Source organism: Xanthomonas sp. GPE 39, from assembly GCF_000963005.1.
Lineage (GTDB): Bacteria > Pseudomonadota > Gammaproteobacteria > Xanthomonadales > Xanthomonadaceae > Xanthomonas_A.
In genome coordinates this window covers 1,613,727-1,669,788 of record NZ_JZHZ01000007.1, presented here as the reverse complement: position 1 = coordinate 1,669,788, position 56,062 = coordinate 1,613,727, and the positions used below count along the sequence as shown (strand labels likewise).

Sequence of the window (56,062 nt, the reverse complement as noted above, 5' to 3'; positions counted from 1 at the left end):
GCACGTGCCGCATTTCAAGCCCGGCAAGGAGTTGCGCGAGCGTGTCAGTGCCGTTGTCCCGATTGAGTCCGACGCGCTCTAGACCTGCATCCTGCGGTTGCTGCAATCCACGCCCGTTGGGCTAATCTGCTGTCTCCCGGCGCTGGAGTTCCTCATGAAAATCGTCCGACTGCTGATATTGCTGGTGTTTCTAGTTGCCGGTCTGGTCGTCGGTTCGCTCAATTCGCAGCCGATCGTCATCAATTTCGGTGTTAGTGCGCTTGCCACCACTTCCGGCATCGCCATCATTGTGTCGCTGTTCGCTGGCGTGGTCATCGGTGCGGCATCGGTACTGGTCATGGTCGCGATCCCGCTGTACGCCAAGCTGCGCCGCGCCAACAAGGCCGCCAACGCGGTTGCTGCGCCGGTTTCCTCCCATCTTTAGACTGTAGACGGACGCTGATCTTCGATGGACTTTCTAACCGAATGGTTCTGGTTCTTCCTGTTTCTGCCGCTGGCGGCGCTGAGCGGCTGGGTGATTGGCCGTCGTGGCGGTCAGCGCCACGGCGATTCCCAGGTCAGCCGTCTGTCCAGCACGTATTTCCGTGGCTTGAACTACTTACTCAACGAGCAGCCCGACAAGGCAATCGAACTGTTTTTGCATATCGCCGAACTGGACAAGGAAACGTTCGAGACACAGGTCGCGCTCGGACACCTGTTCCGTCGCCGCGGTGAAGTGGACCGTGCGATCCGTCTGCATCAGGGATTGGTACAGCGGACTGACCTCAGTGACGCGCAACGTGTACAGGCGTTGCTGGCTCTGGGCGAGGACTATATGAAGTCCGGCCTGTTGGACCGGGCCGAAACCGTGTTCAGCGAACTGGCGCAGATCGACCAGCGTGCCCCACAGGCGCTCAAGCACCTGATCAGCATCTACCAGGCCGAGCGCGACTGGGAAAAAGCCATCGATAACGCCACACGGTACGAAGAGGTGACCGGCGAGCCGATGGGCAAGCTGATTGCGCAGTTCGAATGCGAGCTGGCCGACCGTTGTCTTGCTTCCGGCAAGCAGGATCTGGCGCGCGCGGCGATCGCGCGGGCCTACCAGGCGGACGCCAAGTCGGTGCGTGCCGGCATTCTGGAGGGCCGCATCGATGTCGATGCCGGCAATAACGACGCTGCGATCCGCGCCTTCGAACGCGCGGCTCGCCACGATCCGGACTACTTGCCCGAGATCATGCCGGCATTGATGGAGTGCTACCGCCGTGGCAACGATCTTAGCGGCGCGCGTGCGTTCTTGTCGGAGATGACCGAACACTATCGCGGCATCGCTCCGGTGTTGGCGCTGACCCGCTTGATGGAATCGCAGGAGGGCGTTTCCGCTGCACGGACCTATCTGGGCCGTCAGCTCAAGGATCGGCCATCGGTGCGTGGCGAGTCGGCCCTGATCGACCTGACCCTGGCCGAGGGTGCCGACTCCACCGCCACTCTGCAGGACCTCAAGCACATCACCGACCAGTTGCTGGTGCGCAATCCCAGCTACCGTTGCACCCGCTGCGGGTTCGGTGCGCGGACTCACCACTGGCAATGCCCTAGTTGCAAGGAATGGGGGACGGTCAAGCCCCTGCTTAACTACGCGGTGGTGTAAGTGCAGGTCGCGGTAGGGACAATGCTCCTCGCGCTGGCGGCGCTGAGTGCTGCCGGCACTTGGTTGTCGCGCCACTACGCGATCAAACGCAAGTTGATGGATGCACCCGGCGAGCGTCGCAGCCATACCGTGGCGACGCCGCGCGGCGGCGGGATAGCGATTGTGGTGGCGGTGTTGGTCGCCTGCGGCTGGGCAGCGGCGCACTGGCCGGCTCATGCCGTCGACGCGACTGTTTTTGCGGCAGGCCTGCTCCTGGTCGCGGGAATCGGTTGGTGGGACGATCACCGACCACTGTCGGCCGCGTGGCGTTTGCTGGTGCATGTATTGGCGGCGAGTCTGCTTGCTGCACTTGTCTACAGGTCGAGCCAGTCGATGTTGCTGACAGGATTGACCTGGCTGGCAACGGTTTCTTTGATAAATATTTGGAATTTCATGGATGGCATCAATGGCTTGGCGGCCAGTCAGGCGATACTGGCGGCGTTGGGGTTTGCCTGCCTGCTCCCCGTCTGGTCTCGTTGGCCCTGTTGGGTGCTGTTGGTGAGCTGCGCCGGCTTTTTGCCGTTCAACTATCCGCGAGCACGGATTTTCCTCGGCGACGTCGGCAGCGGCGCACTCGGCTACCTGATCGCCGGGCTATTCGCCTGGGGGGGGCTGGTCTCCGGGCATATACCCTGGTTATTCGCGATACCGCTCTCGGCATTCGCGATTGATGCCGGATGCACACTTTTTTCGCGCATGTTGGCTGGCGAACGTTGGTGGCAACCGCACGTGCAACATTTTTACCAGCGCTGGGTACATACTGGGAGAAGTCACACGACAGTTACCTTTGCATACGCTCTGTTCAGCATCCTGGCAATTACAATCGCTAGTCTAGGTTTAAGCCTGGGAATGGCGTGGCAAGCGAGTCTGGCGATCGCCTGGTTTTTTTCGGTAGCTGTGCTTTGGCTAGCTTTGCGTAAGGGAATACGCTGAACTCTCATGGATTACTGATGCTTTCCACTCGCGACCGAATCACCGAGCTGTTGCCCAAGATTTCCGTGGTTGTCCACGATCTTGTCATTGTGTGGATTTGCTGGCAGTTGTTGCATGCTTTGCGCTACACGATGCTGCCAGGCGAACATCCACTACCGCTGTGGAATCTGAATACGGCAATTGTGCTGCTGGCGCAGGGCTTGGTGCTGTGGAAAGTGGGTTTGTACCGCGGTCTGTGGCGCTTCGCGAGCGTTCCCGATCTGCTGAATATCTTCAAAGCCAGCTTTTATGGGCTGATCGCCATCGTCCTGGGGCTGGCATACAGCCGTTTTGACGCAATTCCACTGTCGGTGCTGATGGTCTATCCGTTCGCGCTGTCGGCGTTGTTGGGTGCGCCGCGCCTGCTTTACCGCGCGTGGAAGGATTATCAGATTGCGCACTCGGACGAGACGGCGCGACGTGTGCTGATCGTCGGCGCCGGGCGCGCTGCCGAGGCGTTGGTACGCGATTTGCGCCGTTCCGGTGCTTACCATCCGGTCGGCTTTGTGGATGACGCCGGACATCTGCATGGAGCCAAGCTGCAGGGCTTGCCGATCCTTGGCCGTATCGACGAAGCTGGGCAGATCGCCAAGGAAACCGCAGCCAAGCTGTTGGTGATCGCAATCCCGTCGTTGGACGCCGTGGGCATGCAGCGTGTGGTTGCACTGTGTGAAAGCACCGGTCTGCCGTTCCGCACGGTGCCGCGCCTGGTCGATGTGCTTGAGGGCCACTATCTGCCTGGCGAGCTGAAGGAAGTCGCGATCGAGGACCTGCTCGGGCGCAAGCCGGTGAAGCCTGACTGGAAATTGATCAAAGGCTGGCTCTCCGGGCGCACCGTCCTGGTGACAGGTGCCGGTGGTTCGATCGGCTCGGAACTGTGTCGGCAGTGCGCGCGTCATGGTGCGCGCAAGGTGCTGTTGCTGGAGATCGACGAATTGGCGTTGATCACCATCCATGCCGATCTGCGTCGCACCTTCCCTGATCTGGAAATCGACTGCGTTCTCGGCGACTGCGGCGATCCGGCGGTGATCCTTCACGCGATGCGCGTGGCCGAACCGGATGCGGTGTTCCATGCCGCCGCCTACAAGCAGGTGCCGTTGCTGGAGGGGCAGTTCCGCGAAGCGGTCCGCAACAATGTGCTGGCGACCGAGAATGTGGCGCGCGCTTGCGTTGCCGCCAATGTCTCGACCTTCGTGTTCATTTCCACCGACAAGGCCGTCAACCCGGTCAATGTCCTGGGTGCCTCCAAGCGCTATGCGGAAATGGTGTGCCAGTCGTTGGACGATCAATCGGTAGGGACGCGTTTCGTGACGGTGCGCTTCGGCAATGTGCTCGACTCGGCTGGCAGTGTGGTACCGCTATTCCGCGAGCAGATCCGCCAGGGCGGCCCGGTCACGGTGACCGATCCGCAGGTGACGCGTTATTTCATGACCATTCCTGAGGCCTGTCAGTTGATCGTGCAGGCGGCTGCGTCGGCCTCGCGGGGCGCGATCTACACCCTGGACATGGGCGAGCCAGTGCCGATTCGCTTGCTTGCCGAGCAGATGATCCGTTTGGCGGGCAAACAGCCCGGGCGCGATATCGCAATCCTCTACACCGGCCTACGTCCGGGCGAGAAATTGCACGAGACGCTCTTCTATTCCGACGAGGACTATCGTCCCACCTCGCATCCGAAGATTCTTGAGGCCGGTGTGCGCAGTTTTTCACGCGAAGACGTGTTGCGTGGCCTGCAGCAGTTGCGTGCCGCGGTCGCCGACTACGATAGCGAAACCATCGAACAGGTACTGCGCACGACCATGCCCGAATTCACGCCCTTGCGTCAGCAAGGCGCTCACGAGGGCTCAGCTACGATTGTTCCATTTCCCGCACGCGAGGCCAGAAGGCTCTGATGAGCAAGAGAATCCGCAAGGCAGTATTTCCGGTCGCAGGTCTGGGTACCCGCTTCCTTCCTGCCACCAAGACCGTCCCCAAAGAAATGCTGCCGATCATTGATCGGCCGTTGATTCAGTACGCTGTGGATGAGGCGATCGAGGCCGGATGCGATACGTTGATCTTCGTGACCAATCGCTATAAGCATGCGGTCGCGGATTATTTCGACAAGGCCTACGAACTGGAGCAGAAGCTCGAGCGGGCTGGCAAGCACGAACAGTTGGAGATGATCCGCCATGTGCTGCCCGATGGCGTGCGCGCGATCTTCGTCACCCAGGCAGAAGCCTTGGGCCTGGGGCATGCGGTCCTGTGCGCCAAGTCGGTCGTCGGTGACGAGCCATTTGCGGTGCTGTTGCCGGATGATCTGATCTGGAACCGAGGTGACGGCGCGCTCAAGCAGATGGCCGATCTCAACGCTGCCAGTGGTGCAAGCGTGATCGCCGTGGAGGACGTACCGCACGAGAACACCGCCAGCTATGGCATCGTGGCAACGGATGTGTTCGATGGCCGCAAGGGCCGTATCAAACAGATCGTAGAAAAGCCCAAGCCGGCAGACGCGCCGAGCGATCTGGCCGTGGTGGGGCGTTACGTACTCAGCCCGAAGATCTTTGAACTGTTGGAAGGCACTGGGACTGGTGCCGGTGGCGAGATCCAGCTCACCGACGCGATCGCGACGTTGTTGAAGAGCGAACAAGTGGACGCCTATCGTTTCGAAGGGACCCGTTTCGATTGTGGTACTCATCTGGGTCTGGTCGAAGCGACCATCCGTTTCGCTTTGGAAAACAAGAAGCTTGCCAAGCCAGCGCGCGAGAAACTCACTCAGATGCTGGCGGAAGACTAAGCCGGGTTCGGCGCTCCCTCCAGCTAACGCATCATGCGTGGAGTCGAGACGCCGTCATGTTTTTCATGGAAATAAAAAGCAGCCGCGAGGCTGCTTTTTATCCTCTGGAGCTGCTGGCCGCAGCCATTGAGCGAACGTTCCAGGCGCAGGCAAGCAAGCTGCAAGCGCGCAGGCAATGATTTGACCATGCGTCGTGCAGTATGGATACCTCTTCAGGCCCATGATGCGCTGGTCCCCATCACGGATGGATCACAGTGCCTCGATGATGCCTGCAGCGCCCATGCCGGTGCCGATGCACATGGTGACCATGCCGTATTTTTGCTGATGTCGGCGCAGTCCATGCACGAGGGTGGCGGTGCGAATGGCCCCGGTGGCACCGAGCGGATGACCCAACGCAATCGCGCCGCCCAGTGGATTGACCTTGGATGGGTCCAGCTCACTGTCGCGTATCACTGCCAGCGCTTGCGCGGCGAAGGCCTCGTTGAGTTCGATCCAGTCCAGTTGTTCCTTGCGCAGGCCAGCCTGCTTGAGGGCTTTCGGAATCGCCTCGATCGGTCCAATCCCCATCACCTCCGGGCGTACGCCCGCGACCGCGAAACTCACGAAACGCGCCAGCGGCGTCAGCCCGTAGTCCTTGATCGCCTGCTCCGAAGCCAGTAGCAGCGCACCGGCGCCATCGCTCATCTGCGAGGAGTTGCCGGCCGTGACGCTGCCGCCGAATTGGCCGTTGCGGAACACCGGGCGCAGTTTGGCCAGTCCCTCCAGCGAGCTATCCGGGCGCGGACCTTCATCGGTGTCCACGCGCGTGTTGCGCAGCGCGATGACGTTGCCAGCCAGATCGGGTTGGTGCGAGACGATGTCGTAAGGCGTGATCTCCTCGCGAAACGCGCCTGCGGCGATCGCCGCGATGGCTTTCTGGTGCGAGGCGAGGGCGAAGGCGTCCTGATCCTCGCGCGACACTTTCCATTGCTCTGCCACCTTCTCGGCGGTGATGCCCATACCGTAGGCGATGGCGACGTGGTCCTCGACAAATACCTGCGGCGACAGGGCGACCTTGTTGCCCATCATCGGCACCATCGACATCGATTCGGTGCCGCCAGCTAGTATCAGATCGGCGTTGCCCAAGCGAATCTGGTCGGCGGCCAGCGCCACTGCCTGGAGGCCAGAGGAACAGAAACGGTTGATGGTCTGCCCGGCGACCGAGTTCGGCAGGCCGGCCAGTAATACGCCGATGCGCGCCACGTTCATGCCTTGCTCGCCTTCGGGCATGGCGCAGCCGATGATCGCGTCGTCGATGCGTGCAGGGTCGATGCCCGGCGCCTGCGCGACCACCGCGCGCAGCACATGCGCCAGCATGTCGTCCGGACGCGTGTTGCGGAACATGCCCTTGGGCGCCTTGCCGACTGGGGTGCGGGTGGCGGCGACGATGTAAGCGTCTTGGATCTGTCTGGTCATTGGCGGAGTTCTCGAATGACGGGGAGTGTGGGTGTCGGGTCTGTTACCTGAGATTCGGTGCCCGGCTTCAATCAATTCCGCAACGGCTTGCCCGTCTTGAGCATGTGGTCGATACGTGCCTGGGTTTTCTCCTGTTGCGCCAGTTCGACGAAGTGCTTGCGTTCGAGCTTGAGCAGCCATTGCTCGTCCACCAGCGCACCGCGATCGACCTCGCCGCCGCACAATACGGTGGCGATGCGGGTTGCGATCTCGTTGTCGTATTCGCTGATGAAGCGGCCTTCCAGCATGTTGACCAGCAACATCTTGAAGGTGGCGATGCCGACGTCGCCGGCGACCTGGATGCGTCGCGCCGGCAACGGGGGGCGGTAGCCGCCTTCGGCCAGGGCGCGGGCCTGCGCCTTGGCGATGTACAGCAACTCGTCGCTGTTGAATACGACCTGGTCGGTCCCGCGCAGCAGGCCAAGTTCCTTGGCGTTGACGGCCGAGGTCGAGACCTTGGCCATGGCGACGGTTTCGAAGATTTTCTTCAGTTCGGTAAATACGTCGCCTCCGGTGGCTGCCGCCGCTTGCGAGGCGCGCAGCGCGATCTCCTTCAGGCCGCCGCCGGCCGGCAGCAGGCCCACGCCAGCCTCGACCAGGCCGATGTAGCTTTCCAGTGTGGCCACGGTCTTGGCGCTGTGCATCTGGAACTCGCAGCCGCCGCCCAAGGCTAGCCCGCGTACTGCCGCAACCACGGGCACTAGCGCGTACTTCAGGCACTGACTGGTGGCCTGAAAATTGGCGACCATGGCTTCGAACGCGTCGAGCTTGCCGGCCTGCAGCAGGCCCAGGGCGCCCGCCAGGTCGGCACCGGCGGAGAAGGGCTCCTTGTGCTGCCACAACACCATGGCCTTGAAGTCTTTCTCTGCGCGACGAACGGCCTCCTGCAGGCCGTCCAGTACTTGGTCGGAAACGGTGTTCATCTTGGTCTTGAAACTGACCACGGCGATGTCGTCGCCGTCGTGCCACAGGCGCAGGCCGTCGTTCTCGAACACGGTTTCGCCTTGCGGGAACGTCTCGCCCAGCAGCGCATCGGGGAAACGCTGGCGCTTGTATACCGGCAGTGCCGAGCGCGGTAGTTTGGTATCGCGTGCGGGGCTGTAGGATCCCTCGGCGGCATGCACGCCGTCGCGGCCATCGAACACCCAGTTCGGCAGCGGCGCGCTGCTCATGCTCTTGCCGGTGGCGATGTCTTCGGCGATCCACTGCGCGATCTGCTTCCAGCCAGCCGCTTGCCAGGTCTCGAACGGCCCCAGCGTCCAGCCGTAGCCCCAGCGCATTGCCAGATCCACGTCGCGCGCGGTCTGCGCGATGTCGTCCAGGTGATAGGCGCTGTAGTGGAACAGGTCGCGAAAGGTTGCCCACAGAAACTGCGCCTGCGCATGCGGGCTTTCACGCAGCTTGGCGAACTTTTCCGCCGGATGCTTGATCTTCAAGATCTCTACCACGTCCGCCGTGGCGCCGCGCTGGGCCGGGCGATAGTCCTGTTTTTGCAGGTCCAACACCACGATGTCCTTGCCGAGCTTACGGAACAGGCCTGCGCCGGTCTTCTGACCAAGCGCGCCTTTGCCGATCAGGGCCTCCAGCCACTTCGGCGTTTTGAAGAACGCGTGCCAAGGATCCTGCGGCAAGGTGTCTGCCATGGTCTTGACCACATGTGCAATGGTGTCCAGGCCGACCACGTCGCAGGTGCGGTATGTGGCCGACTTGGGACGACCGATCAGCGGGCCGGTCAAGCCGTCCACCTCGTCCAAGCCCAGGTCGAATTGCTCGGTGTGGTGGATCGTGGACAGGATCGAGAACACGCCGATGCGGTTGCCGATGAAATTCGGAGTGTCCTTGGCGTAGACCACTCCCTTGCCCAGGGTGGTGGTCAGGAAGGTCTCCAGGCCTTGCAGCAACGCCGCGTCGGTGTGCTTGGCTGGAATCAGCTCGGCCAGGTGCATGTAACGTGGCGGATTGAAGAAGTGCACGCCGCAGAAGCGGGGGCGCAATTGCGTCGGCAACACCTCCGATAGCGCGTTGATGCCAAGGCCGGATGTGTTGGAGGCAAGTACCGCATGCTCGGCCACGAACGGCGCGATCTTCTTATAGAGATCCTGCTTCCAGTCCATGCGCTCGGCGATGGCCTCGATGATCAGGTCGCAGCCGCGCAGTTGTTCCAGGCCCGTATCGTAGTTGGCCGATGCGATGGACTCGGCCAGGATAGGGCTGGCCAGCGGCGCAGGACTCAACTTGGTCAGGTTGGCGATGGCCTTGAGGACGATGCCATCGGGATGGCCGTCCTTGGCGGCAAGGTCGAACAGCACGGTGTCGACGCCAGCGTTGGTCAGGTGCGCAGCGATCTGTGCGCCCATCACGCCCGCGCCCAGGACGGCGGCGCGGCGGACTAGCAGGGGGTTGGACATAGCGATCAGCCTCTGTGGGTCAGGGGGTGCGGGAGCGAATGTGCGCAGTGGGCAAGGAAACCCGCTTCGGCGAAACGGATGAGTTCGCTTGCGGCGTGGGCGCGGTGTGCGCTTTCGCTGACACCGGCGGGACGCTTGATCAGGCCGAAATCGGCCATGGCGTAGGTCAGAGCACCGGCCAGGAAATCCAGGCGCCAGTAGAGCTCCTGTTTGCTCAACCCGGGCACGCAGGCCGCGATCGCCTTGGCGAATTCGCGCAGCACGTGGCCGTAGTGGTCGGACAGGAACTGGCGCAGGCTGTCGTTGTTCTCGGCATAGGCGCGGGCGATCACCCGGACGAAGGCACCGCCGCTCTGGTGTTCCTGCGCCATTGCCAGTGCTGGTTCCACGAAGGCGGCAAGCACCGGGCCGAGTTCACCGGGATGCTCACGCTTGGCGGTTTCCAGTTGGGTCATGCGCGCGGAGGTCATTTCGTCCATCCGCCTGCGGAACACCTCGTTGACCAGGTTTTCCTTGGAGCCGAAGTGGTAATTCACCGCCGCGATATTGACGTCGGCTTGGCTGGTGACTTGTCGTAGCGAGGTGCCGGAGAAGCCATGCTGGGCGAACAGTTCCTCGGCCGCGCTGAGGATGCGAGCCTTGGTCGAGAAATGCACCTGCTTTGTCATGTGATCGCCAAAATCAATCAAACGATTGTTTGATTCTAGGCTGGGTCGCTGGGTCCGTCATGCTGCCTTGCAGCACAATTCAGCCGCAGCCGTGCAAAGCACGTCGCAATTGGATAGAATCGTCCATCTGAATCCTAGCTAAGCCCGCGTTTTGGCACGGGTTTTTTAATCTTAACTTCGGGTCGAGAGTGACCCGCCCAACGGAGAACGTCCCATGGCGCTGGAGCGCACCCTGTCTATCATCAAGCCCGACGCCGTCGCCAAGAATGTCATCGGCGAGATTTATTCCCGCTTCGAGAAAGCTGGCTTGAAGATCGTTGCCGCCAAGTACAAGCAACTCTCGCGCCTGGAGGCCGAGGGCTTCTACGCTGTGCACCGCGAGCGTCCGTTCTTCAATGCGCTGGTCGAGTTCATGATTTCCGGTCCGGTGATGATCCAGGTACTGGAGGGGGAAAACGCCGTGATTGCACATCGCGAACTGCTTGGCGCCACCAATCCGAAGGACGCGGCTCCGGGCACAATTCGCGCAGACTTCGCCGATTCGATCGACGCCAATGCCGCGCATGGTTCAGATTCGGTCGAAAATGCCGTTAATGAAGTGGCTTATTTCTTTGCTGCCACCGAAGTGGTGTCGCGCTGACTCGAGGTTCGTCGTGAACGAGGTCGTCCATCCTCCGTTGGTGCTTGCCGATCCGCTTCCCAGCGGCGCGGCAGCCAAACAGAATCTGCTCGACCTTGATCGCGAGGGCCTGGAGCGTTTCTTCGCCGAAACCCTCGGCGAAGCACGCTATCGTGCCCATCAGGTGATGAAGTGGATCCACCACCGCTACGTCACCGATTTTGAGCAAATGACCGATCTCGGCAAGGCGCTGCGAGCCAAGTTGCAGCAACATGCCGAGGTCGTCGTCCCCAACGTCGTGTTCGATAAACCTTCTGCAGACGGCACCCACAAATGGCTGTTGGCCATGGGCGTGGATGGTAAGAATGCGATCGAGACCGTCTATATCCCCGACAAGGGCCGCGGCACCTTGTGCGTGTCCTCGCAGGTCGGTTGCGGGTTGAATTGCAGTTTCTGTTCCACCGCGACCCAGGGCTTCAATCGCAACCTGTCCACTGCCGAGATCGTCGGCCAGGTGTGGGTGGCGGCGCGGCATCTGGGCAACGTGCCGCACCAGCAGCGCCGTCTCACCAACGTGGTGATGATGGGCATGGGTGAGCCGCTGATGAATTTCGATAATGTCGTGCGTGCGATGAGCGTCATGCGCGACGATTTGGGTTACGGCCTTGCCAATAAGCGCGTGACCCTGTCGACCTCGGGATTGGTGCCGCAAATTGATCGTTTATCCGGCGAGAGCGACGTTTCTTTGGCCGTCTCGCTGCATGCGCCGAACGACGCCTTGCGCGAAACACTGGTGCCGCTCAACAAGAAGTATCCGATCGCCGAATTGATGGCGGCTTGCGCGCGCTATCTGCGAGCTAATAAGCGTCGTGAATCGGTGACTTTCGAGTACACCCTGATGAAGGGAATCAATGACCAGCCCGAGCACGCGCGGCAATTGGCGCGGCTGATGCGCCAGTTCGATAACGCGGTGCAAGCCGCCAACGCTGGTAAGGTCAATCTGATTCCGTTCAATCCGTTTCCGGGCACACGCTACACGCGCTCCGGCGAAACCGAGATTCGCGCCTTCCAGAAGATATTGCTGGATGCGCAGGTATTGACGATGGTGCGGCGCACACGCGGCGACGATATCGATGCGGCGTGCGGGCAACTCAAGGGGCAGGTCATGGACCGGACCCGTCGCCAGGCCCAGTTCCAGCGCGAACTGCAGACGCGGGCGGAGCAGGATGCGACAACCTAGCCGCCATTTGACCATCGCCGTGATCCTGACGGCGCTGCTGGCGTTGCCGGGTTGTAACTGGCTTGCCGCCAAGTCCGGCAAATTACGTACCGTCGAGCAGGTGCAGCCGGATTACCACTTCCACGACAGCCGGGCAGTCAAGTCGCGCTTCATACTGGAGGAGCAACTTGGGTTGGCGGTGAACCGGCTCGGTTCCGGCGATTTGGATGACGCCGAGAAGTACGCCAACAAAGCGCTGACGTTGGATGCCAACTCTGTGCAAGCGCACACATTGTTAGCGGTGATCGCGGATCGTCGCGACGCACATGCTGTTGCTGGCGAGCATTATCGTCGGGCTGCCGAACTGGCTCCGGATAGCGGCGAAACCTTGAATAATTACGGCGCTTGGCTATGCGCGAACGGCGCTGCGGCTGAATCGCTGGCCTGGTTCGACCGGGCACTGGCGGTGCCGGATTACCCCACGCCGGCGTCGGCACTGGCAAATGCCGGTGGCTGCGCGTTGCAGGTCGGGCAGCGCGAGCGCGGCCTGCGCGATCTGCGCAAGGCGCTGGCAATGGAACCGAATAATCCCTATGCCTTGGAGGCAATGGCGCGAGATGAGCTTGCGCAGGGGCACTTTTTCGAGGCGCGCGCGTTCGCAGAACGACGCATTGCCGCTGCGCCTGCTAATTCTTCCGTGCTACAACTCGCCGTGAAAATTGAGCAAGGGCTGGGGGACAAGGCCGCCTCCAGTCGTTATCAACAGAGGTTGCGTAAGGAGTTTCCCAATGCTGCGACCACGATATCTGGGAATAATCCATAGTGAGCAATGATTCAAATCCTAACGTTTTCGGTTGTGCCAAAGGCTGCGGGCAACAACTGCGCGATGCACGCGAGGCGGCGGGTCTGAGCATCGACGACGCTGGCAGCACTCTGCGTATGCCAATGCATGTCATACAGGCGCTCGAATCGGAAGAGTGGGAGCGCCTCGGTGCCCCGGTCTTCGTGCGAGGTCAGTTGCGCAGTTATGCGCGTTTGCTTGGCGTGGATCTCGATCCGTTGTTGCAGGCCGCACAGATTGCGCCCGTACAACCGGTCGATTTGATCAGTCATACGCATACCCGACCGCTGCGGCGTATCTTCGAGAGCGCTACCCGGCGGATGGTGTACGTGGTGATCACCGCTGGCCTGGCGATACCTGTCTGGTATGCCACACGCAGCCATTTTGCCGAGGATGGCCCAAACACCGCTTCGCTCGATGTGGTGCCCAGCGGGCCAATTGCCGTGCAGACGCCTGGCGTGTCATCTGTGGCCAAGGAGCGTGCGGCTCCGGCGGCAGCCGAGGCGGTCAATCACTCTGCACCGAGCGCGACCCCTTACATCGCTTCACTGACCCCTCTGCCGCATGAGGAGCAAACCGCAAAGGGGGGGCTGACCTTGTCTTTTCAGGGGGACAGTTGGATGCAGGTCAGTGCGCCTGACGGCAGGTTGGTCGAAAAGGCCATGCTCAAGTCTGGTGAGAACCGTACCTACGCGCCAGGTCAAGTCGGGCGTGTCGTTTTGGGTAATGCCTCGGTGGTTCAGGTTCAGCAATCCGGTAGTACGGTGGATTTGACTCCCTACAGACGCGCGAATGTGGCGCGCTTTGCGGTATCCTCTGATGGTTCCGTGGTGCCTGCCTCCGAGTGACGGCAGCGCGGTTTCCTCCTTCCACATTCCATGCCCTGCCGTAGCGGTGGGGCGAGAGTACGCATGGCGATCGACGACCTGCTCGACGAGCACGAACAAAGCGAACGCGTTCGCACTTGGCTCAGAAAAAATGGCGCTGGCCTGATTGGTGGCATCCTACTGGGCCTTGGCGCAATTCTGGGCTGGCAATTCTGGGCCAAGCACCGGTCCGATGATTTGGCACAGGCCAATTCGCGTTACGAGGCGCTGCTCAAGAGCATCGAGGCCAAGCAACTTGACAAGGCCGCTAAGGACCTTGCGCAGTTGCAGCAGGGCTCGTCCGATATGTATGTCGTATTGGCGGGGCTGCGTCTGGCCAAGGCGCAGGCCGATGCGGACAAGAACGACGCGGCGCTGGCAACGCTACGTGCACTCAAAGCCGATGCCGAGATGAAGCCACTGGTGGATCAGCGTATGGCTTCTCTATTGCTTCAGGCCAATAAGCCCGCAGATGCGCTCAAGCTGCTCGCTTTGGCCGACGATACACGTAGCCTAGAAATTCGCGGCGATGCGTTGGTTGCACAAGGCAAGCTAGATGCGGCGCGCGATGCTTACGTCAAGTCGCTGGCTGGGCTGGATGTGGCGGCGCCGCAGCGGAGTTTGCTGGAAATAAAATTGATGGATGCGGGCGGCAGCGTGCCGAATGCCGCGGAGCCGATCTGATGAAGGTAGTTATGTTCAAGCGCGTCGCGCTCGTTGCGCTGCTGGGGTTGACGCTGTCTGGTTGCAGCACGGTCAAAGGGTGGTTCGCTGGTAAGGACTCCGCCGCCAAGAAAGCCGCCGAGCCAGCCGAATTGGTCGATTTCAACCCGACTGTCAAAGTCGTCAAACTTTGGTCCACCGATGTCGGTAAAGGCGAGCGTCGGATCGGCGTGCGCCAGCATCCAGTTGTGGCCGATGGCAAGGTGTATGTCGCTGCCGCCTCCGGCACGGTGTACGCGTTGGACTTGCAAACCGGCAAGTCGCTATGGGAATACGACGCCAAGAAGGCGCGCAAGGAACAACAGTCGCAGGTCGTAGAGCAGCAGCCGAAGAGCCAGGTAGAGAGCGAATCCGGCAAAAACCTGTCCAAGGAGGAGCGCGCGGCCTACAAACAGCGTCTGCGCAATGAGAAGCAACAGGCCAAGGAACGCAAGCGTTTGGAGAAGCATCGTCCGCTGCCGCGCTTTGCTGGTGGCCCGGGCGTGGGCGACGGTCTGGTGGTCGTCGGTGGCCTGAACGGCGAAGTGCTCGCACTCGATGCCACCAACGGTACCGAGAAGTGGCACGCCAAGGTACACAACGAAGTGATCGCCGCACCCGTGATTGCACAAAATACGGTATTCGTGCGTAGCAACGACGGCCGCACCACCGCCTTCGATGCCGCGACCGGCCAGCAGCGTTGGTTCAACGCGCAGGAACTGCCGAGTCTGACTGTACGTGGCAATGCACCGGTGGTAGCCGGCCCAGGTGTGCTGTTCATCGGTAACGACGACGGCACCCTGAGTGCCTTGGCGATGCAGGATGGCCGCGTGCTGTGGCAACAGACCATCGCTGTGCCGGAAGGTCGGACCGAACTTGAGCGCATGTCCGATGTGGATGGTGCGCCGGTAATCGATGGCACAACGCTCTATGCGACCAGCTTCAAGAACCATACTGTGGCGCTCGAAGGCCCAAGTGGTCGCCCACTGTGGGATCGCGATCATGGCGGTGCCGGCGGTGTAGGTGTGAGCTCCGGTAGCGTGGTGGTGGCCGACAATGCCGGCACCGTGTGGGCGCTGGACAAAGCATCCGGGTCGGCGATGTGGTCGCAACCGGCGCTGGCGCGCCGCTCGCTGACCGGGGTGGCAATTCATGGAGATTATGCGGTTGTCGGCGACTACAAGGGCTATCTGCATTGGCTCAAGCTCGACAACGGCGAGTTCGCCGCGCGCGAGCGGGTGGGGCGCAAGCCGCTGGTGGCGCAACCGGTGGTTGCCGATGGCATCTTGCTCATACAAAACACGAAAGGCGACCTGACCGCGTTCCGGTTGGGTCAATAAGAAGGGAAGGACGTCGCCATGCTGCCGCTGGTCGCCCTGGTTGGACGGCCGAATGTCGGCAAGTCCACGTTGTTCAACGCGCTGACGCGCAGTCGCGACGCGCTGGTCCACGACCAGCCGGGCGTGACCCGCGACCGTCATTACGGCGTGTGCCGGCTGCAGCCGGAGACGCCGTTTGTGATCGTCGATACCGGCGGTATTTCCGGTGAAGAGGAGGGGCTGGCTGGTGCTACGGCCAGTCAGGCCCGTGCCGCCGCTGGCGAGGCCGATCTTGTGCTGTTCGTGGTCGATGGCCGCGAAGGCTCGTCCTCGCTGGACGATGAGATCCTGTCCTGGTTGCGCAAGCTGGCGCGGCCGACGCTGTTGCTCATCAACAAGATCGACGGCACCGATGAAGACCAGGTCCGCGCCGAGTTCGCGCGCTACGGCCTGGGCGAGGCGATTGCGGTATCCGCCGCGCATCGCCAGGGCATCGACGACCTGCTTGATGATGTACTGGCACGATTGCCGGAAGAGGGCGCTGGCGAAACCCTGGATACCGACCCTGGGCGCATGCGCATTGCCTTCGTCGGTCGCCCCAATGTTGGCAAATCGACCCTGGTGAATCGCTTGCTGGGCGAGGAGCGCATGATCGCTTCCGACGTGCCGGGGACCACCCGCGATTCGATTGCGGTGGACCTGGAGCGCGATGGCCGTCTTTACCGTTTGATCGACACCGCTGGCCTGCGTCGCCGTGGCCGGGTCGAAGAAGCTGTGGAAAAGTTCAGCGTGTTCAAGACGCTGCAGGCGATCGAGCAATGCGAGGTGGCGGTGCTTCTGCTCGACGCCAGCGAAGGCGTCACCGATCAGGACGCCAGCGTGCTGGGGGCGATCCTGGATGCAGGCCGTGCCCTGGTGGTGGCGGTGAACAAGTGGGACGGACTGACCGACTACCAGCGAGAACAGGCCGAGGCATTGCTGTCGCGCAAGTTGGGTTTTGTGCCCTGGGCCGAAGCCGTGCGTATTTCGGCCAAGCACGGGTCGGGTTTGCGCGAACTATTTCGCGCCATCCATAACGCCCATGCCTCGGCAGTGCGCGAGTTCAGCACCAGCGAAGTCAATCAGGCGCTGGAAGTGGCTTACGAGAGCAATCCGCCGCCGAGTATTCGCGGCCATGTCTCCAAGCTGCGCTACGTCCATCCGGGCGGCAGCAATCCGCCGACCTTCATCGTGCACGGCACTCGCTTGAAGGTTTTGCCGGAGTCGTACAAACGCTATCTGGAAAACTTCTTCCGCAAGCGTTTCAAGTTGGTTGGCACGCCGGTGCGTTTCATGTTCCGCGAAGGCGCCAATCCTTACGAAGGCAAGAAAAACGTGCTCACCGAACGCCAGATCGCCAAGAAGCGGCGTTTGATGAAGCACGTGCGCGGCAAGTAGCCGCGCATGGACCCGCAGCGTGCGATCACCCTCGGCATCTTGGCCGGTGGTCGTGCGCAACGCTTGGGGGGTCTCGATAAAGCCTGGCTGCAGCACGACGGCCAGCCGTTGGTGCAGCGTCTTGCGCAGACGCTCGCGCCGAGCGTGGCAGCGGTGCTGGTCAGTGCCAATCGCGATCTATCGCGTTACGCGGCCATCGGTTTGCGGGCGGTGCCGGACCGGGTTCACGCACCAGCCCAGGCACCGTGTTCGCTTGGTCCGATCGCCGGCGTAGACGCTTTGGCGGCTGCCTGCGCCACGCCCTGGCTGCTGACCGTGCCGGTGGATGCGTGCCAGTTGCCACCGGCATTGCCGGCGCTGTTGGCCGCAGTGGGCGCGGCTGGCGATGGCACCTGGCTCGAGGATGCGGCTGGAGTGCAGCCGTTGGTGGCCTTGTATCGACTCGCCGCATTGCGTCCCGCACTGGACGCCGCCCTGGCGGCGGCGGCCTATGCGCCGTGGCGACTACAACAGCGTTTGAACATGGTCCCGTTGCGCTTGCCCGATCTTGTCCTCGGCAATCTCAACACGCCCCAGGATTTATCCGTAGCGGGTATCCTGCCGATGCCATGACCGAGATCAAGACCGAATCTGCCACCCGAATCGCATACGCGGACGCGTTGGCCATCGTCGTTGCCGCCGCACGCACGCGTCCGGTCAATGCCGAACGGCTCGCGTTGCAACGTACCGATGGTCGCATCCTGTTGGAGCCGCTGGAGGCGCCGATCGATTTGCCGCCGTTCGCCAACAGTGCGATGGATGGGTTCGCGCTGCGCCATGCGGACCTGACACCCGACGCACCCAATGCCCTGCGCCTTGTTGGCGAGCAGTTCGCTGGCACCGACCGGCAACAGGCCATCGCTGCCGGCCAATGCCTGCGCGTGACCACCGGCGCGCCGCTGCCGCTGGGGGCGGATACGGTGGTCATCAAGGAAAACGCGGTCGAGCATGACGGATGCGTGGAGTTCACGCAGATGCCTGCCCGTGGCGCGCATGTGCGGGCCCAGGGCGAGGACGTGCGTGCGAGCGAGCGTGTGCTTGAGCCTGGCATGCTGCTGACGCCCTCGCGCATTGGCCTGGCTGCGGCACTGGGTGTGTCCCAGCTCTCCGTCGCGGCGCGACCGACTGTGGCGGTGTTTGCCACCGGCGACGAATTGGTCGAGCCAGGCATGCCGTTGCAGCCCGGACAGATCTATAACAGCAATCGCGACATGTTGATGGCGCAATTGCGCCTGCTCGGCCTGGCACCCACCGCCTGGCCAACGTTGCCGGACGATCCGCTATGTATCCAGGCCATGCTGGCCGATGCGGCGTCGGCGTTCGACGTGGTACTGACCTGCGGTGGCGTGTCCGCTGGCGAAAAGGACTATCTGCCCCGGTTGCTGGCCGAGCGCGGTCGCGTCCATTTCTGGAAGGTACGCATGCGCCCAGGTATGCCCGTGCTGTTCGGTGAATGGGATCATGCTTTGTTCCTGGGCTTGCCCGGCAATCCGGTATCGGTGCTGGCGACGTTTTTGGCGATTGGCCGACCATTGCTGGACGCCCTACAGCGACGAGCCGAGCCTCACCGCGCCTGGCGCGCCCGACTTGCAACCGCGTGGGACAAGCGTCACGACCGACTGGAGTTCCTGCGTGGGCGCATGCGCTGTGACGCATACGGACAACTGTGGGTCGAGCCGAATCCGGCCGATGGCTCGCATCGGTTGCGCGGCGCGGCCGACAGCGATGTGCTGCTGCGCCTGGACGAAGGCGAGCGTCGTTTCGAGGCGGGCGAGGTGGTCGAGGTGGTGCCTTACTGAGCATTGCAGGCCACTGCATTGGCGATACGGTTTACGTCGATAATGTCCCCATGAGCATTCGAGAACTGACGCCGCGACAGGCCCATGCGCGCGTTGCGCAGGGCGCGCGGCTGATTGATATCCGCGAGGAACACGAGCGTGCCTTGGGCATGGCCGAAGGTGCCCTTGGTGTGGCCCGTGCGCAGTTGCAGGCCGATCCGGCCGCCTATGTCGATAGGAGCGCCGAGATCCTGCTGATCTGTCAAAGCGGCAGGCGCTCGCAGGAGACCGCCGCGTTCCTGCAGCAGCTCGGCTATTGCCAGGTTGTCTCGGTCCTAGGTGGCACCACTGGCTGGCAGCGCGAGGGCTTGCCGCTGCAACGTCCGGCGTTGGCGCCGGAGCAGCAGGATTTCCTGGAGCGCTATGCGCGCCACCTGCGCCTACCCGAGGTCGGCATCGACGGCCAGCGTCGTCTACAGGCTGCACGGGTGCTGCTGGTCGGTGCCGGTGGGCTGGGCTCTCCGGCCGGTGTCTATCTGGCCGCGGCCGGCGTCGGGCATCTGCGCATCGCCGACGATGACGTGGTCGAGCGCAGCAATCTGCAGCGCCAAATCCTGCATAGCGACGCGCGGATCGGGCAACCCAAAGTGGACTCGGCGGCAACGGCGTTGGCCGCGCTGAACCCGGGCGTGCAGGTGGAAGCGGTGCGTGAGCGGGTCACGGCGCACAACGTCGAACGCCTGCTGCAGGAGGTGGACGTGGTGCTGGATGGCTCGGACAATTTTCCCGCACGCTACCTGCTCAACGATGCTTGCGTGAAGCTGGGCAAGCCGCTGGTATACGGCGCGGTGCAGCGTTTCGAGGGGCAGGTCAGCGTGTTCGATGCTGGCCGTCAGCGCGGTCTGGCACCATGCTACCGCTGTCTGTTCCCGGAACCGCCAGCGCCGGAATTTGCGCCCAACTGTGCCGAGGCAGGCGTGCTGGGGGTACTGCCCGGTATCGTTGGCTTGTTACAGGCCAACGAGGTGCTGAAACTGTTGCTTGGCATTGGCGAGTCGCTGAGTGGGCGCTTGCTGCATGTCGACGCGTTGGCGATGCGCTTCCGCGAGACCCGTCTGGCCGCCGATCCGCATTGTCGGCTATGCGCGCCGGGGCGGCCTTTCCCAGGTTATATCGATTACGCGCAATTCTGCGGCACGCCGCACTGAGGGGGCTATCGCAGTCGGCGATGGCTTCCGGGGATGCCCTGGATGGATTTGTCAGCCATGCCGACGCTGCGCCTCGGCGAAGGCGGCCAGTTGCTCCGGTGTCGCTTCGGCCTGGTACTTCGCTTTCCAGTCGGCAAATGGCATGCCGTAAACGCGCTCGCGTGCCTGTTCCTTGCTCAGAATCTGGCCTTCGGTCGCTGCCGCCTCGCGGTACCAGTCGGCCAGACAGTTGCGGCAGAAGCCGGCCAGGATCATCAGGTCGATATTCTGCACGTCGGTGCGGTCTTGATTCAGGTGCTGCAACAAGCGACGGAATGCGGCGGCCTCGATGTGGGTGGTGTCGGTCATGATGGAATCGGGGACAATGGGCGTCCCCCGACTCTACACCCGCTCGCCCCGATGACCGACTCTGCGCCTGTCTCCTCCGTTCCGGCCCGCATTCTCGACGGGCGGCGCATCGCCGAAGATTTGCTCGATGAACTGAAAACACGGGTCGATGCCCGGTTGGCTGCAGGGCAGCCCAGGCCCGGTTTGGCGGTGGTGTTGGTCGGCGGCGATCCGGCCTCCACCGTATATGTGCGCAACAAGCGGCGCGCGGCAGAGAAAGTCGGCATCGAGGCGTTCGATTACGACCTGCCGGCGGGCACCGGCGAGGCCGAGTTGCTGGCGTTGATCGATCAGCTCAACGCCGATCCCAAGATCCACGGCATCCTGGTGCAGTTGCCGCTCCCCGGCATTGCCGATGCGAGTCGGTTGATCCACCGGATTGACCCACGCAAGGATGTGGACGGTTTTCATCCGCAGAACGTCGGCCACCTGGCGCTGCGCGAGTTCGGCCTGCGACCCTGTACTCCGCGCGGCATCGTCACCTTGCTGGCGCACACCGACCAGCCGGTACGTGGCCGCAACGCGACCATCGTCGGGGTCAGCAATCACGTTGGCCGGCCGATGGCGCTGGAACTGCTGATCGCCGGTTGCACGGTCAATTGCTGCCACAAGTTCACCCCGGCGCACGTACTGCAGACGCACGTGCGCGATGCCGACATCCTGGTGGTGGCGGTGGGGCGGCCTGGGCTGATCCCGGGCGATTGGATCAAACCCGGTGCAGTGGTGATCGATGTCGGCATCAACCGCCTGGACGATGGTCGCCTGGTCGGCGACGTCGGCTTCGAGGCGGCGGCGCAGCGTGCTAGCTGGATCACCCCGGTGCCTGGCGGAGTGGGGCCGATGACGGTGGCGACGCTGATGCAGAACACCATCGAGGCGGCGGACGCGGCCTTGCTCCGCTGAGCCCCAGCGCGCGGCAGCGGCGCGGGGGGCGGTGGAACGCCGCGTCCCGCATGCCGTTGCATGCGCGCATAGCTTCACGCGATTTTTCGGGCTAAAATGTCGCGCTTCCCCACATTTGCGGTCCGCCGATGCTGCGCATCCAGGCTGAAGCTCTTACCTACGACGACGTTTCGCTCGTCCCCTCTCATTCGACCGTGCTGCCCAAGGATGTCTGCCTGGAGACCCGGCTGACCCGCGAGCTGCGCCTGAAACTGCCGATCCTGTCGGCGGCGATGGACACGGTGACCGAACATCGCCTCGCGGTGGCCATGGCGCAGCTTGGCGGCATCGGCATCATCCACAAGAACATGACTCCGGCGCAGCAGGCGGCCGAAGTGGTCAAGGTCAAGAAGTTCGAAGCCGGCGTGATTACCGAACCGTTTACCGTCGGCCCGGAAACCACCATCGGCGAAGTGCTGAAACTGACCCGCGCGCGCAACATCTCCGGCGTGCCGGTGGTGGACGGCAGTGGATTGGTCGGCATCGTCACCAGCCGCGACATGCGTTTCGAGAAGAAACTCGACGATCCGGTCCGCCACATCATGACCAAAAAGGATCGCCTGATCACCGTGCGCGAAGGCGCCAGTGACGAGGAAGTGCTGCAATTGCTGCACCGCCATCGCATCGAGAAGATTCTGGTGGTCAACGACAGTTTCCAACTGCGCGGCCTGATTACGGTCAAGGACATCCAGAAGAAGACCGACAACCCCAATGCCGCCAAGGATGCGTCCACGCGTCTGCTGGTCGGTGCGGCGGTGGGCGTTGGCGGCGACACCGAGCAGCGCGTGGAACTGCTCGCCGCAGCGGGTGTGGATGTGGTCATCGTCGATACCGCGCACGGCCATGCGCAGGGCGTGATCGACCGCGTGGCCTGGGTCAAGAAAACCTACCCCCAGTTGCAGGTGATCGGCGGCAATATCGTGACCGGCGACGCCGCGCTGGCGTTGATGGATGCCGGTGCCGACGCGGTCAAGGTCGGCGTGGGGCCGGGGTCGATTTGCACCACGCGTGTGGTTGCCGGTGTGGGCGTGCCGCAGATCACCGCCATCGACATGGTCGCCGAGGCGCTGCAGGACCGCATCCCGCTGATCGCCGACGGCGGTATCCGGTATTCCGGCGACATCGGTAAGGCGCTGGTGGCCGGGGCCTCCACGGTGATGGTGGGCGGGCTGTTCGCTGGCACCGAGGAAGCACCGGGCGAGGTCGAACTGTTCCAGGGTCGCAGCTACAAGAGCTATCGCGGTATGGGCAGCCTGGGCGCGATGGAGAAGGGCAGCAAGGACCGCTACTTCCAGGACGCTTCCGATGCCGACAAGCTGGTGCCGGAAGGCATCGAAGGCCGCGTGCCGTACCGCGGCCCGCTCAGCGGCATCATCCACCAATTGGTTGGCGGCCTACGCGCGACCATGGGATATGTCGGCTGCGCGACGATCGAGGACATGCGCGCCAAGCCCAAGTTCGTCACCATCACCGGTGCCGGCCAGCGCGAAAGCCACGTCCACGACGTGCAGATCACCAAAGAGCCGCCGAACTACCGTATGGGCTGAATGCCGCGACTCGGGACTCGGAACTCGAGACGTGGCATCACCTTCGAACGGCGGGGCAGGAAGCAATTTCTCCTCGCCGTTTTTTCATCGTCACAGCGCTAGCGGATCGCAGGAGCCCGAGTCCCGCATCCCCCCCGAGTCCCGATGACCAACATTCACAGCGACAAGATCCTCATTCTCGATTTCGGCGCGCAGTACACCCAACTGATCGCGCGGCGCATCCGCGAACTTGGCGTGTATTGCGAGATATGGGCCTGGGATCACGACCCGGCCGAGATCGCCGGCTTCGGTGCCAAGGGCATCATCCTTTCCGGTGGCCCGGAGTCGACCACCTTGCCGGGCGCGCCGGCCGCGCCGCAGGACGTGTTCGATAGCGGCTTGCCGCTGCTGGGCATCTGCTATGGCATGCAGACAATGGCCGCGCAGCTCGGCGGCTCCACCGAGGCCGCCGATCAGCGCGAATTCGGTCATGCCGAAGTGGACGTGGTCGCGCCCGATGCCTTGTTTTCCGGCTTGACCGATCACCCAGGCAGTGCGCGTCTGAACGTATGGATGAGCCACGGCGACCACGTCGCCAACGTGCCGCCAGGCTTCACCATCACTGCCACGACCGACCGCATCCCGGTTGCGGCCATGGCCAACGAGGCCAAGCGCTGGTACGGCGTGCAGTTCCATCCGGAGGTCACTCACACCCTGCAAGGCCAGACTCTGCTGCGCCGCTTCGTGGTGGAGGTGTGCGGCTGCGCGACGCTGTGGACTGCAGCCAACATCATCGACGACCAGATCGCGCGGGTCCGCGCCCAAGTGGGTGGCGACGAGGTGATCCTCGGCTTGTCCGGCGGGGTCGATTCCTCCGTGGTCGCCGCACTGTTGCATAAGGCCATCGGCGATAAACTCACCTGCGTCTTCGTCGATACCGGCCTGTTGCGCTGGCAGGAAGGCGACCAGGTGATGGCGATGTTCGCCGAGCACATGGGCGTCAAAGTCATTCGCGTCAATGCCGCCGAGCGCTACTTCAAAGCACTTGTTGGCGTCAGTGACCCGGAAGCCAAACGCAAAATCATCGGCAACCTGTTCGTGGAGATTTTCGACGAAGAAGCGAACAAGCTGCGTAACGCCAAGTGGTTGGCACAGGGCACCATCTATCCGGATGTGATCGAGTCCGCCGGCAGCAAGACCGGCAAGGCCCACGTGATCAAGAGCCACCACAACGTCGGCGGTTTGCCCGAGCATATGAAGCTTGGCCTGGTCGAGCCGCTGCGCGAACTGTTCAAGGACGAGGTGCGGCGTCTGGGCGTCGAACTCGGTTTGCCGCGGACCATGGTCTACCGTCATCCATTCCCCGGCCCAGGCCTGGGCGTGCGCATCCTGGGCGAAGTGAAGCCGGAATACGCCGAACTGTTGGCCAAGGCCGACGCCATTTTCATCGACGAACTACGTAAAGCCGATCTATACGACAAGACCAGTCAGGCGTTTGCGGTATTCCTGCCGGTGAAATCAGTGGGTGTCGTGGGCGACGCCCGCGCTTACGAATGGGTGATCGCACTGCGCGCAGTGGAAACCATCGACTTCATGACCGCGCACTGGGCGCATCTGCCTTACGACTTCCTGGGCACGGTGAGCAACCGCATCATCAATGAATTACGCGGTGTCTCGCGGGTGGTCTACGACATCTCGGGCAAGCCGCCGGCGACGATTGAGTGGGAGTGATTGGGCGTCTGGCATGGGCTGGCAATCGCAGGCAAAAAGTTCTTACAAATCATTGATGTAGATTGATTTTGGTGTTTTTTGTCTGGCAAATTCGAGCACTCTCAGGCATCGCCAAGCACGAATTTTTCATGGTATGGTGCATGGCACTGGCTGAACCGATGCCATGATCTTGATCCGATACCATGCGGCCACTTCGCGGTGAAGCATGGTATTGAAATACTCTAAGATATTGATTTATATCGATAATTTTGAGATTTTTCTGGTCTTTTTGAGCATGGTATCGGTAGCCTGAAAAGAAGGGTGCTCATGCTGACCGATACCAAGCTGCGCAATCTCAAGCCGCAGGACAAGCTCTACAAGGTGAACGACCGTGACGGCCTCTATGTGGCCGTCACGCCGGCCGGGGCGATCTCGTTTCGCTACAACTACTCCATCAACGGCAGGCAGGAGACCATCACCTTCGGCCGCTACGGTGTCGGCGGCATCACCCTGTCGGAAGCCCGCGAGCAGTTGGGCGAGGCCAAGAAGCTGATCGCGGTCGGGAAGTCGCCGGCCAAGGAGAAGGCGCGGGACAAGGCCCGCATCAAGGATGCCGAGACATTCGACGCCTGGGCCGAAAAGTGGCTGCGCGGCTACCAGATGGCCGACTCCACCCGCGACATGCGCCGAGCGGTCTACGAGCGCGAGCTGAAGCCCAAGTTCGCCAACCAGAAGCTGGTCGAAATCACCCACGAGGACTTGCGGGCGCTGACCGATGCCATCGTGGAGCGAGGCGCGCCGGCAACGGCAGTGCATGTCCGCGAGGTGGTGATGCAGGTCTATCGCTGGGCCATCGAGCGCGGCCAGAAGGTCGAGAACCCGGCAGAGTTGGTGCGCCCCACGAGCATCGCCAAGTTCGAGCCGCGCGACCGGGCGCTGACGCCTGATGAGATCGGGCTGATGTACCAGTACATGGAGCGCATCGGCACGACGCCGTCGATCCGGGCGGCGGCCAAGCTGCTGCTACTGACGATGGTGCGCAAGAGCGAGCTGACGAACGCGACGTGGAGCGAGATCAATTTCAGCGAGGCGCTTTGGACGATCCCGAAGGAGCGGATGAAGCGGCGCAACCCGCACCTGGTCTTTCTGTCCAGGCAGGCGCTGGACATTTTCATTGCCCTGAAAACCTTCGCCGGCGGATCGGACTACGTGCTGCCTTCGCGGTACGACTCAGACACGTCGATGAGCAGCGCCACACTCAACCAAGTGCTGACGCTGACCTACCGGCTGGCGCAGAAGGAGGGGAAGATCCTTGGCAAGTTCGGGCCGCACGATTTGAGACGCACGGCGAGCACGCTGCTGCACGAGGCGGGCTATAACACCGACTGGATCGAGAAGTGCCTGGCGCACGAACAGCGTGGCGTCAGGGCCGTCTACAACAAGGCTGAATACCGCGAGCAACGCACCGCTATGCTGCAAGACTGGGCGGACATGATCGACGGCTGGACAGCCAGGAAGGCGTTTTAGCCGCTAAAAAAGAGGCCCGTCGAAGTCGATGGCCGTCACTGTACTTCGTCGAGGCGGAAGTCCTTGGGGATCGTCGCGAGCGCCTTGGAAACGGCTTGTCGGCTGATTCCGAGTGCCTTAGCGACTTGCGATTGATTTTGTCCCGAGGCGATCATCGTGATGATCGTCTTCTTGCGGTCGGTCAACCGCTCGTCGGCCATCTGGCGAGCCTGGTTCCTCAACTCGGCCTTGTCGGCTGGCTGTAGGGATTTTTGGGTCACGTGGCCTTGGATGTAGTGGTCAACCGACCGATCCCCTGAGCCTGCCCGCAGCTTCTCCGGTTTGGCGCTTTGCTTGCTCAGCCGTAGCAGCTCCACGTCGAAGTGATCCGCCGAACGCATGGCGCGTCGATAGGCTGGATTCTGGGTGCCATCCGGGAGCATTGGCCGATGCTCGGCACAGTAACGGTGGCTCAAGCGTAGTTTCTCTTGATCCCCCTGGGGCCAATTCCCATGTTCGATGAACGAGGCTAATTCCGTCAGCGCGCCGCAGAACCTACAAAAACCTTGACGACGCTGCGCGTTCCCGAAGGGGAGCAAAGGGAGCTGGTGTTCGCCTGGTATCTTGGATCGTGCCGGTCTTTTGCAGGCGCAGTCCCAAATCAGTTCGATTAAGGATTCGATGGTTGCGATAAAGCGCTGATCTCTGGCAGTCCAGTTGTTCTCCGTTTTGATGAAGTTACGCAGCAACCACCGCTGCAATCGAACCATCTCATCAAGCCCCACTTGACGAATGATGGTGCTGAGTCCTGCCCGTGCGCTGGCTCCGGGCACGAAGCCCGAGTAGCGCGCCGGAAGAGTCGCCATGTACGCCGCCACGGAGGGATCGATGCGTTCCTCTACCAGTCGGACGATGGGGTACTGGCGCGAGGACGCGGAGTAGGGTTTCCAGCGTTCTCGGAACTCCTTGATTGCTTGAGAAACGATGGGCGCGCATCCATCCCAGATATGGATGTAGTACCGCCCTAGGCGTTCTCTTGCTTGATCTTCCGTTTCCATGTCAACCAAAGTGTACAACTAAATCGCTGACAGTCAATTGGTGTGACGGCTAGCCTTGTGGTGCTCAATTGAAGACCACGAATGCCGGACTCGCTTTTTTCATCACCGGGGCCGCTCCGCTCGCCCCGTGACGAAAAGGACGAGCGCACAGCCGCTGAGCCCACAACACACCTTGCGCCTGACCGTGGCAGGCAGGGCGATTTCTTCACGCTCGGCATCCCCGATGCCGCGCCGAAAGATGACCTCGCCAGCATGGAACATCCGTTGTTCGCATTGAAGGCTGGCGACACTCGCGTGCGTACCTACGAGCGCAACGGCAATACCGTGACGGTGAAGCCCGGCCCGGACGGCCGTGCAACGATCCACGATAAGGATTTGTGGCTCTACTGCGCTGGCCAGCTCGTCGAGGCAAAGAACCGTGGGGCAAGAATCTCGCGCACGGTGCGCCTCACCATGTACGACTTCCTCACGGCCACCAACCGCGACACCAGCGGTCGCGCTTACGAGCGGGCGGGCGAGATGCTTGGGCGACTCACCGGCACGCGGGTGGAAACCAACATCGAGACAGGCGGGCGGCGCACTCGTGCGTTCTGGGGCCTGGTGGAATCGGCCAAGATCATCGAGAGGTCGCCCAACGACGGTCGCATGGTGTCACTGGAAGTGACCTTGCCGGATTGGCTGTTCCGGGCCATCGACGCCGGCGAATTCCTCACGCTCTCGCGCAGCTATTACCGACTGCGCAAACCGCTTGACCGGCGCATCTACGAACTGGTGCGAAAGCACTGCGGCCGTCAACCAAGCTGGCGCGTGTCACTGGCCGTCCTATACCAGAAGAGCGGCAGCAGCGATGCGCTGCGGAATTTCCGTGCGGCAATGCGCTCGCTGGCCGAATCTGGCGTGCTGCCCGACTTCCTCATGGCGTTCGACGGCGGCCGAGACATGGTGACGTTCTACGCCAATGGCCCCAAGGGCCGCATCGCCGAGGCCAAGGACATGCTGGCTGGGAGGCCGCATGCTTCGCTGCTGGCCCACGAGAAGGCCCATACCCGGAAGACCGGGAAACGATCCGGCTGACACCTGCCTCCACGCAGGGCACGTACTTTTATCTGCACTTGACTTCGGGCTTCCAGGGATGCCTTCTGTGGATTGGCACGTGCGTTCACCTGCGCCGTCTGTGGATGGGAGCGTGCCTTTACCTGCACTTGCATCGTGCTTTCACCTGCACCCAACCTCGTGCTTTTACCTGCACGACCATCCCGCAAGGCGTTGTGGCGCAGGGGTTTTTGAAACCTGTAACGCGCGCGCGCCTTTAACTGTCTTTTTAACTTAAAGATCTTTAACGCGGCAGGGCTGTGGAAAACTTGACAGTTCGTGCGCTGGCGGCTTCGCCGGGGCACCCCTGCGGGGTTCCCCCACCGCCATGCGGTGGCTCCCCCTCCGGCAGATCGTGCCGGCCTCCAGCCGGTGAGCTGAGAGGGGCGCGGCACACGCCGCGCCGAACGCGCCAGAAACGCTCAGGACGAAAAAGTCGGCAAGGCGAGGCCGAGAGGGCGCTCCTATTCCTGAAACGCTCCTATGGGTTTCCTGGGCGCTGCCAGGCAGGCCGACGACAGCGCCACGAACAGATTGCCGCGCTGTCGGAATGGTCGCAGGTTGAACGCCAAGAAAAGGGGGCGGCGGCTTCAAGCTGACCAGGCCGACGAGCTGGCCAGCATCGCCGCTTCCGACGATGGCGGCCGCCAGATGGATTTGGTTCGTTGTAGCGTGTTGTATGTTGTATGTTGTATCGCGCTACAACATACAACGCAGAAAGCACCCAGTCTTCATGTCAACCTGATTGGATAATTAAGTTGCTTACGCCTTCGGCTTGTCCGGGCAGTATCAGGCACTCGTTCGCAAGTGACTGAATACGCCAGAAGATGCACGCAACAGAAAAACCACGCCAGCCTATTGCCGAGGCGGTGAAGGGCAAGACCCTTATCAATCGCAAGAAGCTGCTGGCGATGATCCCGCTGTCAGACCGCACCATCTACAACATGGAGCTGCGGGGAGAGTTTCCACATCGCATCACCCTCACCAGCCGCAATGTGGCTTGGGACTTGGCGGAGGTCGAGCAGTGGATCGAAGCGCGCAAGTCGTCGGGCGAACTGGCCCGACGCCCCGGCCCTCTGGCCGTGGGCGAGGATTCCCCTTCGTTGTGACCTGGGGAGGACTGATGAAGCGGATAACGATTCAGGTCAGTGAAGCCACGGCGGCAAGCCTGCACGAACTCGCCCGGAGGTGCACGGCTGCACACGGCGGTTCTGATGGCTTCACCAGCCATGGCGCCCTCACTGTCTCGTCGCTTCTGGCGATGCTGGCCGAGGATGCCGGCCTGGTCATCACCCGCCCCGGAAGCTGGGAGGGTGCGAACATGGCGCAGGTCTTCACCTCGCACGGCTATGAGGTGTGACGCGATGGCCGTCGAAAAGAGCTTTCGGGACGAACTGGCCACTTGGGTTGCGCAGCGAGACCAGGCCGAAAGGCCCCAGCGCAAGGAGGCTCTGGTGGCGTTTCTGGCAGTGCGTGCCGACGTGATCGAGGCGACCGCCGCCGGCTACACGCTCAAGACCATCTGGGAACACCTGCACGAAGCGGGGCGCGTGTCGTTCCGCTACGAAACCTTTCTCAAGTACGTCCGCCGACACATCACGAACTCGCCGACCGAGCAGAGAAAACCAACGCCGGTGAAGCGAAGCAATGGCCGCGAGAACTCGGCACCAATCCGTGAGCCGAGAAAGGTCGAGCCCGTTGGAATTCCCACCTTCAACTACAACCCAAGAATGGACGAAAAGGACTTAATCTGATGGCCAAGATTCACATGGTTCTGCAAGGCAAAGGCGGCGTCGGCAAATCGATGATCGCGGCCACCATCGCGCAGTACAAAGCCGGCAAGGGCCAGAAGCCGCTTTGCATCGACACCGATCCCGTCAATTCGACCTTCGAGGGCTACAAAGCCCTGGGCGTGCGTTGCCTCAACATCATGGAGGGCGACGAGATCAATACACGCGCCTTCGACACTTTGATCGAAATGATTGCGTCAGCGGACGGTGAAGTCATCATCGACAACGGGGCTAGCTCGTTCGTGCCGCTGTCCAGCTACCTCATCGGGAACCAGGTTCCCGCGATGCTCCAGGACATGGGGCATGAACTCATCGTTCATACCGTTGTCACCGGCGGTCAGGCATTCAAGGACACGTTGATGGGGCTCGCCCAGCTTGCCGCTCAGTTCCCGGCGGAATGCACCTTCGTTGTCTGGCTCAATCCCTATTGGGGGCCAATCGAGCACGAAGGCAAGGGTTTCGAGAAGATGAAGGCGTACACGGACAACAAGGCCCGCGTGTCGGCCATCGTCCAACTTCCGACCCTCAAGGCGGAAACCTACGGGCGCGACTTCTCGGAAATGCTCCAGGAGCGCCGCACCTTCGATGAGGCCCTGGCCGATCCCGCGCTCACGATCATGACGCGGCAGCGGCTCAAGATCGTGAAGGCCCAGATTTTCCAGCAGCTCGACAACGCGGCGGTGCTGTGATGACCGCATTGCATCGCTGTCAGTGTGCCGTCGATGCACTGCTGACACGCAACCCTGGCGCTGTAGCTGCACTGTTCTTGGCCTTCTTCGGCCATTGCCGCACTGTCCGCGCGCTGTTGCACGTCGATAGCGCATCAGCAGCGCATGCACAGCGACAGATTCGAGGTGCTTTCCGTGGAGTAATCAACGCCGCGATGCGGGCAGGATGTGTGAAGTAGGCCCACCGCGCAAGCGCGGTGTTCCCCTTCACTTTCCCTTATTCGCGCCTACGGCGCTCAACGGGCATCCTGCTCTGCGAGGCATCCGGCGACCGCCGGCAACGACATGAGGACGCCAAGATGGAGGCCAACGAAAACAAGGTGACGAGGAAGGGCAGCCCGCCCATCAAGGTCTATTGCCTGCCCGAAGAGCGGGCAGAGATCGAGGCGAACGCCAAGCGGGCCGGCGTCAGCGTAGCGCGCTATCTGCGCGACGTGGGCCAGGGCTACCAGGTTAAGGGGGTCATGGACTATCAGCACGTGCGCGAGCTGGTGCGCGTCAACGGCGACCTTGGCCGCCTTGGCGGCTTGCTCAAACTTTGGCTGACCGATGATGCGCGCACGGCGAAATTCAGCGCGGCGACCATTTTGGCGTTGCTGGGCCGGATCGAAGCCACCCAGGACGAAATGAGCCGGCTCATGAAGTCCGTGGTGCAGCCGAGGGCAGAGCCTTGAGCGTTTTAGCGGCTAAAAAGCCGGAGGCCGGCCGATGATCGCCAAGCACGTGCCTATGCGTTCGCTGGGCAAGTCCGACTTCGCCGGCCTGGTGAACTACGTTACCGACGCGCAGAGCAAGGATCACCGGCTGGGCCAGGTGCAAATCACGAACTGCGATGCCGTGTCGGTGCAGGACGCCATCACGGAGGTTCTGGCGACCCAGCACACGAACACGCGGGCCAAGGGAGACAAGACCTATCACCTGATCGTCAGCTTCCGGGCCGGCGAGCAGCCCAGCGCCGACACCCTGCGCGCGATTGAGGAACGTATCTGCGCCGGGCTGGGCTACGGCGAACACCAGCGCGTCAGTGCCGTTCACAACGACACCGACAACCTGCACATCCACATCGCCATCAACAAGATTCAACGGACGCGGCACACGATGCACGAGCCGTACTACTCGCACCGGGCGCTGGCGGAACTCTGCACGACCTTGGAACACGACTACGGCCTGGAGCGCGACAACCACGAGCCGCGCCGGCGCGGCGCGGAGGGGCGGGCCGCCGACATGGAGCGGCATTCCGGCCAAGAAAGCCTGTCCGGCTGGATCAAACGTGAATGCTTGGCCGAGATCAAGAGTGCGGCGAGTTGGGCCGAACTGCACCAGGTCATGCGTGAGAACGGCCTGACGTTGCGCGCCCGAGGCAATGGCCTGGTCATCGAAGCCGGCGACGGCACCACGATCAAGGCCAGCACCGTCGCCCGTGACCTGTCCAAGTCGGCGCTGGAGAAGCGTTTCGGGGTCTTCGAGGCTTCGCCCGAGCATCAGGCCGCGCCGACGCGGCGCGGCTATCAGAAGGGCCAGCCGATGCGCTTGCGTGGTGGGCTGGACACGACTGAGCTTTACGCCCGGTACAAGGACGCACAGCAGGGCCTCACGGCGACCAGGGCCGGCGCACTGGCCGAGGCGAAGCGCCAGAAAGACAAGGCCGTGGAGAACGCCAAGAAGGCGGCGGCGATGAGGCGGGCGGCGATCAAGCACCTGACCGATGGCCGGCTGACCAAGCGACTGCTGTACGGCCAGGCCAGCGCGGCACTGCGCGCCGATCTGGCGGCGATCCACGAGCGCCACGACCACGAACAGGCAGCTATCTACCAAGCGCACAGCCGGCGCACGTGGGCTGACTGGCTCAAGCAACAGGCAATGGCCGGCGATGGCCAGGCCATCGATGCCTTGCGTGCCCGTGAGGCAGGCCAGAGCCTCAAGGGGAACACTCTTCAGGGCGAGGGCGTGGCGAAGCCCGACGGTGTCCCGGTGATCGACAACATCACGAAGAAGGGCACCATCATCTATCGTGCGGGCAGTTCGGCCGTGCGTGATGACGGCGAGCGTCTCGCCGTATCCCGCGAGGCCGACCGAGCCGGCGTGCTGGCTGCCTTGCGCATGGCGATGGAGCGTTACGGCGAACGCATCACCGTCAGCGGCAGCGTGGCGTTCAAGGCCACCGCGATCCGGGCGGCCGTGGAAGCGCGGCTGCCCATCGTCTTCACCGATCCGATCCTGGAGCGTCGGCGGCTGGTCGAGGCCGCGAAGGCTCAGGCCAGAGTCCGTCCCGGCGCGCCACCTGTCGGCCGGCAACCACCGCCGCATCGTCGGCATGGCCTGCACACGCTGGGCCAGCTCGGCGGTCTGTACATCGAGGGCGGAGCCCAGCGGCCGACGCAAGCACCGATGCCAGCCAAAGTACGACCATCAGCACCGTCCGAACTGGCGCAGCGCGAGGCGCGGCTACGGGCGCAGATGGAGGCCAAGAGGGCCAAACGCCAAGAGAACGGCAAGGGGCGTGGTCGATGACGAGCGCTTTCACTCTCTGGGAGGCGCAGTGCGAGCTTCCCCATACACCGATGTTCAACACAAATGGCCGGGCGCTACGGTGTCGCTCAGGTCGGGGTACCGGGACAGCGATACGGCGTGCTGTCTCTGTGATGGCCCAACGCCGCCAGTTGCCGACAAGGCAGCAGGCCGGCGCAGCGCAGCCGCTCATCACATCGAGGTATTCGACCATGAAACACGTCCGCCTTTTAGCGGCTAAAACCGCGCTCGCCGTTGCCCTGGCCGGCAGCATCATCATCACCCCGGCGCAAGCCGGCATTCCCGTCATCGACGGCGGGAACCTGGTGCAGAACGTCATGACGGCCATCGAGTCGGTGGCGCAGACGCTCAAGCAAATCGAGCAGTACCAAACCCAGCTCCAGCAGTACGAAAACATGATCCAGAACACGGTCGCGCCGGCGGCCTATATCTGGGATCAGGCGCAGTCCACGATCAACGGGCTGATGAATGCCGTCAACACGCTGGACTACTACCGGAACCAGCTCGGCAGCCTGGACAGCTACCTGGGCAAGTTCCAGGACGTGGCCTATTACCGTGGCTCGCCGTGCTTCTCGGCCGCCGGATGCTCGGATGCCGAGCGCGCCGCGATGGAGCAGAACCGCAACCTGGCGAGCGAGAGCCAGAAGAAGGCGAACGACGCGCTTTTCAAGGGCCTGGAGCAGCAGCAGCGCAACCTTACCGCCGACGCTCGCCAGCTCGAACGGCTCCAGTCGGCCGCGCAAGGCGCGACCGGCCAGATGCAGGCCATCGGTTTCGCCAACCAGCTCGCAGCCAACCAGGCAAACCAGCTTCTGCAAATCCGTGGCTTGCTGATCGCGCAGCAGAACGCCGCGACGGCCAGGATGCAGGCCCAGGCCGACCTTGAGGCGCAACAGCAGGCCGCCGGCGCGACTTCCAGGGAATCCAGGATCGAGCGCACGGCCAGCCCGAGAAACTGGCTCGAACTGACCCGCTGACGGAGGCCCTGCACCATGAAGAAAACGATGCTGCTTGCCGGCTTCGTGGTGGTGCTGGTGGCTGGCTGCGACAACAAGCCGGCCATCCCGCCCATGCCCGAGGTCAATAACACCAATTGCCAGATCGAGGCGATCAAGAAGATCGAGGACAGGGCCACGCGCGAGAAATTCGCCGGGTTGTGCTCGCGCCGGTCGCCGACCGCCGGCGGCATCGTGCCGACCGAGAAGCCCATGAACTGGCTCGAACTGGCCGACCCGAAAGACCAGAAGGAGGCGAAGCCATGAAAGCACTGCACAAGGCGGCGCTGATCGGCGTCACGCTCGCGCTCTACTCCACCGCCGCATCGGCCCAGCTCACCAACCAAGGGATGCTTGACCAGGTAGTGACGGAGTTCGCCACGCGGGCCACATCCTGGCAGACGGTGGTGATGAATGCCGCCATGTTCCTGTTCTGGATACTGGGCACGATCTCGCTGGTTTTCACGTTCGGCTTCATGGCGCTACGCAAGGCCGACATTGGCGAGTTCTTCGCCGAGTTCATCCGCTTCATTCTGTTCTTCGGCTTCTTCCTCTGGCTGCTGCGCAACGGCCCGGCCTTCGCCAATTCGATCATCCAGTCACTGGCCCGGATCGGTGAGCAGGCGTCCGGGGTGGCATCGGTGACGCCCTCCGGCATCGTGGATATCGGCTTCATGATCTTGAAGCAGGCATTCAGGAACTCGTCGATCTGGTCGCCCGTGGATAGCTTCATCGGTGTGGCCTTGAGCGTCGGCATCCTGATCCTGCTGGCCGTTGTTGCTGTGAATATGCTGCTGCTGCTCGTCTCGGGCTGGCTGCTGATGTACGCCGGCATCTTCTTCCTCGGCTTCGGCGGCTCGCGTTGGACGTCCGACATGGCGATCAACTACTACAAGACCGTGCTGGGCGTGGCCGTGCAGATCATGACGATGGTGCTCCTGGTCGGCATCGGGAACGACCTGCTTTCCAGTTTCTACGCCAGGATGAACACCGGCACGCTGAATTTTGAAGAGCTGGGCGTGATGCTGGTTTTCTGCGTGGCGCTGCTCATGCTGGTCAATCGTGTTCCTCCCCTTGTCGCTGGCGTTATCACAGGCTCGGGCATCGGTGGCGCTGGCGGCATTGGTAACTTCGGGGCAGGCGCTGCCATCGGTGCGGCTATGGGCGCTGCGGGCATGGCCGCCGGTGCGGCGAGCGCGGCCGGTGCGGCCGTGATGGGCGGTGCAGCGTCGGCCGCTGGCGGCATATCGGCGGTCAAGGCAGCGTTTGAGAAAGCAGGGGCGAGCGCCAGCGGTGAATCGGGCGGAATGCCCATGCTTGGCGGTGGCGCTGGCTCCGGCAGTGATGCCGGCTCGTTTGCGCAAGCGGCGGGCTTTGGTGGCGGTTCAGGCTCAGGCGGGGGAACTACTACACCACTTGCACAGGCCGCCGGTTTCGGCAGCAGCTCGGGCAGCGGTGCCAGCGGATCGGGTGGTCGCAATGGGCAGCAGTCCAGTAAATCGGATGGAGGTTCCAGCTCGAAGGGAGGCAGCAGCGACACCGGCGCGAAAGCCTCGCAAGGCGGCCAGCAGGCAGCACCAGGCAGCACCGGCCCCGGCTTGCTGGCCTCGGCCGCTGCGGCGCTCGGTACGGCGGGCCGCGTGACGGCCGACGCCGGCGCGAACCTGGTGCAAGGCGTTGGCGAGGTTGCCAAGGCCAAGGCCGCCAACATCCGCGACGCCGCTGTCGAACGCATCGCAGACACCACCGGCGGGAAGATCGCGGCGGCTATCCGAGCCAGCGCAGAGAGCGACCAGGCCGCCGCTGTCGAGTCGGTGCCGACATTCGGCGGCAACAACCTGGCAGGGGCCGATTCGGCCGCTGCTGATCCTGATGATGAAGTGGCCGCGTTCGCCAACCGCGAGCACGGTAAATCGGAGGCGTGACCATGAAACGCAGTGGCTTTTTCGACTGCCTGGCGCTCGACCAGGTGCAGCGGCTGGCAGTGGAGTTTGAGCAGCCTGGCGATCAATCAACCGAGCTTGATGCAGCGGCGGAAGTTTCGGCCTTTGTTGATCGCTCTGCTCCGTCTGCCATCGAGGCCACCAGGCCGGCGCCCAGGTCATCGAGCAACAGCTACAGCGGCAGCAATAGGAACACGCCGCTGGCCGAGGCCGCCGGCATCTACAGCAGCGGTCAGCGATAAGGCGCGCCGGCCGGCGTGGGGCCGGCCGACACTTCCACAACCCACCTACTACAGAGGTGAATCATGGCAACTTTGAATCCTACCAATGCAATCGCAACCCAGGCAGTTCATCATGCGGCCGCGCAGCTCGCGGCCCTGGACTGGATCGACCAAGAGGCGGCACGACAGCTCTCACCAATGGCCGAGGCCGTCGCCAATATGTTCATGGTGCTGTACTACCAAGCCGAGACGGGCCAGGCCACGCGGGACGATTTCCATCAGGCCCTGGAAGCGGTGCGGCAGTCACTCGCCGCGTAGGCTCCACCAAGAACGACAAGGGCGGCCAGCGGCCGCCCTTGTCGTTTTTGAGTCTGCATCGCCGTTTCCGACGATGCGCGCCGGCGTGCTCGAGCATCGCCAGATCGAGCGATGACGGCCGCCCTGCGCCTTTCCCTTGGCGTGGATCTCGCATCGTCATTTCCGGCGATGAGATCCACCTGCAGCACCGCCAGAAATGGCGATGCTGGCCAGCTTCGCTATTTGAGGCCGTGCATGACCCGCGCACGTGCCGCAACTTCGTGGGCGTGCGCGATATAGGTCGGGTCGCCGGTGGCTTCCGCATCGGCCAGGAGCGCGGCCACGGCCTCAGCATTGGTCAGGTGTTCGGCTGGGTCGAAGGACGTCAGCACTTCACGGCCGACCGCTGGCGCATCCAGCCATTCCCGTTCCTGCGCGGCCAGCTCGGCCGAAGGGTCGCATTGGGCCAGCAGCTCATCGAGCGTGTAGCGCACCCGGTCAGCCAAGACGGCGCGGGCCGGGTCGGCCTTCAATGCGTCATGGGCCGGGCCGGCTGTCTTATGCAGCCAGCTTTCTAGGTTCTTCAGGTCGGTCATCGGCGGGCCTCATCGAGCCAGGCCAGCACTGCGGCGTCACGGGCGGCCACGCGGGCCATCAGCTCGCGCACCAGGGCGGCCAGGCTCATGCCGTGCGCTACTGCGACGGTGGTGGCTTCGGATTTCACGGCCACAGGAACGGCGGCGCTGATGGTGGCGTTCTTTTCGCTCATACCTTTCCCTTCTCTTTGATGCGCGCTGCCAGCGCGGCGAGGCGCTGCGCGTCGCGCGTTTCGCACTCCCAGATTACCAGTGGTGTCCAGCCAGCCGCTTCTAGCTCGACCATATGGCGCGCGTCGCGCGCGACGTTCCCTGCCAGCTTCGGCTCCCAGAAGTCCAGACGGGATTTCGGCATGCGGGCCGCAGTACAGCCAGGATGCTGGTGCCAGAAGCAGCCATGCACGAACAGCGCAATCCGGCGTGATGGAAACACCAGATCAGGCGCGCCAGGCAAGCGCCGATCATGGAGACGGTAGCGCAGGCCGGTGGCATGTAGTGCCTTGCGCACGCGCATTTCCGGCTTGGTGTCGCGCCCCCGGATGAGCGCCATTTGCGCGCTGCGGGCGGGATCGACCGCCACGCCTGGCTTACTCCGTGGGCGGAAGCTCGCCGCTGACGGCGGCCGCCACCGCATCATCATCGTCCACGACCTCAGCCGGGGTCATGGCCGCGTTCTGGACGAAGGCGCTCAGGAATCCACGCACGATGCGCGCCCGGCTGCGATGAGGCGGGTTGGCCGCGAAGTGCTCCGCGATCCGCGCGGTGATGACCTCCGGGGACATTTTGTCTTCGAGGCTTTCGGCCATCGCCCAGCTTCGGCCGGGGTGCATCACGTCCCACGGTGAACGCTTATTCGCGCGCGTGGTGGCCGAGTCACCATGCTTGCTGATTCCCCAGCAGATACCCATTTCGTTGTTCCAGATCGGCCGGAAGGTGCCAATCAGGTGCCGTTCGGCGACAAGCTGCGCATTGGTGGCGCAGACCAAGCGGTGACAGGTGAAATCGTCCACCTTGAGCGGGTGCGGCAGGCCCTGGGCGGTGGCGTAGTCGCCCACCGTCTTGATCATCCGGCGGTGATCGGCCAGACGGCCGTAAAGCTGCGGCCCCTGTTCGCGCGACGTGCGCGCGTCCGCGCTCTTGGGGTCGGCCTTGCCAACATAGATGGGCGTTTCGGTGCCCGACACGGCGGCATAGGCCGGATGATCGCCGTGGTAATAAATTGCATAGACGCCGGAGCCGTAGGTGCGCGCGATGCGCGCCAGCGGCACCCTGTCCTGGGCGACCAGGGCCAGCGCCACGAGACGGCCGGCGGTGTCCGGGTTGGCGGGATCGAACGAGGCGCCCGGTTCCTTGATCGGATCAAGGTTGCTTCGGGCTTCCTCGATCTCGCCCGTCAGCGCCAGCAGCTCGGCCATCGTCTTCGTGGCGGCCGGGCGTGACAGCGTGGGCAAGATTTCCCGCAGACGGGCCAGCCGCTCGCGCAGCTCGACAATTACCGTTTGCTCGGGGCGGAGTCTCGGAGCCTTCGCCATTCAGGCCGCCTCAATGTCGGATGCCGGCGCGGCGGCCAGCGTCTCGGCCATCCAAGTGCCCATCGCCTCGGCGAGCTGCGACGGCACGGCGTTGCCGAGCTGGCGCATGCTTTCCGTCCACGACCGCGGGAACTGGTAGGTATCGGGCAGGCCCTGCAAGCGGGCGGCCTCGCGCGTGGTGAAGTACCGCACGCTGCCATCGTCCCTAACCATCATGTTCTCGCCACCAGGCACGCCATGATCGCCCGCTTTCAGCGCCTTAGCGGGCTGATCGAGCGGGCTTCCGGTGTGGCCCGGATAGACGCGGGCACCGTCCTGAAAAACGTGATTGCTCTTCCCGTTCGGCTCGCCTAGGCCCATCAAGGCATCGCGGGTTGTCACCCAGGGCTTTCCCTTCGGTGCCATGCGCGAGGCGCGCAGTGCGCGAACCGCGGCGGCATCGGTGGAGGGGATGAGCGCATCGGCCGGCTGGCGCAGGCCGTGACGCTTCCAATACTCGCCGCTGACCCACTGATCCCACAGCAGCCGTTCGCGCGAGTGCGTGGGCATGGGCGCGGCCAGGCTATCGGCCAAGTCAGAGCGGATGCCGGCGACGATGACGCGATGGCGCTTCTGCGCGGCCCCGTAGTCGGCCGCGTTTACCTGAGCGACGATGACGCGATAGGCGGGGGCCAGGCGCGAGGCTTCCAGGCGGCGCGTGTGGCGCGCGTGATCCTCGCCGTCCAAGCGGGTGATTTCTGGATGGTGAAGGTGCGCGATGATCCAGCGCAGATAGTCGGCGAAGGCCGGCCGGGCCAGGCCGCGCACGTTCTCAAACAGGAAGCCGCGCGGGCGAATCTCGCGCACGGCCCGAATCACTTCCGGCCACATGTCGCGGTTGTCGCCTTGCCCCTTGTGCTTGCCGCCGATGGAGAAGGGTTGGCAGGGCGGGCCGCCGGCCACTAGGTCAAGACCGCCGAAGCGATGCCAAGTTACCTCGCGCACGTCCGCCTTTTCCAGCGGCCATTCGCTCACATGCTTGATGCGGCGGCGGCGGTTGTGCAGCACTGTTTCCACCGCGTCGCCGTTCCATTCCACCATCAATTCATGGTGGAAACCGGCGCGGGACAGACCCAGCGCCAAGCCGCCGCAGCCGGTGAATAGTTCGACGCTACGCATTCTGGCGTCCCTCTCTGAGATCAAGGGAGAACAGGGGGCCTTGCGCCTGTTCAATCAGGTTTTCCACAGCGCGACGCACCAGCCATGCAACCTTCACGCCGTTTTGTTCCGCAATGTGCTCCAGGTCGGTGTGCTGCTGGCGTGTCAGCGTGGTTGTGACCCTTACCGAATCTCGGCTGTCATTAACCATGTAATCGTCTCCTGCGGCAAATTGCTGCAAATTGCAGCAATTATGCCGCTTGCCCATCATCGGCGCAATGAAAAGATCGAGGTCTGGTTACAGATGGCGCATCAAGGCCCGTAGCCTGAGCCAGGCGCACATAGGTTGCACTTTCAAAAACGAGCTTGCCTGGTTAGTATAGGCGCATTCGGGTATGCCCAAAGGAGCCAGCATGAGCAGGACGAAGCCGGCGGCCACGCCGCTGGTGGCGCGGGTCTATCTGCGCGTCAGCACCGAAGCGCAAGACCTTGAACGCCAGGAAGGGATCATCACGGCCGCGAAGGCCGCCGGGTACTACGTGGCCGGCATCTACCGCGAGAAGGCATCCGGCGCACGCGCCGACCGGCCCGAGCTGCTGCGCATGGTGGCTGATCTGCAACCGGGCGAGGTGGTCATTGCCGAGAAGATCGACCGCATCAGCCGCTTACCTTTGCCAGAGGCCGAGCGCCTGGTGGCCTCGATCCGGGCCAAGGGCGCGCGCCTGGCTGTCCCTGGCGTGGTCGATCTATCCGACCTTGCGGCCGAGGCCCAGGGCGTTGCCAAGATCGTCCTGGAGTCCGTCCAGGACATGCTTTTGAAGCTGGCCCTACAGATGGCCCGCGACGACTACGAGGATCGGCGCGAGCGGCAGCGCCAGGGCATCGAGCTGGCCCGCCAGGCCGGGCGTTACAAGGGCCGCCGTGCTGACCCGAAGCGCCGCGCCCGGGTTGTCGCGCTGCGCAAGTCCGGCCACAGCATCAGCAAGACCGCCGAGCTGGCCGGGTGCAGTCCGGCCCAGGTGAAAAGGATTTGGGCCGAAGTTAGCCAAGCCGAGGCCGCGAAGCGCGGTGCGTTCGTTGAGGACGCCATCACGGAAGCCGACGCACTGGCCGCCTGCCAGGATAAACACCAGGAGGAGGTCGCATGACGAAGCTGCATCAGGAAGATCAAGACGAGCCGTTTTTCATCACCGAGGATGTGGCGGCCGAGATGGCCGCTGCCGGCTACGAGTTCAAGCCACCAGGCCATGCCAGAACGAAGAGCGTGCGCGACCTTTTCGGATGGCAATTCGGCGAGACGCTGGAGGAGGCCATACGCAGGCACCAGGGAAAGGCTGATGCAGCTAGCGAGTGCGAACGGAAAGGCGAAGGTGTATGACGACGGAAGCCGAGGCGTTCGCCAACATCCTTGCGTGGTCTGCTGATAGTCCTGGCTGGCAGCGCGACGCATTGCGCCGACTTGCAACGCAAGCGGCCCTGGAGGCGGCCGAGATCGACGAGCTGGCTTCCATCTGCAAGGGTGACAATCCGGCGGCCCCGCTGGAAGCGCGGCACCTTCGCGGCCTGAACCGCGATCAGGGGGAAGTCTATCTACGCCAGGTGCATGGAGTTCGGCATGTCAACGCCCTGGCTCCCGACCAGCGTCTGACGCTTCACCGTGTCGGTTTGACCATCATTTACGGCGACAACGGATCGGGAAAATCCGGCTACGCGCGGATTCTCAAGAAGGTGTGTCGCGCTCGTATGTCAGGCCGAGCAGAGGAAATCGCCCCCGACATCTATGACGCTGCGCCAGGCACGCCGAGCGCCACGATTGAATATGCGATCAGTGGCCAGAACCGCACTTGTGCTTGGCGGCTTGGACAGGCTGCCGACACTGCGCTTTCAGGCATCAGCGTGTTCGATTCTCGTACCGCGAATGTCCACGTTGATGATACGAATGACGTGGCTTACACGCCGTTTCCGCTCAAACTGTTGGGTGCGCTGGCGCAGCTCTGCAAGTCTGTAAAGGACAAGCTGGCAGCCGAGATTGCGCAGATAAAGGCGCAAACGCCCGAAGCGATCAAGACGCCGGCATGCAGCCGGGACACAGCGGTCGGCAAGCTCATGGCCCGGCTCACCTCCAGCACCGCGCCGGCGACGGTCGAAGAGTTGGCCACGCTCACGCAAGCAGAGCAAGACCGATTGGCGCAGCTCACGGCGGACTTGGCTGGTGATCCGGCTCGCGCGGCGCGCCAGCTTGTTGCGTTGAAGACCAAGGTTGAGGGGCACGTTGCGCGCCTGGATCGGCTGTTTGCTTCAATCAGCGACGATACCGCCAATAACCTGCGCCGCTTTGCCGTAGATAGCGATGCCGCACGCCGGGCAGCGGAAGCTGCCTCCAGTGCACTTTTCCGCGACGAACCGTTGCCGCAGATAGGGTCGGAGGTTTGGCAGGCGCTATGGGCCAGTGCCCGAGCATTTTCTGACGCGGAAGCCTATCCCGAACGGCGATTCCCCGTCACAGACCCCGGCAGCGTCTGCGTGCTTTGCCAGCAGGAATTGACGCCCGTTGCCGCTGACCGGCTCAATCGCTTCGAGGCTTTTGTGCGCGACGACAGCCAGCAACGTGCCGAGGCTGCGCGCGTCGCATACGACAGGGCGCTGGCAACGTTCAAGGGTGTGGCTGTTTCGTTGGCCGAGCTGGCGAACATTGTGGCAACCGTCCGCGACGAACTGCGCCAGGATGCCTTGGCGATGGAGATCAGGGGCGCGGCCCTGCGCGCCCTGTGGCGTCATCGCCAGATCACACGACGCCACGCAAGTCCAAGCGCCGCTATTGACGTGCCCGTTACGGAATATTCGCGTCAGGCGCTGGTCGATCAAGCAGCGGGTATTGAGACTCGGGCGAACGCCCTTGCCGCGGAGGCTGGCTCTCCAGCTCGCGTCGCCTTGCTTGCTGAAAAGGCCGAGCTTGTGGATCGGCAATGGCTTGGTGGCATCAAAGCCGATGTTCTCGCCGAAATCGAACGCCAGAAGAAAATTGCACGGCTTGAGGCGGCCCAGCGGGACACTGCTACCAACCGTGTCACCACAAAGAGCACCGAGATCGCTCAGGCTTTGGTGACGGACGCGCTACGCGCGCAATTTGCTCGCGAGGTGGCGAGTTTCGAGATTGCCGGCCTTGCGGTGGAGCTTCGCCAGCAAAATAGCGTTCAGGGCATTCCCCGATTCAAGGTCGCCCTTACCCGGAAGCCCGCCGCTGCGGTAGGACAGGTCTTGAGCGAAGGCGAGCATCGCTGCGTTGCGTTGGCCGCGTTCATGGCCGAACTCGCCACCACGGAAAACAAGTCCGGCATCGTCTTTGACGATCCCGTCTCCTCGCTCGACCACATGCACCGGGAGGCCGTAGCTAAACGCCTGGTTGCTGAGGCCGCTCATCGCCAGGTCATCGTCTTCACTCATGACCTTGCGTTCCTGTTCGAGTTGAATCGCGCGGCCGACGACGCGCAGCCTAAGCCGCCGGTTGCGATTAGCTCCATCAGTCGGGGGGCTGACAAGGCAGGCTTCTGCCGCAGCGAGCCGCCATTCAAAGCGCGTCGGGTCAGTGACATCACCACAAGTCTGAGCAACCAACTTGCCGGTGAACGCTACCATTTCGAGCAAGGCAATCAAGACGAGTGGCGAAAGTCCGTCAAATCCATCGCCGCAACGTTGCGCGATACGTGGGAGATCGCGGTTGAAGAAGCTGTCGGGCACGTCATCCGGCGGCTGTCCAACGAAGTGAAGACACCTGGCCTGGTCAAGCTGACCGCGATCACGGTTCCCGACTGCGAGGCCATGCGTGACGGCTTCGGTCGCTGTTCCGAGCTGCTGCACAGCGCCGCCGCTGCGTTGAACCGCCCGCTGCCGAGGCCAGAGACACTGACAGCGGAGATTGATACCTTGGCGGCCTGGGCGGACAGCCTTCGGCAGCGTCAGGGCGCTGCGAGGTTGCCCTGAATCCTTGGCGTCACCCAAGTGCTGTGGAGTTGAGCATGGTATTTTTCATGGCACTTTCAGGACAACATTTGGTAATGTGTTGATTTGTATGATTGTTTTGGTGTTATTTATGATTGAGTGGGAGTGATTAGGCGTGTCGAAGAAGTCGTAAGCCAAGGAAATGCGCTTGCTATGCCCCGCTTCAATGATGCTTGGACATTCGCGCCTAGTCGGAAAAGTGGCTGTCAGGTCTGTCCTGTCCATGTGCATGTAGATCTCACCACGCGATCAATTGCGACAGCCGATTCGGTCGTGCGGAAAATTCTGCAAAAAAGCTTGCGTGGGGCAGGGGCGGTCGTTAATATTCCGCTCCTCGCAGCATGTGGGGCCATAGCTCAGCTGGGAGAGCGCTTGCATGGCATGCAAGAGGTCGCCGGTTCGATCCCGGCTGGCTCCACCAACTTTTCGGACATAGGCCGTCCGCAAAGCGACATCGTTATCAGCGTCCCCATCGTCTAGAGGCCTAGGACATCACCCTTTCACGGTGGCGACCGGGGTTCGAATCCCCGTGGGGACGCCATTTTTCGATCATGATGCGCACACAAGTCCAGTCTCATCGAACTGTGTGATCCGCCTGTTTTGTACATCGGTGAAAAATCGGGTATGATTCCGCTTCTGCCAGTCCCAATGGGGCCATAGCTCAGCTGGGAGAGCGCTTGCATGGCATGCAAGAGGTCGCCGGTTCGATCCCGGCTGGCTCCACCAACTTTTCGGACATAGGCCGTCCGCAAAGCGACATCGTTATCAGCGTCCCCATCGTCTAGAGGCCTAGGACATCACCCTTTCACGGTGGCGACCGGGGTTCGAATCCCCGTGGGGACGCCACTTTTCAATACACACCCGGCAATGCCGGGTGTGTTTTTTTGTGTGCGGCGCAGTGGCCGCGCAGAGCGATACATCCGCATACCTTGCTCGCTGTTGGAGTCGGTGCCCAGCATCGGCAGGGCACCCCTCCGATGCGGCGCGTCTGCGGCGACGCGCTGCAAGATGGGCTTTGTACAGTTGCGCGTGCTGCGCATCAACCACAACAGCTCAGCATTGAGATGGTCAGTCTGCCGTGGCCTGTTCACGCCGAAGCCCTGACGTCAGTGACCTCGCGTTGAGCATTCCGCGAGAACAGCAGCTCGTACAACACCGGGATCACACCCAAGGTCACCAGCGTCCCCAGCGCCAGACCGCCGATCATGGTGATGGCCATGCCGGTCCACAATGGTCCGGCGAACAGCATCAGTGGGATCAGGCCGACAATGCAGGTGAGCTTGGTCATGACGATCGGGCGCAGGCGTTTGAGTGCCGCAGCGATCACCGCCTCGTGCCGGCTGCGGCCATCAGCCAGTTCCGCCTCGATACATTGGAGTAGCAGCACCGCGTTGTTGACGATGATGCCGGCCAGCGCAAGCAGTCCGAAAGTGGCCATGAAGCCGAACGGATAGCCTGTCACCAGCAGAGCGATGGTGGCGCCGATCAACACGAACGGGATGCTGGCGATGACGATGAACAATTTGCGGAACGAATTGAATTGCCAGATGAACAGCAGCAGGATCGCGCCCAACGCATGCGGCATGTATTGCAAGAGGGCCTGGTTGGCTTCGGCGGCTTCTTCCAGTTCTCCGCCCATTTCGATGCGGTAGCCTGGTGGTAGATGCAGCGACGCCACTTTGTCGGCCAATGCGGCGACTATCTGCTCGGTGGTGAGTTGCCGATTGCGTCCGGTGACGGTAATCGCGCGGCTCAGGTTGCGGCGTATCATCGTCGAAGGCTCCGAGCTCAGTTGGATGTCGGCGATCGATGCCAGCGGCAGCGGTGTGCCACCGGACTGCGGGTAGATCAGGGTCGTGCCGGGATCCCGATCGCGTTCGCGTTCTTCGGAGCCGCCGCGCAGCAGGATCGGCACATTGGTCCCGTCGTCGTGAATCACCGAGGCGTCCATGCCGCTGTAGCGCAACTGCAGTGCCTGGGCGATGTCCTCGCTGCTGACGCCAGCACGCCGCGCCTTGGCCTGGTCCACGTGCACATCGTAGCGCGGGATACGGCTGTCCCAGTCGTCGCTCACGTCAACGGTCCCCGGTAGCGAGCGCAACGCCTGCGCGATGCCGGCGGCGAGGCGACGCAACTGCACCTCGTCCGGGCCGATCACCCGATACATCGCGACGCCCGATTCGGTCGAACCCAGCGAAAAACGCTTAGGATCGGCACGTACCGTTGGATATTGCTGACGCAGATGCCGTTGGACCTTGGCGATCAGCGCATCGACGTCAGTGCCTGGCAACACGCTGATGGTGAAGTAGGCGATGTTGGCTGCCGGCAACGGAGGATTCAGTCCAAGCACGATGCGCGGACCGCCGTCGGCGACGTAGCCGATGCTGTCCACGATTTGCGGGTTCTGTTTGCGATCAGCCAGCCACTGGCTGATCGACTGCACGGTACGCAGCGTCTGTCGCGCATCGCTGCCCGGCTGCAGGGTCACCGGCATCTGGAACTGCAGGCGGTCGGAATTGGGCAAAAAGCTGTAGGGGATCGAGGCCAATACCGCAACGGCCAGTGTCAGCAACGCCAGCATGCTGCCGAGAAACAGCGCCTTGTGCGCCAGCAATGCTTGGATGATGCGCCGATACACACGGTACGGTGCCGAGTCGTAGGTTTCGCCATGGGCAGTGGCATGCGGTCGTGCGAAATACATGCACAACAGCGGCGTGATGGTGATGCTGAGTAACCACGAGCCGAGCAGCGTCACCGCCAGCACGATTGCCAGCGAGCGCATGTATTCGTTGGTGCTGGTCTGACCGAAGAAGAACGGCGAGAACGCCAGTACGATCACCAGCGAGGACGTCAGCAACGGAATCGCCAGGCTCCGCCCGGCGGCCTCGCAGGCTTCGCGGCGGGGTTCTCCCGCAGCCAGACGCCGTTCAATGTCCTCGGCGATGACGATGCCGTTATCCACCAGCAGGCCGAGCGCCAGGATGATCGCGGCGATGGACACGGTCTGCAGTTCTACATCCAGCATACGCATCACGATCAGCGCGCCGAGGATGGTCAGCGGTACGATCGCGCCGACGATCAGGCCAGTACGCCAGCCCAGGAACAGCATCACCACCGCCATCACGATGGCGATGGTTTCGCCCATGACGTGGTGCATCTTGCCCATTTCGCGCTCGACTACGTCGGCCTGGAAGGTGACGACATGCTGGGAAAATCCCACCGGCAGCAGTTTGGCGGTCTCCTCTAGCTTGAGCCGTAAAGCTTTGCCAACATCGGCGACGTTGTTGCCGGGCGTCATCGAGACCGCCACCACCACCGCTGGCTGCCCTTGATAGATCGCGCCAGCTTCGGGTGGATCCACCGGCATCAGCTCGATCTTCGCCAACTGCGCGAGCGGGATCTGGCGTGGGCCGTTGGCGCCTTGCGTGGCGATCAGGGTTTTGCGCAGATCATCGAGGTCGCGCACTTCGCCGGAGGTGGTGACGGTCATGGCCAATCCGGACGCGGCGACCAGGCCACCGCCGGTGACCACGTTCTGCGCACGTAACTGCTGCGCCACCGTGGCAGGGGTCAGGCCGGCTTCGCCGAGACGGGTACGGTCGAATGCAACGTAGACGCGTTCCTCCCGCAGGCCGTGGAAGGTGACGCGGTCCACGCCAGGCACGGTGTACAGCTGCGCGCGCAGTTGTCGCAATGGCCCGAGCATCTCGGCGGTGCTGAAGCCTGGCGCGGTGATGGCGATCGAGGCGATGGCGACGCGGCCGAAATCGTCGTCCACCAGCGGCCCCTGCGTGCCTTGCGGCAACTCCGCGCCAGCCTGGGCCGCCTTGCTACGCACGCGTTGCCACAGCGCCGGCAGGTCCTTGACGCTGTCCTGCGCGGTCACTTGCACGATCGCGCTGCCAGGGTGAATGGTGGTGACGATTTTCTTCAGTCCGTTGATTTCGCGTAGCCGTTCCTCGATTGGCCGCGCCAGCAGGTTCTCCACACGTTCGCTGGACATGCCAGGAAAACCGACTTGCACGATGGCCTCGCGCACGTTCACGCTGGGTTCTTCCTGCGAGGGGAAACCGAGAAAGGTGATGATGCCGCCGATCAGGATCAATGCCGCGCTGAACAGCGCCAGACGGTGCGAATTGAGAGTGGCGCGGGTCAGGTTCATGGCGTGGCGCTTGTGCTGAGACGGGTGGCGGGATGGAAGGGGAGGACGGCCTGGCCGTCGTTAAGAAATGCGGCGCCGGTGGCGACGATGTATTCGCCTGCACGCAGGCCAGCGAGGATTTGCACGCGTTCGCCCTGGATGCGGCCCGTGTCGACCTGACGCCGATGCACAGTCTGGTTGTCCTGGCGATACACGAAGAGCGTCATCTTCTGATTCGTCATGCTCGGGATCAGTGCACTGAGCGGGACGCTCGGCGGTTGCACGGAGGCAGTGGCGGGCAGTGCCAGCAACAGGGTTTCGCCGCTATGCAGTTGCATCATAGCCGAGGCACTATCAAACAGCGCTTGCACGGTGTCGCCGCCCTCCACACGCGTTGAGACGCTGCGTAACCTCAACGGCAAGGCTTGCGTAGGCGCGGTGCTACGGTAAGCGGTGATCGCCTGACCTGGTTGCAGCATCGCTGCGCGCGCCGCAGGTAATGCGGCTACGACTTGCGCATGGTCTTGACCATCCACTTGCAGCACGCTCTGGCCGGCACTGACGATTGCATCTGGCTGCTGCAAGCGGCTCACCACGCTACCGTCGAACGGTGCGCGCAACTCCGATTGGCGCACCGCGCGGCGCGCCAGCGCCAACTCAGACTGTGCGCTGCGCACCCGTGCCTGAGCCGCAGCGAAGCTGCTCTTGGCCGCGGTCAGAGTGGCTGCCGAAGTAGCACCGTCGTCGAACATCGCTTGCTGTTGAGCGAGTTGGGTCTGCTGCTGTTGCAGATCGGCGCTGGCGATGCCGACGTTGGCCTCGGCTTGTTGCAAGCGTAGCCGGTTCGGCTCCGGATCCAGGCGCGCCAGGACCTGACCGGCATGCACCCGGTCGCCGATATCCACGGCGATGTCGGCGATGCGGCCGCCGCCCTCGAAACCGAGTTCGGCCCGCTGTTGCTGACGCACCTGCGCCACGAAGCGTTCGCTGCCCTGATCAACGCCACTGGCGACGATTTCCAATTTGACCGAGCGCGGTGCATCGGCCGCCGGTGTTGTGTCCTGGCTGCAGCCTGACAGCGACAGCACGACCAGCGGCAGCAACAGGGTGATAAGAAGGATGTGACGTGATTTCATGGTCGGCGGTGTCCTGGTCACGATCAGCGGGTATAGGTCATGGTTGCGCCGATGCTGGCGAAGGCGCGGCGTTGCACGACGGGGCTGCCGTCGGCCGGGCCGACATAGCGCGTGGCGTTGAGCAGCAGCGAAACGGTCCAGTGCTTGGAGAGCGTGTGGTCCCAGTCGGCACCGACCGAATAGGCATATATTCCCGCATCAGCACGGTATGGCCGGAAGTTGCTGGCCGTGCTCTGCGCGGCATCGACACCGAAATAGGACTGGTTGAAACGGCGGTCGCCCCAGTGGGCATTCAGGTCCATGGTGATGTTGTCGGTGGGGCGATGCAGCAGGGTGAACTGGGCACCCGCGCGGTAGCGGTTGCGCCGTGCGTTTTCCTTGAGCGCGAATTCGGCTTCCGCCTCCAGCGCCACGGAAGGTGTGAGTTGTTGCATCACCAGGCTGCGCGCGGTGATTGCACCGGCGACGTCGCCCATACCGGCCAACCGATCCGAGCCGGGGCGCCAAGTGCTATTGCGCTGCAGCCGTCCCAGGTCGTAGTAAAACGATTGGCTAGCGGAGAAACCGTGCGCATTCTGAAACTGCACACCAGCACCGCGCACACTATCTACGAACACAATACCGCGCTGCAGGGAGAACACCGGCAGGAGTTGGATGTAGTCGTCGGCCGAGCCGGCATAGCGTGGTGTCAGCATGGCACCGGTACCCAGGCTCAATTCGGTCTTGTCGCCAAAAAGACTGGCACTGGCATTTGTGCTGTGCGACGGGGTATCGGCATCGACGGCATGCGCAGATGCGGACAGTGTCAGCATGGCGACGGCCAGCGCCGAAGACAGGGCGGAGTAGACAGGATTCATGAGCAACCTCGTGGCGGGGCAGTGGGGATCAGGACGCGTGTGGCAGTTGCACGCCGTAGAACGCGTGGAACAGCGCGATGCGGTTCAGCAGCAGGGCCTGGCGTGCTTGCAGTTGCTCCAGTTCGGCTTGCTCGGCCTTGAGCTCGCCGGCGAGCAGGTCGCTGCGGTCTTGCAGGCCTTGCGCCACGCGCTGCCGCATGCGCGCCACGCGCTGGCGTTCGCGCTCCGCGTTTGAGCGCTCGTCCTCCGCGCGCTGTTGCAGGACGGGCTGGGCATCGAGCGCGTCGGCGACTTCGCGGAAGGCGGCTTCCACGACTTTCTCGTAATCGGCGACCGCGCCATCCTTGCGCAGTTGCGCGATGTCCAGATTGGCGCGGTTGCGACCAGCGTCGAAAATCGGCATCAGCAGTTGCGGCATGAAGCTCCAACTGCGGCTGCCAGGCATGAACAGGCCGTTGAGACTGTCGCTGGCGGTACCCAGCGAAGTGCTCAGTTGAATCGATGGAAAGAAGGCGGCGCGCGCTGCGCCGATGTCGGCATTGCGCGCGCGCAGTTCGGCTTCGGCCTGCTGGATATCCGGTCGTTGCAACAACACTTGCGAATCCAGCTCGCGCCATGCCGCAGCGTTGGCGCTGCCTGCCTCTGGCAGGAGCGACTGCAACGTGCCGGTGTTATCTGGCGCGGTGTAGCCGGTCAGCAGTTGCAGCGCACGGCGGGCCGCGGCGTGGTCGCTGCCGGCTTGCAGGGCACGGACCCGAGCTTGATCGCACTCATGGCGTTGCTGGTTCAGCGTGTCGGTGGAGAGTAGCCCGACCTCGTGCTGTCGGTTGGCAATCGCCTGCAGCGCGTTCGTGTGCTCGGCGATTGCCTGTAGGCGCTGCTCAGCCTGCGCGGCGGCGCGCTCGACGGTATAGGCCCGCAGTACTTCGGCGATCAGCGCGCCGCGCGCGGCTTGTTGACCTTGGCGCGAGGCCAGATAGCGCTGCTGTGCGGCGGCCGACAGCGAGGCCAGCTTACCGAACAGATCCAGTTCGAAACCATTCACACCCACCGCAGTGGTGAACAGCTTCTGTCCGTAGCGTTCCTGGGTTGCCGGGTTATCGTAGCTGTGTCGCACGCCCTGTGCGTTGATGCCCAGTTGCGGCAGTTGCTGCGCACGCTCGATGCGGTACTGCGCCCGCGCCTGCTGAACCAGCAGCACGCTGTTGCGAAAGTCGGGCGAGTGTGCCAAGGCTTGGGTCACCAGCGGCGTCAGATCTTGCTGTGGGGAGAAGGTATGTACGAACTGCTGTTCTTCCGGGGTCAGCGTGGCCACGGCGGTCGTGGCGGTATCGTGGCCGGCTGCGGCCACCGCTGTGGATGCGCCCAGCGTGGGCGGCAGAGCTGTTTGCGGACGCTGGTAGACCGGTGTCAAGGAGCAGCCTCCCAACGCGATGGCGAGCACGCAGAGCAGGGGGCTGGCATGACGACGGCGGTGGATGCGGGGCGTTAGAATCATGAGGGGTGGTCTGGTATCCAATCTTGGCCCTCAGTATCGGCGGGCATGTTCAAGCCGCTTTTTAGGAATTTTCAAGATTCCATGAAGGGGTCCATTTCATGCATGCAAAGAAGATCTTGCTGGTCGAAGACGATGCGGACAGCGCCAGCATCCTCGAGGCCTACCTGCGCCGGGATGGTTTCGACGTTGCGGTGGCCGAGGATGGCCAGAAGGCGGTGGCGCTGCATGCGCAGTGGAAGCCGGATTTGGTCCTGCTGGACATCATGTTGCCCATACTCGGCGGTACCGAGGTGCTGTCCACGATCCGCCGCAGCAGCGATACGCCGGTGATCATGGTCACTGCGATGGGCGATGAGCCGGAAAAGCTCGGCGCGCTGCGTTACGGCGCCGACGACTATGTGGTCAAGCCATACAGCCCCAAAGAAGTCGTGGCAAGGGTCTACGCCGTGCTGCGCCGCACCGGATCGGCGCGAGGCAAAGAAGAAGAGCTGTTGCGCCACGACCGGCTCAGCGTCGATACGGCTGCGGTGCGGGCCACGGTGCGTGATGGTCAGGGCCGCGAATCGCCGCTGGAACTGACGCCGACCGAGTTCAATCTCCTGGCGACGCTGATGAAGACCCCGTTCAAAGCGTTCACGCGCAGTGAATTGCTGGAAATCTGCCTGCCAGACAGCGATGCCCTGGAGCGTGTGGTGGACGCGCACGTGCATAACCTACGCAAGAAATTGGAGCAGGAAGGGATTCATGGCCTGCTGATAACCGTGCGCGCAATCGGCTATCGCTTCCAATGATGTGGCCATTTTGCCGTCGCACCGCCCACGCGCCGTTGTGGCAATGGGTAGGGCTGCGCATGAGTGCTTTGGCGGTGTTGACCATCGTGGTGATCGCGTTGGGGATGGTGCTGCGCTTCGCGATCTGGGATTTCTCCACCCTACATCGGTTGCCACCGCAGGTGCGGCAGGAAATGCTGCTATTGCGCGAGGACCCGCACAGTAACGCGCAACGCCTATGGCAACTGTTCGAAACCTACTACGACGTGGTCGATTTCCTGCCCGGACTGGCCAGTCGCGACTGGTGGTTATTGGCGCAGATGGTGCTGGCTTCGATCCCGGTGATCGTGATCTGCGGGCTGATCGCATCGCGCCCATTGTCGCGACAGTTCTCCAACGTAGCCGAAGCCGCACGACGGATCCGCGATGGCGATTTCGCCGCGCGCGCTAGCGTAGTGCCGGGTGCGCCCGATGAACTGGCCGGCTTGGCGATGGATTTCAACAGCATGACCGCGCAACTGCAGCAATACGAACGCGAAGTGCGCGACTCAAGCGCAATGCTGGCGCATGAGTTACGCACTCCGCTCAACGCTGCAATGGGGCGGATACAGGGCATGCTCGATGACGTATTCCCCAGCAATCCGGAACAGTTATCCATGGTGCAGCGCCAGTTAGAGCAGATCAATCGCCTGGTCGGCGATCTGCACTTGCTGTCGATGGCCAGAGCAAACCAGTTGTTACTGGAGCCGCAGTGCTTCCCGCTCGGCGCACTGGTGCGCGAACGCATCGCCTGGGTGGCACAGCCGCTGCAGGAAGCCGGGATGGAGGTGCAACTGTGTATTCCCGAGCAGTTGAGCATGCATGCCGATCGCGACCGCCTCGGTCAGGTTCTGTCAGTGCTGATCGACAACGCGCTGCGCTATGCCGTCGCCGGCAAGCAGTTGTCGATCCAGGGACAGTCCGAGAATGGCGATGTGCTGATCTGTATCGCTGACCGTGGTCCCGGGGTCGCGCCGGAGGTCCTGTCGCGGATGCTGGATCGCTTCTGGCGTGCCGACGATTCGCGTGCTCGCCATTCTGGCGGTAGTGGCCTGGGTTTATCCATTGCCGCAGCGATCTGCCAAGCACATGGTGGCACCCTCGAATTCGCCAACCGCGATGGTGGTGGGTTGTGCGCACGGGTGCGTCTGCCACAGGTGTCATAAGCAGACGCTGCAAGTATTGGCGCGTACCACGCCGCTGTGGACAGTCCGACACAAACACAGGACCGACGCAATGATCGCCCATGCACCTGCACCATGTGCCGCACGGCCTCTCGCTTGCGCGCCGGCCCTAGAGTTTTTTGCGATCAAATCCTTCATCGCCACGTTGTCCAGGGCCAGCTCGGCGTACATCCGCTTGAGCTTGGCGTTCTCGGCCTTGATCTCCTTGACCCGCCGTAGCTCGGAAGCCTCCAAGCCGCCGTACTTGCTCTTCCACTGGTAATACGTTGCCGTGCTGATGCCGGCCTGGCGGCAGAGTCTTTGACCGGTAGCCCGGCGTCAGCCTGCTTGCTGGCTTGGGAAAGATGCCAGAAAGATCTACTGATGCGGTGTCTGCCAGATAGGGGAGCTTACGCTGCTCATTGACGCTCCCGAATTCGCCATTTTCCATGGCCTTGAGATGTCTAGGGAACTCTGGGCGTATCAGTCGCTATTGCTGTAACAATTAATTTGTACAATAAGATTTATTTTTAAGGCAATGTGAAAATTAAGATTAATATAATTTAACATTATGAGGCATGTATTTTTTAGCTTCTCGCTCATTGTCGGGCTGGCAACGAGGCTGCGACAGGTAATTCATTCATGGACTAAAAATTCAGCATTGAAATATCGAGAGATTGAAATTAATTTTTCATTGGATCCTGCGGCTGCGCAATCCATGAAAAATAAATTAATTATTATTTTATAATTTAATTTAATTTAATTTAATTTAATTTAATCATACTTTAATTTGGTGATGATAGAGCTTTCCATTCGCTAAATAATTAAAATTTAGTTTAATCATGGGTTTTCGGTTGAAAACTAATTTTTCGAATTCGAAATAGAAGTAATCCAAGAGGTTTTTGCGATGGATGAAGGTTTAAATATTTGCATGGGCGCGAATGAGGATGCATGGTTTCCTTTGTCGGAAAATCAGCGCGCATTATGGTTTTTATATAAACTTCATCCGGATTTGCAGGGAACTTACAATATAAGTTTTTTTGCGCGAATTCTTGGTGAGATCGATCTTAACCTGTTGAAACGGGCGATTGTAGAGCTGGCAAGTCGTCATGCAATGCTGCGCACTCGTTTTCGCGAGTTAAACTCAGTCCCTGAACAAATGAGCGAGCGTTTTGTAGAGGCGCAGCTCCGATTGGTCGACGTTTCTGAGTTGGATCCATTGTCTCTTGATGAGCTAGTTATAAAGGATAGTTTTCGGCCTTTTGATGTCACAGTCGCCCCGCTATTTAGAGTTGATCTTTACCAAGTTGGCGTGCGAGAAGGTGTTCTATTGGTGACATTCAATCATCTTGTAGTGGATGGTTGGTCATTTTGGCGTTTGATCGAAGAGCTAGGAAATATTTTGGATGAAATGGTTGGGGTGGCCCCATTGAAGCCATGTCATTCCTATGGTCACGAACCCGAACTGAGTTACTCGGATTATGTAAAATGGCAGCGTGACTGGTTGAATGGGGAAGACGGCGATAGGCAATTCACCTATTGGCAGAAAATGCTTGAGGATGAGTGTCCATCCTTGAATCTGCCAGCGCGTGCGCCGTCTGCGCTATTGCCTCCTGCATCCAGAGGTTGCATGTCATTTAATCTGGATGCAGGGTTGTCCGTTAAATTGAGCGAGATGGCAGCGCGCAATCATGCCTCGCTCTATGTGGTTCTTCTAACCACTTATTTTATTTTTCTTCGCCGGCTTACGGGACAGGATGATTTTCATGTTGGCTCTCCGATGCCGGCTAGGAGAGGGCGGAAATGGTCTGAAGTTGTCGGGATGTTCTTTAATCAGATCGTCTTGCGCGCTGGTTTTAATTCTGACCTGACGGTCAGGGAATTGCTGGAGATGGTGCGTAGTCGTGTCAGACGCGCAATGGGAAATCAAGACTTTCCATTTTCCGAGCTCGTGGCGAGACTCAATCCTCCTCGCGAGAAGAATCGTTCGCCATTTTTTCAGACCATGTTTTTGTTTCAGGATGCACGTGGCTCTTCTGATGTGTTGAACATTTTGGCTGGTGGTGAGGATCTTGCACCTGTATCTTGGGGAGGCTTGCATCTTACTCATTTTTGTCATCCTCCGATTTCCGGTGCTGGAGCGCTTGACCTTATCCTGGAAGCAGTCAAATCCGGAAATAAGATATTTTTTCTTTTAAATTTCGACTCCTCGCTTTTCGAGCATTCGACCCTGGAACGCTGGATGGAGCATTGGCGTCATTTGTTAGCTGCGATGGTGGCCGAGGGCGCCGAAGATCAGCTAGTGGATCGTCTGCCGTTGCTAGACGAGGCCGAGCGTCATCAGCTATTGACGCAATGGAATGCAACAGCGGTGGATTATCCACGCGATGCGTGTGTACATGAATTGTTCGAGATGCAGGTAGCACGTGCGCCTTCGGCAATCGCAGTTGTACAGGGTGAGCGA

54 protein-coding genes, 4 tRNA genes and 1 pseudogene (1 of these 59 running past the window's edge) are annotated in these 56,062 nt (G+C 62.2%); 44 read left to right on the top strand and 15 right to left on the bottom strand.

What is annotated here, in order from left to right; translation table 11 throughout:
• From XALGPE39_RS07010 to XALGPE39_RS16580, 7 genes are all read left to right on the top strand, one after another.
• Nucleotides 1-82, top strand: the end of a protein-coding gene (locus tag XALGPE39_RS07010) for an integration host factor subunit beta (RefSeq protein WP_045727560.1). 224 nt of this gene lie to the left of the window's left edge; the window shows 82 of its 306 coding nt (coding positions 225-306); its start codon lies beyond the left edge, outside the window; its stop codon occupies nt 80-82.
• Between the two features lie 72 nt (nt 83-154).
• Nucleotides 155-424, top strand: a complete 270-nt coding sequence (locus XALGPE39_RS07005; RefSeq protein ID WP_045727559.1) for a lipopolysaccharide assembly protein LapA domain-containing protein — start codon at nt 155-157, stop codon at nt 422-424.
• Between the two features lie 24 nt (nt 425-448).
• Entirely contained in the window at nt 449-1,627 is a 1,179-nt protein-coding gene (gene lapB, locus XALGPE39_RS07000; RefSeq protein ID WP_045727558.1) for a lipopolysaccharide assembly protein LapB, read from the top strand.
• A gap of 21 nt (nt 1,628-1,648) precedes the next feature.
• Nucleotides 1,649-2,599, top strand: a complete 951-nt coding sequence (locus tag XALGPE39_RS06995) for a glycosyltransferase family 4 protein (protein WP_200893864.1) — start codon at nt 1,649-1,651, stop codon at nt 2,597-2,599.
• 17 nt (nt 2,600-2,616) lie between these two features.
• Nucleotides 2,617-4,527 (top strand): nucleoside-diphosphate sugar epimerase/dehydratase, encoded by a 1,911-nt coding sequence (locus XALGPE39_RS06990; protein ID WP_045727556.1) that lies wholly within the window; start codon nt 2,617-2,619, stop codon nt 4,525-4,527.
• The gene (gene galU / locus XALGPE39_RS06985) at nt 4,527-5,408 is read left to right on the top strand and encodes a UTP--glucose-1-phosphate uridylyltransferase GalU (protein WP_045727555.1); all 882 of its coding nucleotides are present in this window, start codon (nt 4,527-4,529) and stop codon (nt 5,406-5,408) included. The genes XALGPE39_RS06990 and galU overlap by 1 nt, the downstream gene beginning before the upstream one ends.
• 56 nt (nt 5,409-5,464) lie before the next feature.
• The gene (locus XALGPE39_RS16580) at nt 5,465-5,587 is read left to right on the top strand and encodes a hypothetical protein (RefSeq protein ID WP_255352720.1); all 123 of its coding nucleotides are present in this window, start codon (nt 5,465-5,467) and stop codon (nt 5,585-5,587) included.
• A 70-nt stretch (nt 5,588-5,657) separates the two neighbouring features.
• Here XALGPE39_RS16580 and XALGPE39_RS06980 read toward each other — a convergent pair whose 3' ends face one another.
• From XALGPE39_RS06980 to XALGPE39_RS06970, 3 genes are all read right to left on the bottom strand, one after another.
• Complete coding sequence (locus tag XALGPE39_RS06980; protein ID WP_045727554.1) at nt 5,658-6,863, bottom strand: acetyl-CoA C-acyltransferase; 1,206 nt, start codon at nt 6,861-6,863, stop codon at nt 5,658-5,660.
• 71 nt (nt 6,864-6,934) lie between these two features.
• On the bottom strand, nt 6,935-9,310 hold the full coding sequence (locus tag XALGPE39_RS06975; RefSeq protein ID WP_045727553.1) for a 3-hydroxyacyl-CoA dehydrogenase/enoyl-CoA hydratase family protein: 2,376 nt from the start codon (nt 9,308-9,310) through the stop codon (nt 6,935-6,937).
• Nucleotides 9,311-9,315: 5 nt separating this feature from the next.
• On the bottom strand, nt 9,316-9,978 hold the full coding sequence (locus tag XALGPE39_RS06970; protein ID WP_045727552.1) for a TetR family transcriptional regulator: 663 nt from the start codon (nt 9,976-9,978) through the stop codon (nt 9,316-9,318).
• A 214-nt stretch (nt 9,979-10,192) separates the two neighbouring features.
• Between XALGPE39_RS06970 and ndk the strand changes: the two genes are divergently transcribed.
• The 10 genes from ndk to moeB all read left to right on the top strand — a co-directional run bounded on the left by ndk (nt 10,193) and on the right by moeB (nt 20,006).
• The gene (gene ndk / locus XALGPE39_RS06965) at nt 10,193-10,618 is read left to right on the top strand and encodes a nucleoside-diphosphate kinase (protein WP_045727551.1); all 426 of its coding nucleotides are present in this window, start codon (nt 10,193-10,195) and stop codon (nt 10,616-10,618) included.
• Between the two features lie 13 nt (nt 10,619-10,631).
• Nucleotides 10,632-11,837, top strand: a complete 1,206-nt coding sequence (rlmN, locus tag XALGPE39_RS06960; protein WP_045727550.1) for a 23S rRNA (adenine(2503)-C(2))-methyltransferase RlmN — start codon at nt 10,632-10,634, stop codon at nt 11,835-11,837.
• 13 nt (nt 11,838-11,850) lie between these two features.
• The gene (gene pilW, locus XALGPE39_RS06955; RefSeq protein ID WP_200893908.1) at nt 11,851-12,639 is read left to right on the top strand and encodes a type IV pilus biogenesis/stability protein PilW; all 789 of its coding nucleotides are present in this window, start codon (nt 11,851-11,853) and stop codon (nt 12,637-12,639) included.
• On the top strand, nt 12,639-13,505 hold the full coding sequence (locus tag XALGPE39_RS06950) for a RodZ domain-containing protein (RefSeq protein WP_045727548.1): 867 nt from the start codon (nt 12,639-12,641) through the stop codon (nt 13,503-13,505). Before pilW ends, XALGPE39_RS06950 begins: the two co-directional genes overlap by 1 nt.
• A 63-nt stretch (nt 13,506-13,568) precedes the next feature.
• Nucleotides 13,569-14,207 (top strand): tetratricopeptide repeat protein, encoded by a 639-nt coding sequence (locus tag XALGPE39_RS06945; protein ID WP_045727547.1) that lies wholly within the window; start codon nt 13,569-13,571, stop codon nt 14,205-14,207.
• The gene (bamB, locus tag XALGPE39_RS06940; protein ID WP_045727546.1) at nt 14,207-15,565 is read left to right on the top strand and encodes an outer membrane protein assembly factor BamB; all 1,359 of its coding nucleotides are present in this window, start codon (nt 14,207-14,209) and stop codon (nt 15,563-15,565) included. The genes XALGPE39_RS06945 and bamB overlap by 1 nt, the downstream gene beginning before the upstream one ends.
• An 18-nt stretch (nt 15,566-15,583) precedes the next feature.
• Nucleotides 15,584-16,981 (top strand): ribosome biogenesis GTPase Der, encoded by a 1,398-nt coding sequence (gene der, locus XALGPE39_RS06935; protein WP_045727545.1) that lies wholly within the window; start codon nt 15,584-15,586, stop codon nt 16,979-16,981.
• Nucleotides 16,982-16,987: 6 nt separating this feature from the next.
• A complete protein-coding gene (locus XALGPE39_RS06930) occupies nt 16,988-17,593 on the top strand; it encodes an NTP transferase domain-containing protein (protein ID WP_045727544.1) in 606 nt (201 codons plus the stop codon).
• Nucleotides 17,590-18,819, top strand: a complete 1,230-nt coding sequence (gene glp / locus XALGPE39_RS06925) for a gephyrin-like molybdotransferase Glp (protein WP_045727543.1) — start codon at nt 17,590-17,592, stop codon at nt 18,817-18,819. Before XALGPE39_RS06930 ends, glp begins: the two co-directional genes overlap by 4 nt.
• Before the next feature lie 17 nt (nt 18,820-18,836).
• Nucleotides 18,837-20,006 carry a molybdopterin-synthase adenylyltransferase MoeB gene (moeB, locus tag XALGPE39_RS06920; RefSeq protein ID WP_255352741.1) on the top strand — a complete coding sequence of 390 codons (1,170 nt, stop codon included), beginning with the start codon at nt 18,837-18,839 and terminating at the stop codon, nt 20,004-20,006.
• Nucleotides 20,007-20,057: 51 nt separating this feature from the next.
• Here moeB and XALGPE39_RS06915 read toward each other — a convergent pair whose 3' ends face one another.
• A complete protein-coding gene (locus tag XALGPE39_RS06915; RefSeq protein ID WP_045727541.1) occupies nt 20,058-20,354 on the bottom strand; it encodes a DUF1244 domain-containing protein in 297 nt (98 codons plus the stop codon).
• A 51-nt stretch (nt 20,355-20,405) separates the two neighbouring features.
• Between XALGPE39_RS06915 and folD the strand changes: the two genes are divergently transcribed.
• The 4 genes from folD (at nt 20,406) to XALGPE39_RS06895 (ending at nt 26,098) form a co-directional block, all read left to right on the top strand.
• Nucleotides 20,406-21,296: a bifunctional methylenetetrahydrofolate dehydrogenase/methenyltetrahydrofolate cyclohydrolase FolD gene (gene folD, locus XALGPE39_RS06910; protein ID WP_045727540.1), complete on the top strand. Its 891-nt coding sequence runs from the start codon at nt 20,406-20,408 to the stop codon at nt 21,294-21,296.
• Nucleotides 21,297-21,424: 128 nt separating this feature from the next.
• Nucleotides 21,425-22,882: an IMP dehydrogenase gene (guaB, locus tag XALGPE39_RS06905; protein WP_045727539.1), complete on the top strand. Its 1,458-nt coding sequence runs from the start codon at nt 21,425-21,427 to the stop codon at nt 22,880-22,882.
• Nucleotides 22,883-23,026: 144 nt separating this feature from the next.
• Nucleotides 23,027-24,592 carry a glutamine-hydrolyzing GMP synthase gene (gene guaA, locus XALGPE39_RS06900; RefSeq protein ID WP_045727538.1) on the top strand — a complete coding sequence of 522 codons (1,566 nt, stop codon included), beginning with the start codon at nt 23,027-23,029 and terminating at the stop codon, nt 24,590-24,592.
• A gap of 306 nt (nt 24,593-24,898) precedes the next feature.
• Nucleotides 24,899-26,098, top strand: a complete 1,200-nt coding sequence (locus XALGPE39_RS06895; protein WP_045727537.1) for a site-specific integrase — start codon at nt 24,899-24,901, stop codon at nt 26,096-26,098.
• A gap of 35 nt (nt 26,099-26,133) precedes the next feature.
• Here XALGPE39_RS06895 and XALGPE39_RS06890 read toward each other — a convergent pair whose 3' ends face one another.
• Nucleotides 26,134-27,135, bottom strand: coding sequence for a LuxR family transcriptional regulator (locus tag XALGPE39_RS06890; protein ID WP_045727536.1), 1,002 nt, complete (start codon nt 27,133-27,135; stop codon nt 26,134-26,136).
• 81 nt (nt 27,136-27,216) lie between these two features.
• Between XALGPE39_RS06890 and XALGPE39_RS06885 the strand changes: the two genes are divergently transcribed.
• The 12 genes from XALGPE39_RS06885 (at nt 27,217) to XALGPE39_RS06820 (ending at nt 36,751) form a co-directional block, all read left to right on the top strand.
• A complete protein-coding gene (locus XALGPE39_RS06885) occupies nt 27,217-28,209 on the top strand; it encodes a replication initiator protein A (RefSeq protein WP_045727535.1) in 993 nt (330 codons plus the stop codon).
• 845 nt (nt 28,210-29,054) lie between these two features.
• Nucleotides 29,055-29,336 carry an AlpA family phage regulatory protein gene (locus XALGPE39_RS06875; protein WP_045727533.1) on the top strand — a complete coding sequence of 94 codons (282 nt, stop codon included), beginning with the start codon at nt 29,055-29,057 and terminating at the stop codon, nt 29,334-29,336.
• A 14-nt stretch (nt 29,337-29,350) separates the two neighbouring features.
• Nucleotides 29,351-29,587, top strand: coding sequence for a hypothetical protein (locus XALGPE39_RS06870; RefSeq protein WP_045727532.1), 237 nt, complete (start codon nt 29,351-29,353; stop codon nt 29,585-29,587).
• 4 nt (nt 29,588-29,591) lie between these two features.
• Complete coding sequence (locus XALGPE39_RS15950) at nt 29,592-29,981, top strand: TraK family protein (protein WP_045729037.1); 390 nt, start codon at nt 29,592-29,594, stop codon at nt 29,979-29,981.
• Nucleotides 29,981-30,706 carry an ArsA-related P-loop ATPase gene (locus XALGPE39_RS06860; RefSeq protein ID WP_045727531.1) on the top strand — a complete coding sequence of 242 codons (726 nt, stop codon included), beginning with the start codon at nt 29,981-29,983 and terminating at the stop codon, nt 30,704-30,706. Before XALGPE39_RS15950 ends, XALGPE39_RS06860 begins: the two co-directional genes overlap by 1 nt.
• Before the next feature lie 338 nt (nt 30,707-31,044).
• The gene (gene traJ / locus XALGPE39_RS06850) at nt 31,045-31,419 is read left to right on the top strand and encodes a conjugal transfer transcriptional regulator TraJ (RefSeq protein WP_045727529.1); all 375 of its coding nucleotides are present in this window, start codon (nt 31,045-31,047) and stop codon (nt 31,417-31,419) included.
• A gap of 34 nt (nt 31,420-31,453) precedes the next feature.
• Entirely contained in the window at nt 31,454-33,256 is a 1,803-nt protein-coding gene (traI, locus tag XALGPE39_RS06845; RefSeq protein WP_045727528.1) for a TraI/MobA(P) family conjugative relaxase, read from the top strand.
• A 209-nt stretch (nt 33,257-33,465) separates the two neighbouring features.
• On the top strand, nt 33,466-34,251 hold the full coding sequence (gene trbJ / locus XALGPE39_RS06840; RefSeq protein WP_045729036.1) for a P-type conjugative transfer protein TrbJ: 786 nt from the start codon (nt 33,466-33,468) through the stop codon (nt 34,249-34,251).
• A 15-nt stretch (nt 34,252-34,266) separates the two neighbouring features.
• On the top strand, nt 34,267-34,536 hold the full coding sequence (trbK, locus tag XALGPE39_RS06835; protein ID WP_045727527.1) for an entry exclusion lipoprotein TrbK: 270 nt from the start codon (nt 34,267-34,269) through the stop codon (nt 34,534-34,536).
• Complete coding sequence (trbL, locus tag XALGPE39_RS06830) at nt 34,533-36,194, top strand: P-type conjugative transfer protein TrbL (RefSeq protein ID WP_045727526.1); 1,662 nt, start codon at nt 34,533-34,535, stop codon at nt 36,192-36,194. The genes trbK and trbL overlap by 4 nt, the downstream gene beginning before the upstream one ends.
• Before the next feature lie 2 nt (nt 36,195-36,196).
• Nucleotides 36,197-36,454 carry a hypothetical protein gene (locus XALGPE39_RS06825; RefSeq protein ID WP_017160323.1) on the top strand — a complete coding sequence of 86 codons (258 nt, stop codon included), beginning with the start codon at nt 36,197-36,199 and terminating at the stop codon, nt 36,452-36,454.
• A gap of 63 nt (nt 36,455-36,517) precedes the next feature.
• The gene (locus XALGPE39_RS06820; protein WP_045727525.1) at nt 36,518-36,751 is read left to right on the top strand and encodes a type I toxin-antitoxin system ptaRNA1 family toxin; all 234 of its coding nucleotides are present in this window, start codon (nt 36,518-36,520) and stop codon (nt 36,749-36,751) included.
• 218 nt (nt 36,752-36,969) lie between these two features.
• Here the strand turns inward: XALGPE39_RS06820 and XALGPE39_RS06815 are convergent, their stop codons facing one another.
• The 5 genes from XALGPE39_RS06815 to dcm are packed head-to-tail and all read right to left on the bottom strand — an operon-like array spanning nt 36,970 to nt 40,016.
• A complete protein-coding gene (locus XALGPE39_RS06815) occupies nt 36,970-37,326 on the bottom strand; it encodes a transcriptional regulator (protein ID WP_045727524.1) in 357 nt (118 codons plus the stop codon).
• The gene (locus XALGPE39_RS16075; RefSeq protein ID WP_162836126.1) at nt 37,323-37,499 is read right to left on the bottom strand and encodes a hypothetical protein; all 177 of its coding nucleotides are present in this window, start codon (nt 37,497-37,499) and stop codon (nt 37,323-37,325) included. Before XALGPE39_RS16075 ends, XALGPE39_RS06815 begins: the two co-directional genes overlap by 4 nt.
• Nucleotides 37,496-37,906 (bottom strand): very short patch repair endonuclease, encoded by a 411-nt coding sequence (locus XALGPE39_RS06810; RefSeq protein ID WP_235429768.1) that lies wholly within the window; start codon nt 37,904-37,906, stop codon nt 37,496-37,498. Before XALGPE39_RS06810 ends, XALGPE39_RS16075 begins: the two co-directional genes overlap by 4 nt.
• A 7-nt stretch (nt 37,907-37,913) precedes the next feature.
• The gene (locus XALGPE39_RS15165; protein WP_235429767.1) at nt 37,914-38,858 is read right to left on the bottom strand and encodes an Eco29kI family restriction endonuclease; all 945 of its coding nucleotides are present in this window, start codon (nt 38,856-38,858) and stop codon (nt 37,914-37,916) included.
• A complete protein-coding gene (gene dcm, locus XALGPE39_RS06795) occupies nt 38,859-40,016 on the bottom strand; it encodes a DNA (cytosine-5-)-methyltransferase (protein ID WP_045727523.1) in 1,158 nt (385 codons plus the stop codon).
• On the opposite strand from dcm, the gene XALGPE39_RS16410 reads away from it, so the two are divergent.
• From XALGPE39_RS16410 to XALGPE39_RS06755, 8 genes are all read left to right on the top strand, one after another.
• Nucleotides 39,994-40,320: a hypothetical protein gene (locus tag XALGPE39_RS16410; RefSeq protein ID WP_235429766.1), complete on the top strand. Its 327-nt coding sequence runs from the start codon at nt 39,994-39,996 to the stop codon at nt 40,318-40,320. The two genes, dcm and XALGPE39_RS16410, sit on opposite strands and share 23 nt — an antisense overlap.
• An 88-nt stretch (nt 40,321-40,408) precedes the next feature.
• Nucleotides 40,409-41,143 carry a recombinase family protein gene (locus tag XALGPE39_RS06785; protein WP_045727522.1) on the top strand — a complete coding sequence of 245 codons (735 nt, stop codon included), beginning with the start codon at nt 40,409-40,411 and terminating at the stop codon, nt 41,141-41,143.
• Nucleotides 41,140-41,373 (top strand): hypothetical protein, encoded by a 234-nt coding sequence (locus XALGPE39_RS06780; protein WP_045727521.1) that lies wholly within the window; start codon nt 41,140-41,142, stop codon nt 41,371-41,373. Before XALGPE39_RS06785 ends, XALGPE39_RS06780 begins: the two co-directional genes overlap by 4 nt.
• Nucleotides 41,370-43,976 carry an AAA family ATPase gene (locus XALGPE39_RS06775; protein WP_045727520.1) on the top strand — a complete coding sequence of 869 codons (2,607 nt, stop codon included), beginning with the start codon at nt 41,370-41,372 and terminating at the stop codon, nt 43,974-43,976. Before XALGPE39_RS06780 ends, XALGPE39_RS06775 begins: the two co-directional genes overlap by 4 nt.
• Nucleotides 43,977-44,339: 363 nt before the next feature.
• Nucleotides 44,340-44,415 (top strand) — tRNA-Ala (locus XALGPE39_RS06770).
• A 44-nt stretch (nt 44,416-44,459) separates the two neighbouring features.
• A tRNA-Glu gene (locus tag XALGPE39_RS06765) sits at nt 44,460-44,535 on the top strand.
• 109 nt (nt 44,536-44,644) lie between these two features.
• Nucleotides 44,645-44,720 (top strand) — tRNA-Ala (locus tag XALGPE39_RS06760).
• 44 nt (nt 44,721-44,764) lie between these two features.
• Nucleotides 44,765-44,840 (top strand) — tRNA-Glu (locus XALGPE39_RS06755).
• A gap of 241 nt (nt 44,841-45,081) precedes the next feature.
• Here the strand turns inward: XALGPE39_RS06755 and XALGPE39_RS06750 are convergent.
• The 4 genes from XALGPE39_RS06750 to XALGPE39_RS06735 are packed head-to-tail and all read right to left on the bottom strand — an operon-like array spanning nt 45,082 to nt 51,626.
• Nucleotides 45,082-48,156, bottom strand: coding sequence for an efflux RND transporter permease subunit (locus XALGPE39_RS06750; protein ID WP_045727519.1), 3,075 nt, complete (start codon nt 48,154-48,156; stop codon nt 45,082-45,084).
• The gene (locus XALGPE39_RS06745) at nt 48,153-49,271 is read right to left on the bottom strand and encodes an efflux RND transporter periplasmic adaptor subunit (protein ID WP_045729031.1); all 1,119 of its coding nucleotides are present in this window, start codon (nt 49,269-49,271) and stop codon (nt 48,153-48,155) included. Before XALGPE39_RS06745 ends, XALGPE39_RS06750 begins: the two co-directional genes overlap by 4 nt.
• Before the next feature lie 23 nt (nt 49,272-49,294).
• Nucleotides 49,295-50,128, bottom strand: coding sequence for a MipA/OmpV family protein (locus XALGPE39_RS06740; protein ID WP_045727518.1), 834 nt, complete (start codon nt 50,126-50,128; stop codon nt 49,295-49,297).
• 28 nt (nt 50,129-50,156) lie between these two features.
• A complete protein-coding gene (locus XALGPE39_RS06735; RefSeq protein WP_045727517.1) occupies nt 50,157-51,626 on the bottom strand; it encodes an efflux transporter outer membrane subunit in 1,470 nt (489 codons plus the stop codon).
• A 98-nt stretch (nt 51,627-51,724) separates the two neighbouring features.
• Here XALGPE39_RS06735 and XALGPE39_RS06730 point away from each other — a divergent pair, with 98 nt between their 5' ends.
• Together XALGPE39_RS06730 and XALGPE39_RS06725 are read left to right on the top strand one after the other, a co-directional pair.
• Nucleotides 51,725-52,417, top strand: a complete 693-nt coding sequence (locus XALGPE39_RS06730; protein ID WP_045727516.1) for a response regulator — start codon at nt 51,725-51,727, stop codon at nt 52,415-52,417.
• Entirely contained in the window at nt 52,414-53,601 is a 1,188-nt protein-coding gene (locus XALGPE39_RS06725; protein WP_045727515.1) for an ATP-binding protein, read from the top strand. Before XALGPE39_RS06730 ends, XALGPE39_RS06725 begins: the two co-directional genes overlap by 4 nt.
• Nucleotides 53,602-53,612: 11 nt before the next feature.
• On the opposite strand, the pseudogene XALGPE39_RS06720 reads toward XALGPE39_RS06725, so the two are convergent.
• Nucleotides 53,613-53,984, bottom strand: a pseudogene (locus XALGPE39_RS06720) (transposase); the annotation flags it as partial.
• A 521-nt stretch (nt 53,985-54,505) separates the two neighbouring features.
• Here XALGPE39_RS06720 and XALGPE39_RS15155 point away from each other — a divergent pair.
• Nucleotides 54,506-56,062: condensation domain-containing protein (locus tag XALGPE39_RS15155; protein ID WP_200893863.1), on the top strand; the 1,557-nt coding region annotated here is incomplete at its 3' end.

Bases quoted from the DNA above. Each gene is read 5' to 3' on its own strand.
- XALGPE39_RS16580 (WP_255352720.1), top strand. From the start codon at position 5,465: ATGTTTTTCATGGAAATAAAAAGCAGCCGCGAGGCTGCTTTTTATCCT.
- glp (WP_045727543.1), top strand. From the start codon at position 17,590: ATGACCGAGATCAAGACCGAATCTGCCACCCGAATCGCATACGCGGAC.
- galU (WP_045727555.1), top strand. From the start codon at position 4,527: ATGAGCAAGAGAATCCGCAAGGCAGTATTTCCGGTCGCAGGTCTGGGT.
- XALGPE39_RS06975 (WP_045727553.1), bottom strand. From the start codon at position 9,310: ATGTCCAACCCCCTGCTAGTCCGCCGCGCCGCCGTCCTGGGCGCGGGC.
- XALGPE39_RS06990 (WP_045727556.1), top strand. From the start codon at position 2,617: ATGCTTTCCACTCGCGACCGAATCACCGAGCTGTTGCCCAAGATTTCC.
- trbL (WP_045727526.1), top strand. From the start codon at position 34,533: ATGAAAGCACTGCACAAGGCGGCGCTGATCGGCGTCACGCTCGCGCTC.
- XALGPE39_RS06780 (WP_045727521.1), top strand. From the start codon at position 41,140: ATGACGAAGCTGCATCAGGAAGATCAAGACGAGCCGTTTTTCATCACC.
- XALGPE39_RS06895 (WP_045727537.1), top strand. From the start codon at position 24,899: ATGCTGACCGATACCAAGCTGCGCAATCTCAAGCCGCAGGACAAGCTC.
- XALGPE39_RS06735 (WP_045727517.1), bottom strand. From the start codon at position 51,626: ATGATTCTAACGCCCCGCATCCACCGCCGTCGTCATGCCAGCCCCCTG.
- XALGPE39_RS06785 (WP_045727522.1), top strand. From the start codon at position 40,409: ATGAGCAGGACGAAGCCGGCGGCCACGCCGCTGGTGGCGCGGGTCTAT.
- trbK (WP_045727527.1), top strand. From the start codon at position 34,267: ATGAAGAAAACGATGCTGCTTGCCGGCTTCGTGGTGGTGCTGGTGGCT.
- XALGPE39_RS15165 (WP_235429767.1), bottom strand. From the start codon at position 38,858: ATGGCGAAGGCTCCGAGACTCCGCCCCGAGCAAACGGTAATTGTCGAG.
- traI (WP_045727528.1), top strand. From the start codon at position 31,454: ATGATCGCCAAGCACGTGCCTATGCGTTCGCTGGGCAAGTCCGACTTC.
- XALGPE39_RS06745 (WP_045729031.1), bottom strand. From the start codon at position 49,271: ATGAAATCACGTCACATCCTTCTTATCACCCTGTTGCTGCCGCTGGTC.
- traJ (WP_045727529.1), top strand. From the start codon at position 31,045: ATGGAGGCCAACGAAAACAAGGTGACGAGGAAGGGCAGCCCGCCCATC.
- XALGPE39_RS06875 (WP_045727533.1), top strand. From the start codon at position 29,055: ATGCACGCAACAGAAAAACCACGCCAGCCTATTGCCGAGGCGGTGAAG.
- XALGPE39_RS06970 (WP_045727552.1), bottom strand. From the start codon at position 9,978: ATGACAAAGCAGGTGCATTTCTCGACCAAGGCTCGCATCCTCAGCGCG.
- XALGPE39_RS06725 (WP_045727515.1), top strand. From the start codon at position 52,414: ATGATGTGGCCATTTTGCCGTCGCACCGCCCACGCGCCGTTGTGGCAA.
- guaB (WP_045727539.1), top strand. From the start codon at position 21,425: ATGCTGCGCATCCAGGCTGAAGCTCTTACCTACGACGACGTTTCGCTC.
- XALGPE39_RS16075 (WP_162836126.1), bottom strand. From the start codon at position 37,499: ATGAGCGAAAAGAACGCCACCATCAGCGCCGCCGTTCCTGTGGCCGTG.
- guaA (WP_045727538.1), top strand. From the start codon at position 23,027: ATGACCAACATTCACAGCGACAAGATCCTCATTCTCGATTTCGGCGCG.
- XALGPE39_RS06980 (WP_045727554.1), bottom strand. From the start codon at position 6,863: ATGACCAGACAGATCCAAGACGCTTACATCGTCGCCGCCACCCGCACC.
- XALGPE39_RS06815 (WP_045727524.1), bottom strand. From the start codon at position 37,326: ATGACCGACCTGAAGAACCTAGAAAGCTGGCTGCATAAGACAGCCGGC.
- trbJ (WP_045729036.1), top strand. From the start codon at position 33,466: ATGAAACACGTCCGCCTTTTAGCGGCTAAAACCGCGCTCGCCGTTGCC.
- XALGPE39_RS07005 (WP_045727559.1), top strand. From the start codon at position 155: ATGAAAATCGTCCGACTGCTGATATTGCTGGTGTTTCTAGTTGCCGGT.
- folD (WP_045727540.1), top strand. From the start codon at position 20,406: ATGACCGACTCTGCGCCTGTCTCCTCCGTTCCGGCCCGCATTCTCGAC.
- XALGPE39_RS06885 (WP_045727535.1), top strand. From the start codon at position 27,217: ATGCCGGACTCGCTTTTTTCATCACCGGGGCCGCTCCGCTCGCCCCGT.
- XALGPE39_RS06890 (WP_045727536.1), bottom strand. From the start codon at position 27,135: ATGGAAACGGAAGATCAAGCAAGAGAACGCCTAGGGCGGTACTACATC.
- XALGPE39_RS06775 (WP_045727520.1), top strand. From the start codon at position 41,370: ATGACGACGGAAGCCGAGGCGTTCGCCAACATCCTTGCGTGGTCTGCT.
- XALGPE39_RS06820 (WP_045727525.1), top strand. From the start codon at position 36,518: ATGGCAACTTTGAATCCTACCAATGCAATCGCAACCCAGGCAGTTCAT.
- XALGPE39_RS06730 (WP_045727516.1), top strand. From the start codon at position 51,725: ATGCATGCAAAGAAGATCTTGCTGGTCGAAGACGATGCGGACAGCGCC.
- XALGPE39_RS15950 (WP_045729037.1), top strand. From the start codon at position 29,592: ATGGCCGTCGAAAAGAGCTTTCGGGACGAACTGGCCACTTGGGTTGCG.
- XALGPE39_RS06930 (WP_045727544.1), top strand. From the start codon at position 16,988: ATGGACCCGCAGCGTGCGATCACCCTCGGCATCTTGGCCGGTGGTCGT.
- bamB (WP_045727546.1), top strand. From the start codon at position 14,207: ATGAAGGTAGTTATGTTCAAGCGCGTCGCGCTCGTTGCGCTGCTGGGG.
- lapB (WP_045727558.1), top strand. From the start codon at position 449: ATGGACTTTCTAACCGAATGGTTCTGGTTCTTCCTGTTTCTGCCGCTG.
- XALGPE39_RS06860 (WP_045727531.1), top strand. From the start codon at position 29,981: ATGGCCAAGATTCACATGGTTCTGCAAGGCAAAGGCGGCGTCGGCAAA.
- XALGPE39_RS06740 (WP_045727518.1), bottom strand. From the start codon at position 50,128: ATGAATCCTGTCTACTCCGCCCTGTCTTCGGCGCTGGCCGTCGCCATG.
- XALGPE39_RS06750 (WP_045727519.1), bottom strand. From the start codon at position 48,156: ATGAACCTGACCCGCGCCACTCTCAATTCGCACCGTCTGGCGCTGTTC.
- der (WP_045727545.1), top strand. From the start codon at position 15,584: ATGCTGCCGCTGGTCGCCCTGGTTGGACGGCCGAATGTCGGCAAGTCC.
- XALGPE39_RS06995 (WP_200893864.1), top strand. From the start codon at position 1,649: ATGCTCCTCGCGCTGGCGGCGCTGAGTGCTGCCGGCACTTGGTTGTCG.
- XALGPE39_RS06825 (WP_017160323.1), top strand. From the start codon at position 36,197: ATGAAACGCAGTGGCTTTTTCGACTGCCTGGCGCTCGACCAGGTGCAG.
- ndk (WP_045727551.1), top strand. From the start codon at position 10,193: ATGGCGCTGGAGCGCACCCTGTCTATCATCAAGCCCGACGCCGTCGCC.
- XALGPE39_RS06870 (WP_045727532.1), top strand. From the start codon at position 29,351: ATGAAGCGGATAACGATTCAGGTCAGTGAAGCCACGGCGGCAAGCCTG.
- XALGPE39_RS06945 (WP_045727547.1), top strand. From the start codon at position 13,569: ATGGCGATCGACGACCTGCTCGACGAGCACGAACAAAGCGAACGCGTT.
- XALGPE39_RS06915 (WP_045727541.1), bottom strand. From the start codon at position 20,354: ATGACCGACACCACCCACATCGAGGCCGCCGCATTCCGTCGCTTGTTG.
- dcm (WP_045727523.1), bottom strand. From the start codon at position 40,016: ATGCGTAGCGTCGAACTATTCACCGGCTGCGGCGGCTTGGCGCTGGGT.